Genomic DNA, 56,514 nt, shown 5'->3' with positions numbered 1-56,514 from the left:
GGCGCGCTGGTTGTCTTCGGGGTCGGTCACGTCCAGGCGAAGCCCGATCGCCTCGCCGCCGGCGCGCGCGATCTCCTTCGCCGCTGCCTCGGCGCCCTCGGCGTTCAGATCGGCGCAAGCCACGCGCGCGCCCTCGCTCGCGATCACGATCGCGCTGGCCCGGCCGATGCCCGACGCCGCGCCCGTCACCAGAGCCACCTTGCCCGAGAGCCGTCCCGCCATCGCCGATCCTCCCTGTTTCGCGCAGCATATCCCGGGCGCGTCGGCGCACGCGACTGGACCCGCGGCCGCGCCGGGATCAGACTCGGTCGGGCGACGCGGCGAATTCCGCGGCCATCGGAGGCAGACCGTGAAGCTCGAACACCTTCTGACCTATCGCGCGGAGCTCGCGCAGCCGGTCGCCGTAGGGGCCGGTCCGTTCGGTACCCGGCAGATCTTCGACGTGACGGGCGGCAGCTTCGAGGGACCGAGGCTTCGCGGCAAGCTCCTGCCGAGCGGCGGCGACTGGATCCTGATCGGGCCCGACGGCTTCGGGCGCCTCGACGTCCGCGCGACGCTCGCGACCGACGACGGCGCGCTGATCTACGTGCAGTACTTCGGCGTGCTCGACTTCGCGCCGGCGATGGCGATTCTCGGCCGCGGTGGGGAGAGCCAGTACGGCGAGCTCTACTTCATGACCGCGCCGCGAATGGAGACCGGCGACGCCCGCTACGCGTGGCTGAACAAGCTGGTCTGCGTCGCCGAAGGGCGCCTCGGCGCCGGCTGGGTCGAGTACCGCGTCCACCAGGTCTCGAACGGCTGAGCGAGCGCGGCCCGACCCGCGTCCTGCGTCAACCTGCCGCATCCCGACGGCGGGGGAGTCCGGCTAGCCTGCGCCCGAGCTAGGGCCTCCGGCTGGTCCTCGATTCCCCACCTGCTGCCGCTCGCGAGGGCGCGCAGATCAACGGCTGCTGCATCCGAATGAACGGCTCGAAGAACAGGCTCGCCAGGCGCGCGATCGAGAGGCGAAGGCTCGGACGGCCCCGGCCCGCTCTCGTCGTGGTTCGCGCGGGGCGACGACCGACGCGAGTTCCCGACGCGCTGCGCGGGCCGGTCCGCCTGGGTGCGCCCGAGCCGCTGCCGCGCGCGACCGGCTCGCGGCCGGCCGCATGGCTCGCGCTCTCCGCGCTGCTGCACGCGGCCGGGATCGCGGCGCTCCTGCTCGCGTCGGAGCGACACGATACGGTGTCGTCCGAGCCGATCCCGATCGCCTGGCTGCAGGTCGAGGCCGGGAGCGAAGCGACGCCCGCTGCGGCGGCTCCCGTGGCGCAGCCCGAGCCGGAGCCCGTGCCAGCGCCGACACCGGCGCGCGCGGCTCCTCGGCCGAGGCCTGCCAAGCCAGCGGTGCCCGCAGCGACGCCCGTCGCGGCCGTCGCAGATCCGAGCCCGAGCCCTCGAGCCGAGCCATCCACCGCGCCGGTCGGAGCCGGCGGGCCCGCCGCGGACGAGTCATCGGACGCGCGCGAATCGATCGCGGCCGCACCGCAGGGCTGGATGCCGCGCGGCGGCTCGCAGCCCGCGCCCGTCTACCCCGCCCGCGCGCGGCGCGCCGGCGTCGAGGGCACGGCGCAGGTCGAGCTGCTGCTCGAGTCGAGCGGCCGCGTCGCGCAGGTGCGCCTGCGCCGCTCGTCCGGCGACGGGAGCCTGGACGTCGCGGCGCTCGACGCCGTCGAGCGCTGGCGCTTCGACGCGCCGCCGCCCGGCGCGGACTATCGCGATCGCTGGTTCCTGGTCCCGATCAAATTCCGCCTGCAGTGAGGAGAACGGCATGTTCCGAGACGAGACCCGCAAGCTACACAGAAATCGGTGGATCGTTCCGCTCGCGTTCCTGGCCCTGCTCGGCCACTCCGACGCGGCCGGCGCCGCCGCCATGCCGCCGTCGTGGATGCCCATGACGATGCTGGTCGTCTCCTACGACACGTCCCTGCAGCGCCTCGACGTGCAGGACCAGGCCGCGCCCGTGACGCTCGCGGTCAATACGAACGGCATGGGCATGCCGGACGCGAGCGCGACCACGTTCGCGGACTTCGATCCGGCCGAGCCGTGGTCGGTGCTGCAGAACAGCGCGTTCAGCCGGCGGCTCGGCTGGTGGGCCGGAACCGGGTCCGCGTCGATCGCGCTCGAGGGGAGCATCGAGGACGCGTTCGGCCCCGACGCCAGCATCTGGATCGAGTCGATCTCGATCTCGCCGGGCTTGGAGAGCTACCTCGCCATCGGTGCCTACGGCGTGAACGCCAACAACACGATGGTCGTCGATCCCAATGCCAACGGCTACACGGGGATCTTCGGCACCGCGGGAAGCAGCACGCGCTGGCAGTGGGACTACCAGATGGACCACAACGCCTACGCCGTGCCCGTGGCGCATCTGCTGCCGAATCAGTCCTACTCGGCCATGTACCGGGTCTACATCGGCGATGCGGCCGGCGACGAGATCGCCGCCGCGATCGGCGCGAGCACGATCGAGACCTGGACCTGGGTCGCGCCCGCCTCGATTCCGGTGCCGGAGCCCGCGACCGCTGGCCTTGCGCTCGCGGGTCTGGGGGCTCTTCTCGCGTTCGGACGTCGTCGGGCATGAGACGGGCCATCCTGATTTCGGGATGGCTCGCGCTGCTCGCCGCCGCCCCGAGCGCGGAGGCGGCGGTCACGACCTACGTCGTGGTCGTGACCTTTCACGAGCCCGACACCCAGCCCAACGACACGATCTTCACGGGCACGTTCGTGTTCGACGACGCGCTTCACCAGGTGTCGAACCTGCAGGGTCGACTCACCGAGTCCATGACCGGGCTGCCGAGCGGCGGGGGCATGAACGAGCTGGTGCTCTCTCACCAGCTCTCGTCGGTCTACGACTCCGCGCTCGGCGGTTGGCTCGTGACCGCGTTTCTGAACAACTCGACGAACACGCTGTCGACGCTGGGCGGCGGCAATGGCTGGGCGCCGGGCAGCGGCTACGGGCTCTACTACGGCTACCCCGGCGCCAACCCCGGCAACGCCTACGTGCGCATCTTCGTCGACACGGCGAATCCCCTGGCTCCTGCGACGCAAGCCCGGATCAACAAGCTCGCGTACGCGGACTGCGCGCCCGGAGGGATGATGAGCGCGACCTGCATGACGGGAACGACGGTGGCGGGGTACGGGACGATCGGAACGATGGGCGGGTACCCCGTCTCGCAGACCATCACGCCCGCGCCGGCCGTCCCCCTCTTTCCGTACGGCGCTGAACTCACACCGAGTCACCGTCCCGCGGCGCGGTGACTCGCGTGACGCTCGTCTTCGCGCTGGCCGCGCTTCTCGCCGTCGCGTCCTGCGACGCCTCGGCGCAGGAGCCGACGCCGCTCGACGAGGTCGTGGTCACCGCCCCCAAGCCCGACGAGCCGCCTCCGAAAAGCACGCGCATCGGCGAGCCGGAGCTCGCCGCGCGCCGCGCCTCCGCGAGCGACAGCGCTCGCCTGCTGCAGGACGTTCCCGGCGTGACCCTGAATGGCGCGGGCGGCATCTCGAGCCTGCCTGCGATCCACGGCCTGGCCGACGACCGGCTGCGCATCCAGGTGGACGGCATGGACGTGACGTCCGCGTGTCCCAACCACATGAACTCGCCGCTCTCGTACATCAGCCCGACGCAGGTGCAACGCGTCACGGTGTTCGCCGGGCTCACGCCGGTGAGCGCGGGAGGGAACAGCATCGGCGGCACGATCCAGGTCGAGTCCGCTGCGCCCGAGTTCGCAAGCAGCGCGGACGAGCTCCTCGTCCGCGGCCATCTCGGCGGCTTCTTGCGCAGCAACGGCAACGGCATCGGCTACGACGTCGCGACGTCGATCGCGGGCACGGGCTCGAGCGTCTCGTACAGCGAGTCCACCGCGCGCTCCGACGACTACTTCGCGGGCGACGAGTTCAAGGCGCCGGGTCTCGCGGCGCCGCTGCGCGGCTGGCTGGACGGCGACGAAGTCGGATCGAGCGCGTACGACGGGACCACGAACCGGAACGTCGGCCTCGCGCTCCGGCACGAGGGCCATCTTCTGCGCCTCGACCTGGGCCGGCAGAACGTCGGCTTCGAGGGCTTCCCGAACCAGCGCATGGACATGACTTCGAACGAGAACCGGCTGGCGAACCTGCGCTACGCGGGGCAGTTCGACTGGGGGACGCTCGACCTGCGCGTCTTCGACCAGGACACCCGCCACGCGATGGACATGGGCGACGACCGCTTCTTCTACGGCTTCGGCATGCCGATGGACTCGGAGTCGACCAATCGGGGCGCGCATTCGAAGGCGAGCCTCGAGCTCTCCGATCGCCACACGCTGGGCGTGGGAGGCGAGTACCTGACGTACCGACTCGACGACTGGTGGTCGCCGGTCGGGAGCAGCGGCTCGATGTGCTGCGAGAAGTTCTGGAACGTGCGGGACGGCGAGCAGAGCCGGCTCGGCGTCTACGCGGAGTGGCAGGCCGACTGGAGCCCGCAGTGGCTGAGCCTGGTCGGAGCCCGCGTGGACCGGGTCGCTTCCGACGCCGGCGACGTGCAGGGCTACAACGACGTCATGGCGATGTGGAGCGCGGATGCTGCGGCGTTCAACGCGCGCGACCACCGCCGCGCCGACACGCACGTCGACGTGGCGGTGCTGCTTCGCTACGTGCCGAGCCAGACGCTCACGTTCGAGGGCGGCTACGCGCGGAAGACCCGCTCGCCGAACCTGTACGAGCGCTACGCGTGGTCGACGAGCGCGATGGCCGCGCTGATGAACAACTTCGTCGGCGATGGCAACGGCTACATCGGCCGCGTCGATCTCGAGCCGGAGACGGCCCACAGCGTGAGCGCCTCGGGCGAGCTGCACGACGCGGAACAGGCCGCCTGGAGCCTGAGGGCGACGCTCTACGCGACCAAGGTCAACGACTACATCGACGCGATTCGCTGTGACTTCGGCCAGTGCAGCGCTGCGAACGCGACGGCGACCGACGCGTTCGTCCTGCTGCAGTACGCGAATCAGTCCGCTTTGCTCTACGGGGCCGACCTCTCGGGTCACTGGCTCGTGACTCGCTCCGACCGTCTCGGGAGCTTCACGCTGCGCGGCACGCTCGGCTGGGTGCGCGGAGAGAACCGCGACACCGACGACGACCTCTACAACATCATGCCGCTGCACGGAAAGCTCGCGCTGGTGCACGAGCTCGGCGGCTTTCGCACGGCCGTCGAGTTCGGCGCGGTGGAGTCCAAGACGAGGACCTCGTCGGTTCGAAACGAAATGCAGACCGGCCACTACTCGCTGCTCGATCTTCGCAGCAGCTACGCGTTCGAGCACGCCCGCGTCGACGTGAGCATCGAGAACGTCTTCGACCGCTTCTACTCGCTGCCGCTCGGCGGCGCCTACCTCGGTCAGGGCTTGTCGATGTCGAGCTTCACCATCCCGTGGGGAACTCCCGTCCCGGGCGCGGGGCGCTCGATCAACGTCGCGCTCAGCGTCGACTTCTGAGCGCTGGCGCCGGCCAGCGCAGAGTCACCGCGAGCCCGCTCCCGTCCGGCCCCGCGTCGAGCTCGAGCGCGGCTCCGTGCAGCGCTGCGATCCGCGCCGCGATCGCAAGGCCCAGGCCCGCGCCGCCCTCGTCGTTGCCGAGGCCGCGGTAGAAGCGATCGAGGACTCGCGCGCGCTCTTCCGCAGGGATTCCCGGTCCCCGGTCCACGACGCGCAGCCAGGCGTGCGACTCGCCGACCCCGACCTCGACCTGCACGACGCCTCCGCCGGCGCCATAGCGGAGCGCGTTGTCGACCAGATTTCGCAGCAGCACCTGCAGCAGCGGCGCGTCGCCTTGCACCGTGACCGGCTGCTCGGCGCGGAGCTCGAGCGACAGCCCCCGCGAATGCGCGGCCGGTGCCAGCTCGGCGAGCGCCTCGCGCGCGACGGAGCCGAGCTCGCAGGGGGCGAGCCCCTCGCGGAACTCCTCGGCCTCGAGTCGCGCGAGCGTGAGGAGCTGCTCGGAGAGCCGCGCCGCGCGGTCGCAGCCGGAGATCACCTGATCGAGCGCATGCGCGCGCTCGGCGTCGCTTCGCGAGGCGAGCGCCACCTGCGCCTGGGCGCGGATCGCCGCGAGCGGCGTGCGCAGCTCGTGTGCGGCGTCGGCGGTGAAGGCGCGCTCCCGTTCGAGCGAGGCCGCGATTCGCGCGAAGAGATCGTTCAAGCGATCGACCAGCGGACGTGCCTCGCGCGGAACCCGATCGACCGCGACGGGCTCGAGGCGGCGCGGATCTCGCGCGGCGACCGCGTCGGCGAGCGCCCGCAGCGGAGCCAGTGCGCGTCCGATCGCGAGCAGCAGCCCCGCGCCGAGCAGCGGCAGCCCGATCACGAGCGGCAGGAGCAGGTGCCGCGCGATCTGCGCGCTCACCGCTTCGCGCGCGCCGACCCGCTCCGCCATCTGCACCAGCACGCGGCGTTCGAGCGCCCAGGTGCTGAAGACCCGCCAGCGCACGCCGTCGATCCGGACGTGGCTGAAGCCGGTCTCCTTCGCCGAGAGCCGCGTGCGCGGAGCGTTCTTCGAGTGCAGGCGGAGCGTGCGCCCGCGCTCCCAGACCTGGAACGCGACGCTTCGCGCGTAGCGGTGCAGCACGGGCGCGTGCTCCAGGTCGAGCTCGTCGTCGTGGTCGTCGTCGTCCGCGCCGTCGCCGGAGATCTGCGCGACGAGCAGCGCGGCGGACTGCGCGAGGTGGGCGTCGAAGAGCTCGTCGAGCTCGTGGCGCGATCGCAGCCAGCCCGCGAGCGACACGCCGATCCACACCAGCGCCACCGCTCCGAGCACGGCGCCGATCAGCCGCCCGCGCAGCGAGTCGTCCCGGCTCATCGCAGATCCTTGGGCAGCAGGTAGCCGACGCCGCGAACCGTCGCGATCACCTCGGGTGCGAGCTTGCGTCGCAGGTGGTGCACGTGCACCTCGATCGCGTTCGACTCGACCTGCTCCCCCCAGCCGTACACCCGCTCGGCGAGCTGATCCTTCGCGAGCACGCGCCCCGCGCTTCGGGCCAACTCGTGCAGGAGCGCGAATTCGCGAACCGGAAGATCGACCGGGCGGCCGCGGAAGCGAACCGAGTGAGCGGATGGGTCGATCTCGAGCGGACCGACGCAGAGCAACGGCGCCGCTCGTCCGGCGGAGCGCCGGACCAGAGCGCGCAGCCGCGCGGCGAGCTCGCGCAGATCGACGGGCTTCACCAGATAGTCGTCGGCGCCCGCGTCGAGGCCCGCGATGCGGTCCGGAACGGCGTCGCGCGCGGTCAGGATCAGCACCGGAACGGCGTTGCCCGCCGCGCGCAGGCGCTTCAGCAGCTCCAGCCCGGAGAGCTTCGGAAGCCCCAGGTCGAGCACGACCGCCGCGAACGGATCGCCCGCGAGCGCCTCGAGCCCCGCGTCGCCGTCCCGCACCCAGTCCGCCGTGAAGCCGGCCTGCGACAGGCCGATGCGGAGCGCGTCGCCGAGCAATCGATCGTCTTCGACGACGAGCACCCGCATCGGCCGATCCTTCCTCCGCGCGGCGTCCCCGCTCAGTCGCGGTGACTCGCGCGCGCTCCCGCATTCTCACCCGCGGCCGCGAACGGCGCGCCGCGCGCCTGCTCCGCCAGCCGCTGTTCCCTGGCAATGATCCCCGGCAGCCACAGACCCGCCAGCGCGACGAGGAGCAGAAGCGCAGCGATCGGCCGAGCGCTGCGGATCGCCTCGTTCGGCGCCCCGCGCTTGCGCCCGGTGACGAGCGCGAGCGCCAGGTTCTCGCGCTGCAGCGCGCTCACCACCACGACGCCGAACACGTGCCCGATCACCACCGCCAGCATGACTCCGGCCGCGGCCTCGTGCGCCTCCTCCAGCCACTCGCCGCCCAGGTCCGAGTAGACCGCCCATCCCGAAGCCGCGACGGCGATTCCGAGCCCGAGCAGCAGGGGAATCATCACCATCCCGACGGGACTGTGGCCGGCATGCGGCTCGGCCCGACCCTGCACGAGCGACACCAGGTAGCGACGCACGTCGTCTGGCCCGTAGCGCAGCGACGAGAAGCGCGCGTGGCGCGTGCCGATGAAGCCCCACACCAGGCGGAACGCGATCGCTGCGGCGAACGTGTACCCGAAGAGCAGGTGCAGGTCGCGCAGCCGCTCGCTCTCGGCGGTCAGGAACGCGCCGGCGAAGCTCGCGGCCAGCACCCAGTGGAAGACCCGAAGCGGCAGATCCCAGACGAGAACCCGGTCGTTCATTTCGAACCTCCCTTCCGCGGCAGCTCGAGGCTGCGTTCTGAGTAGGAGCCCTGCGCGGCGTTGCGGTGGCAGGCCGCGCAGTTCGAGAGCGGGACCGCCTCCGGTCCGCTGCGCAGGCGCGCCGGCACCTCGTCGTGCTCGTGGCGGAACCAGCGCGTTTCGGTGATGCGCAGCAGCGGCTCGCCGCCGCTCGCGGTCGGTCGGGAGCGCGCGGCTTGCGACAGGTAGGCGCGGATCGGCTCGAGCGTCTCCGCATCCGCGCTGGCGTCGACGCCGAAGTGCCGGTCGAGCCCGGCGAGGACCGCGCGCCACGAGGCGGCGTCGAGCATCCGCGCCGGAAACGCGACGTGGCAGGACCCGCACTCCTCCACGTACTCGGACGGGAGCGGCGCTCGCTGCGACTCCGATGCGCCCGCGCCGGCCGCGACCGCGATCGCGCCCGCGGCGGCCGAGAGGATCAGGCGGCGAGTGATGCGCTTCATCGCGCACCCCCCGCGCCCGCGCTCGCGCCCATGAGCCAGACCAGCAGGTCGCCCTTCTCCTGCGCCGTGCAGGGGCGCTTCAGCACGTCGTTGCAGTTGCGCCGGAACCACTTCTCGACCGAAGCGGTCCGGCTGAAGCGCTTCGCGTTCGCGGCGGGCGCGAGCGGCTCGATCCGCTGGCCGGTGACGGCGTGCTGGCCGGCCGCGCTCGGATCGCCGCCGTGGCAGGTCGAGCAGCTCCAGTCGCCGCCGTGCGTGGACGCGTAGAAGGACTGGCCGCGCGCCGCCGAGAAGCCGGCGAACGCGGGGTCGGCGTTCCGGGCTTCGGCCGCGAACGCGGCTTCGAAGTCCGCGGGCCGCTCGGCGCGCGCGGGAAGGGCGCCGAGCGCGAGCGCCGCGGCGACCAGGATCGTGGATCGCATCTCTCTTGCCTCCGTCGATGGATTCGACGGGGGCAAGGCTTGCGGCCCCGGATTAAGCGCCGCTTATGGCGGCGCGGCTAGCTGTTCGGATCCTCGAGCGGGATGCTGATCGTCGAGCTGCGGTTGCCGACCTAGAGCTTGGACCCGAGGTCGATGATCACGTGCTCGCCCTCGACGATGGCCTTGCCCGAGAAGCCGAGCGATCCAGAGACCGGGCAGATCGGGCCGCCGGTGGAGATCGGCGAGAGCTTGAGCGTGAGCACGCCCGAGGTCTCGAGGCTCAGGTCGGTACACGCGAGGTCGAGCGACGCGGGGACCACGAGCTTGTTCAGGCCCGCGCTCGCCGATTCGGCCTCGGCCGCGAAGTCGCTCTCGAGGTGCAGGTCGCCGAGCACCTCGAGCACCGTGACCACCGGGCTGGTCTCGGCCGCGACGATCCGGTTGTTGCTCGGGAAGTCGCAGTCGATCACCAGGAACACACCCTGGGTCTTCGTCGGGGCGCTTCCCGTGCACAGCTCGAACAGGCTCGTCTCGCTTGCGCTGAACTTGCCGATCGCGTCGAGGCCGGTGCTGCCCGTGTCCTGCACCAGCCCCTTCACGCCGAGCTTCAGCGCGTGCGTGGTCGAGGTGGTCTGCGCGCTGGCGAGATTGGGTAGGCAGAGTGCCAGGAAGGGAAGCAGAGCGACCAGTGTGGCGACGGGGATCCGGATTCTCGTTTTGCAGCTCATGGCCGGGCGGGATCTGCAAGGGTCGAGCCAAGAGCCGCGTACGCGAGTGCTTCGTGTAGACTCCGCGGCTGCCACACGAGGAGAGCGAATGGCCAGCAGCCCGGGCGCCGAGACCAAGAACATCGCGGTGTACATCGATCTCGAGAACGTCGCGATCGGCTACCGCGACGCGCGCTACAAGATCTTCGACGTGCAGCTCGTGCTGCGGCGGATGATCGAGAAGGGCAACGTGGTCACCCGCCGGGCCTACGCGGACTGGACTCGCTACCCCGACTACCGCCGGCCGCTGCACGAGGCGGGGGTCGAGCTGATCGAGATGCCGGGCTCCAAGCTCACCGGCAAGAACAGCGCCGACATCAAGATGGTCGTGGACGCGCTCGAGCTCTCGCACACCAAGCCGCACATCGACACGTTCACGATCGTGTCGGGCGATTCGGATTTCTCGCCGCTGGTCGCGAAGCTGCGCGAGAACAACCGGCACACGATCGGCTGCGGGGTCAAGAACTCGACCTCGCCCATGTTCATCGAGCACTGCGACGAGTTCATCTACTACGACGACCTGGTGCGCAAGACCGTCGAGCGCGAGAAGAAGCCGCTGCCGAAGGCCAAGGAGCTGCCGAAGAAGCAGCGCGAGGCGTTCGACCTGCTGATCGAGTCGGTCGAGGCGCTGCTGCGCGAGAACCGCGAGGCGCACTCGTCGCTCGTGAAGGAGACGATGAAGCGCAAGAACCCCGGTGTCAACGAGGAGTACCACGGCTACCGCTCGTTCAACCGGCTGCTCGAGGACGCGCAGAAGCAGAAGCTGATCGTGATCCACAAGGACGCGAGAAGCGGAACCTACGTGATCGACGAGGTCCTCTACGAGGCGAGCTGAGCCGCGCGGCTAGAGCCCGAGCTCGCGCAGCTCGACGGTGCGCTTCTCGATCGCGCTCCTCTCGCCGGCCGCGCCCACGGCGACGGCGAGCGCGCCGTCCTCGACCGAGACCAGCGGCTTCGCGCCGCTGCGGATCGCGTCGCGGAACGCGAGATGCTCGAGCAGCGTCGAGCCGTGGTGCGCGCCCGCTTCCCGGGCTCGCGGATCGACGTGGAACTGGATCGTCGTCGGCTCGTTCCGGTCGCGCCGGGTGAGCACGAGCCGGTGCGCGGGGATGAACGCCTCGGCCTTGCCGCGGTCGCCGGTCGCGGCGATCTCCATCTCGTTCGTCGAGTTCTCGGCGAACATGCACAGGTCGAGCAAGCCCCGCGCGCCGGAGTCGAAGTCGACCGTGACGAAGGCGTTGTCGAGGATGTCGGGCCGCTCCCCGCCGTAGCGCTCGTCCAGATGGTTCACGTCCATCGCGCCCGACGCGTACACGCGCACCGGGCGGGCGCGCGTCGCCAGGTTCATCAGGTCGAAGAAATGGCAGCACTTCTCGACCAGCGTGCCGCCGGTGTTGCGCGAGAAGCGGTTCCAGTCGCCGACCTTGCGCAGGAACGGGTAGCGGTGCTCGCGGATCGCCAGCATGCGCAGGGTTCCGATCGCGCCCGCGTGCACCTCCTCGACCAGGCGCGCGACCGGCCGCATGAAGCGGTACTCCATCCCCACCCAGGTCACGGCCGGGTGCCGCGCGGCCTGCTCGACCACGCGCTTGCAGTCGTCGACGGTGGTGCAGAGCGGCTTTTCGACCAGCACGTGCTTCGTGGTGCGGAACACGTCCTGCAGCACTGCGAAGTGGGTGTGATTGGGCGAGGCGATCACCACCGCGTCGACCGCGGCTCTCGAGAGCAGCTCGCGGTGGTCGGCGTAGATCTCCACGTCGGCGCCCGCGGCGAGCCGGCCCCAGCCGCGGCTTCGCTCGTCGGGATCGGCGATCGCGCTGACCGCGACGCCGGGAAGCAGCGCCAGGTTGCGGATGTGCTCGCAGCCCATCATGCCGGTGCCGATCACACCGATGCGGATCACCGAGGAGTTCATGCTCGGGGAGCCTAGAGCACGCAGCCCTGTGATAGCGAGGGTCCGGCACCGGCCAGCGCCCGTCGCAGCGCCGTCACGTCGGCGATGTCGCAGCTCGAAGCGGAGCTGCCGTTCGCCCCGTTCACGTTGCACTTCGCGAGCGCCGCGGGCGTGCTCGCGCCCGCGAGCCAGGCGCGCATTCCCGCGACGTCGGCCGCGGTGTCGACCCCGTCGGCCGTGACGTCGCCGCACTGCGAGGCGTCGCGAATTCCGTCGGGCTGCGAGCCGTCGCCGATCCCGCCGCGGTCGATGCCGAGGCGCTCGCCCGACCCGGGCGGCACGCAGGTGTAGGTGAGCTCCTGTCCGGGAGTCGAAGCCAGCAGGAGCAGGTTCGCGGCGCTGATCGTCGGCGCACCGCCGAGGTCGGGCGTGAAGTCGCTCGGGCTGCTCATCCACCAGCCGCGCGGCTGTCCGGCGATCCGACCCTTCACGATCAGGTCGCATTCCTTGTTCCCGGGGCGATCCGGATCGGCGTAGCTCGCGCCGGCGCGCGCGATCAGGAGCGCGATGCGATTCGAGAGCTCCACGGCCTGGTAGTTCGCATCCGTCGCCGTGACCTGCTGGCCGACCACGGGCGCGAGATCGGTGTCGAACGCGAGGGTCAGCTGGGCGACCTGCGTGCGCTGCGCGTCGCCGCCGGGAAACTGGAACACCGGCGACTGCAGGAACGAGAGCACCGTCGCGACCGAGCCGTCGTGCAGGTAGCCGAAGCCGCGGACCTGAGGCGCGTTCGGATCCGCGCCGCTATTCACCTGCCCGAACATGCCGACCTTCTGATACGCGTTGCGCAGGTGTGCGACCTTGAAGTGCTGCGTCTCGGCCTCGAAGGTCGAGAGCCCCGCGCTGCCGAAGAACCCCGACGCCTGGTTCAGCGTATGGCAGCCCTCGCAGGTCTTGAGCGTGTCCGAGATCGGGCCCACGTAGAAGTTCAGCCCGGCCTGCTGGTCGGCCGTGAGCGAGCGGTCGAGATTGCGGATCGGGTTGGGAGGCAGCTGCACCTGCAGGATGAAGTCCGTGAACGCGATCATGTCGCCGGCCGGGATCGTGCTCTGCCGCCCGAGCAGCCCGACGAATGCGGGATTGAAGGCCTGGAACGCTAGCCGCTCGTCCAGCGCGCCCGGGGTCCCGTCGTAGGCCCACGGGTTCTGCGCGGTGCCGCCGGAGCGGTCGCCGCGCCAGTGCATCGGCCCGCCGTGGTCCATCCCGCGCAGCGTCTGCGTGGTCATCGGGCCCTTCAGCGGGTGGAAGTCGAGGTTGCCCGGCACGACGCTGCCGGGCTGCAGGAAGTTCAGAGTCGGTCCGGTCAGGCCGAAGCTCTGCAGCGGCGGATTGAGCTTCACGAACGGGTTGTTGTTCAGCACGACCGAGCCCGCCGGATCGCCGAGATCCCAGGCCAGGCTGTCGAAGTCGCCGAAGACGTGACAGCTCGCGCAGGCCGCCTCGCCATTCGAGGACGAGAAGCGCGCGTCGTAGAAGATCTCGCGGCCGACGGTGATGCTCTCCTCCTCGGGGCTGTGGAGCGGCAGGTGCGCGATCTCGGCACGCGCGGCCGTGTCGACGATCGAGATCGCGTTGTCGAAGCGGGTCAGCACGTAGAGCCGGCCGCGCGGCTCGTCGAGCGCAACGCCGCCGGGCCCGCCGGCCGAGAGCTCGACGTGATCGTCCGTGTCGGGCGCGAACGCGCCGGGCGAGCCAGGCGCGAGCGCCAGCGCGGCCGTGTCGACGATGCCGATCTTGCGCGAGCCGAACGCCGCGACGTAGAGCGTCGAGCCGTCGCTCGTGATCGCCATGTCCGTCGGCATCGCCAGGCTTCGGTCGTTCACGTCCTGCGCGGGCGTGAGGTTGGTGTAGACGATGTGCGGGTTCAGACGCCGCGGCTGCGCGACGCCGCCGCTGATCAGCGAGATCTGCGCGCGGTGCAGCTCGCCGCGCAGGCTGGTCGCGCCGGAGCCCTCGAAGCGATCCATGTTGTTCGCGTCGGTGTTCGAGACGTAGATCGTCCCGTTCACGGGGTGCACGACCATGTTGAACAGGATCGTGCCCACCGACGAGACGCTGCCCGTGATCGCGCTCGCGTCTAGAAGCGTCGCGTCCGCGTCGATGCTGAACACGTCCTGGTCGGGCAGGCTGAAGCGGACCAGGCCGTTGTGGTCGCTGCCGTTCACGTCGCGCCAGGTCGTCGGGCCGACCTGCTGCAGCATCACGCCGACCTGCGGAGCCGGCAGGCCGCTCACCGTTGGAAGCGGCGCCGGCGTCGGCAGCACCCCCTCGCTCACGGTGGTGGTCTTGTTGCCGGAGTGGAAGACCGCCAGGTAGACGGTCAGGCCGTCGGGGCTCGTCGCGAGCGCGCGCGGCGTGTCGCCGAACGCGGAGAGGATCGCGATCTCGTCTCCGCCTGCGCTTGCGCCGAGGTTCGTCGCGTCGAAGACCCAGACGTCCGCGCGCCCGACGCTCGGCGTGAGAAGCTGCGGATCTCCGGGGCGGTTCTGCCCGCGGTGCGCGGCGCTGATGAAGGCGCGATTGCGCCCCGCACCCGCGAAGACGATGTCGCGCGGCTCGTCGCCGACGTGCAGCGTGCGCACGACCCGCTGCGTCGCGACGTCGACGATCGAGACGCTGTCCGATAGGTGGTTCACCACCCAGACCTGGCCGCTCGGGCTCTCGGCGACCGCGACCGGATCGACGCCGACCGGCACCGAGCCCGAATGCGAGAGCCCCGCCGCCGAGACGTCGAAGATCTCGAGCCGGCCGTCGGGGATGTTGCACACGAAGAGCTTGCTGCCGTCCGCCGAGCGCGCGATCGGTCGCACCGGCCCGCTCTCGAACAGCGTGTAGTTGCCCTGCGCAAACGCGGGTCCCGAAACGAGAATCGAGCCCAGGGCCAGCGCGAGCCGCACGAGCAAGGAAGTCCCACTACGCATTTCCCTTCCCCTTCCGAGGCCCGCGAGGACCGAGCGCCATGCTAACCCGCGAGGCGCCGCGCGGGGGGAAAGATCTTTGCTGCGCGACGCGCCGGCGCGTCTAGCCCTTCGACCCGCCCTCGACCGGCCCGCCCGCCTCGACCCAGCCCTTGAAGCCGGTGGCGATGTGCGACACGCCCTCGAGCCCCATGTCCTGCACGGCCTTGGCGGCGAGCGCCGAGCGCCAGCCGCTCGCGCAGTGCAGCACGAAGCGCTTGCCGCTGCCGAACACGTCCTTGTAGTAGGGGCTCTCGGGGTCGACCCAGAACTCGAGCATTCCGCGCGGCGCGTGAAACGAGCCGGGAATGAAGCCGTCGGCTTCGCGCTCGCGCGGATCGCGCAGATCGACGATCAACACGTCGTCGCGCTTCGCGAGCGCGATCGCGTCCTTCGCGCTCACCGACTCGACCTCGGCGTTGGCCTCGTCCACGAGCTGGCGCACGCCCTTTCTGAGCTTCTTCATGGCTCGAGTGTGCCAGAATGTCCGTCCACGGAGGAGAGTCTTCTTGAAGAACAACCTCGGACTGTTTCTCGCCAAGCGCGCGCACCTGAACCCGGGCCTCGAGGCGTTCATCGACACGCACTCGGGAAGGCGCTTCAGCTTCGCGGAGCTCGACGCGCGCGCGAACCGCACCGCGAACTTCCTCGCGCGCGAGCTCGGCGTGCGAAAGGGCGACCGTGTGGCGCTGCTGCTGATGAACAGCCCCGAGTTCATGGAGAGCTTCTTCGCGATCGCCAAGATCGGCGCGGTCTGCGTGCCGCTGAACTGGCGCCTGGTCGCGGACGAGCTGCAGTTCATCCTGAAGGACGCCGGCGCGACCGTGGTGATCTACGGTGGCGAGTTCGGCAAGACCGTCGGCGAGCTCGAGCTGCGCGGCGCGGGGACGGACGTGTTGCACTGGGTGCACGTGGGCGGCGCGGAGTCTCGCGCGGGCTTCGCGAAGGACTACGACGCGCTGCAGGGCGCGGCGCAGGCGAGCTCGCCCGAGGTCACGGCCTGCGACGACGACCTGCTCTACATCATGTACACGTCCGGCACGACGGGCCTGCCCAAGGGCGCGATGCACACGCACTCGACGGCGATGTGGGGCGTGATGACGATCGCCGCCACCGCCGAGATGCGCTTCAAGGACCGCTACCTGGTCTCGCTGCCGCTCTTCCACGTCGGCGCGCTGACGCCGATCACCGGCAACGTCTACCGCGGCGTGACCAGCATCGTGATGCGCGCCTTCGACCCGACCAAGGCCTGGGAGCTGATCCAGACCGAGAGGGTCAGCGTGGCGCTCAAGGTTCCCGCGATGCTGAACTTCATGCTGCAGACCTACGACCCGAAGAAGTTCGACATCTCGAGCCTGCGCTGGATCATGAGCGGCGCGGCGCCGGTCCCGGTCACGCTGATCCAGGCCTACGCCAAGCTCGGCATCGAGATCCACCAGGTCTACGGCCTGACCGAGAGCTGCGGGCCGGCCTGTCTGATCGGTCCCGACGACGCGATCGCGAAGGCGGGCTCGACCGGCAAGGCGTTCTTCCACACGGACGTGCGCGTGGTGGACGGCAAGGGCAAGGAGATCTCGGCCGGCGAGCAGGGCGAGGTGATCATCCGCGGCCCGCACGTGATGACCGGCTACTGGAACCGGCCCGAGGCGACGTCCGAGACGATCAAGAGCGGCTGGCTGCACTCCGGCGACGTCGCCACCGTCGACAAGGAAGGATTCGTCTACATCCAGGACCGGATGAAGGACATGATCATCTCGGGCGGCGAGAACGTGTACCCGGCCGAGATCGAGAACGTGATCCTGGCGCACCCGAAGGTCGCCGAGGTGGCGGTGATCGGTCAGCCGAGCGCGAAGTGGGGCGAGTCGGCGTTCGCGGTGGTGGTGAGGCACGACCCGTCGCTCACGGAGCGCGAGGTGATCGAGTGGTGCAACGGAAAGCTCGCGCGCTTCAAGCAGCCGCGCGCGGCGGGATTCATCGACGTGATCCCGCGCAACCCCAGCGGCAAGGTGCTGAAGCGCCTGCTGCGCGACCAGTTCCCGGGCCCGGCGCCGGAGTAGGAGCGAAATGCAGAAGTGGCTTCTCGTCGCAGCGCTGCTGCTCCTCTCGATCGACGCGCGCGCGGCGCAGCTGATCCTGAACGAGTACAACGCCGTGTCGGCGTCGAACTATCTGAACGGCGGCACCCTCGGCGCCGACCTGGATGGCGGACAGGCCGCGGACCCGGCCTTCGGGCGCGTGCTCGGAAACGGCGGCGACTGGTTCGAGCTGGTCGTGGTCGCCGATCACCTCGACGTGCGCGGCTGGAAGCTCTCGATCTGCGACAACGGCGTCTGCAACGAGGAGCTCGTGTTCAGCCAGAACGCGCTCTGGGCGGACCTGCGCGCGGGGACGATCGTGACCGTCGCCGAGGACGTCGCGACCGACGTGAGCTACGACCCGGGCGCCGGCGACTGGACGATCAACGTCCAGGCCGTCGACGCGGGCTCCGCCGACTTCGTCACGCCGAACAGCTTCCCGGTCTCGAACGACAACTGGCAGCTCACGATCCGGAACGCCGCGGACGCGCTGGTCTTCGGGCCGGCGGGCGAGGGGCTCGCGCCGGATCCCGCGACCGGCTGCAGCCCGCCACCGGTCGGTGTCAACAGCCGCGAGGTGTTCAAGCTCGAGGCCGCGCCGAGCGCGCTGACCCACCGCTGCTCGCAGTCGTACAACGACGGCACGACCAGCAGCTTCGCCGCGCCCAACGCCTGGGGCGGAGGCTCCGTGCTGCAGGACCTCTCGGCGCTGCGGCTGGGCCTGGCGATTCCCGACCGCGACACCGACGGGATCGGCGACGACGGCGACCGCTCCGGCATCGCGGGCGATGCGCCCTGCAGCGGCGGCGCGACCCTGGGCTGCGACGACAACTGCCCGGGCGAGCCCAACGCAAGCCAGGCCGATTCCGGCGGCGTCGCACCCGGCGGGCCGAACGGGATCGGCGACGCCTGCGAGTGCGGCGACGTCGACGACGACGGCGACGTGGACGCGTCGGACCGGCAGCGGCTGCGCGAGAAGCTCGCCGCGCAGATCGCGGACGTCGACGCGCCCGCGAAGTGCGGGGTGGTGAACGACGGCGCGTGCAACGTCGCGGACGCGTCGGTCACGTCGCGCGCAGCGAACGGGCTCGCGCCCGGCATCGAGCCGGTCTGCCCCGCGGCGGCGCTGCCGGCCGATCCCGAGGCGCTCTGGTTCGACCCGGACCGCCTGCTCGAGGTCGAGGTCACGATGCAGAAGGCGGACTGGGACGCGATGCGCGTCCAGGAGCGGAACCTGTACGCGGTCTTCCTGAACCTGAGCTGCGGCGACACGCCGTTTCCCGACCCCTACACGTTCTTCCACGCCGACGTCGTGGTCGAAGGCCAGCCGCTCGCCGACGTCGGCATCCGCAAGAAGGGCTTCTTCGGCTCGCTGTCCCAGACCAAGCCGTCGCTGAAGCTCGACTTCGGCGAGTTCGTCTCGGGCCAGCGGCTCGAGGGCCTCGACCGCATGACGCTGAACAACGCGCTGCAGGATCCGGCCTACGTGAAGCAGTGTCTGGGCTACGAGATCATGGCCTCGGCCGGAATACCCGCGCCGCGCTGCAACTTCGCGCGCGTCACCGTGCACACGCTGGACGGCGCCACGCAGGCGACGCCGGTCGACGGCCAGCTCTACGTGAACGTGGAGTCGATCAAGCCTCCCTTCCTGGGCCGCGTCTTCGGCGACGCCACCGGCCGGCTCTACGAGGGCACGCTCTCCGACTTCTGGCTGAAGGGCACGCCGACGACCGGCGAGCCGTGGCGCAACACGATCGAGCCGAAGGACGACGCCGCGGCCCTGGACCAGAGCGAGATCGACGCGCTGACTGCGGCGCTGGTGAACCCGGCCTACACCAATTCGGAGCGGCGCGCGGCCATCGAGGCGGTGGTCGACCTCGACGCCTACCTGACCTTCTGGGCCGGCGAGGGGCTGATCGGCCACTGGGACGGCTACGCCGACGACCAGAACAACTTCTACTTCTACGTGAAGCCGCAGGACGGGAAGATCCACTTCATCCCCTGGGGCGCGGACGACACGTTCGGGCGCGGCAACCCGCTCGGCGGCCGCACCGGCGATCCCGTGCACTGCCAGGCGATCGTGCCGCGCTCCGCCCTGGCCCGGCGGCTCTACGCGATGCCCGACACGCGCGCGCTGTACCTGGCGAAGCTGCAGGCGCTGCTCGACACGGTCTGGAATCCGGCCGCGCACCACGCCGAGATCGACCGGATGCAGGCGCTGATCGAGCCGGTGACGGGGCCGCTCACGACGCAGCTCGCTCCGATCCGCACCTGGATCGACGAGCACCGCGCGCGCGTGCAGGCCGAGATCAACGCGCCGCCGGCGGGCTTCGCCGCGCAGCCCGACCACTTCTGCTACTTCGACTGATCGGAGTCATACTGCGAACATGACACTGCGCGTGGTCGATCCAGAGCTCTTTGCCGCAAGCGCGGACAGCCTGACGCTGTCGTTCACCGTCGAGGACGCCTCGGGGCCGGTCGACGCGAGCGCGCGCGTGCTCGTGAACTCCGTGCCGAGAGCGGCGAGCGAGGGCGAGGCCGGCACGCGGCTGGTCCGCATCGCGGGGCTCGCGCCCGACACCGAGTACGAGATCTCGATCGAGGCCGAGGGCGGCGCGATCGCCGCGCCGGATCGCTACTTCCCGGGTCGCGCGCGCACGCTCCCCGCGCCGCGCGGCCGCACCGTGGCGCGCTTCGCGACGCTGAACGACCTGCACTTCGGCGAGCCGCGCTTCGGCGGCATGCTGACCGAGGAGCACGAGTACGGCGACGCCGCGCCGGGCTTCCCGCTGGTGCGCGAGACCGAGGGCGAGGTTCCCTACTGGCAGGCGATGAACGAGGACGTGGTCGCCGACATCAACGCCGCGGGCGTCGACGCGGTGGTGATCAAGGGCGACATCGCGGATCGCGGCCTGCGCTCGCAGTTCGAGATCGCGGCCCGGACGTTCGGCGGCTTCCAGGCGCCCTGGCACGCGTTCCTGGGCAACCACGACCACTACGGTGTGCATTCCGGCGAAGAGGTCGACGGCTACGCACTTCTGGGTCAGCCTCGCGCGCCGCGCGCGTTCGACCTGGGCGGCTGGCGGCTGGTCCTGCTCGACACGGTCGAGCCGGGCCACCACCACGGCGTCTTCCCAGAAGAGCGCCTGCGCTGGCTCGAGCAAGAGCTCGAGGGCTCGCGCGAGCGCGCGCAGCCGACGCTGCTGCTCACCCACCACCAGCCGGTGCCGCCGGCCCACGCGACGAGCTACCCGAACTCGATCGGGATCATTCCCGAGCACTCGACGCGGATCTTCGAACTCCTGGGCCGCAGCCCGCAGGTGAAGGGCGTGCTGATCGGGCACACGCACCGCAACCGGGTGCGCCGCTACCCCGCCTCGGGCGAGATCCCGTTCGTCGAGGTGCACTGCGTGAAGGACTACCCGGGCGGCTTCGCCGTGTACGAGCTGCACGACGACGGCACGTTCCGGCAGGAGGTGCGCCGCACCTCGAGCGCCCGCGCGCTCGCGCACTCCACGCGCTGCCGCGACTTCTTCAAGGGCGGCTACCGCGACTTCGCACTCGGCACGCTCGCCGACCGCTGCTGGGTGGCCGGAGGCCGATGAGCGCGAATCCGGGACGCCGCGCGCGGCGAATCCTGTTCGGGCTGGGCTACGGCGCGCTCGCGGGCTGGATCGCGCGCGAGGGGCTGGGCAGCGGCCCGCTGCTCGACGGCGCGATCGCCTGGGTCGCGTACCCGATCGGTCAGATCTTCCTGCGCATGCTCTTCATCGCGGTGCTGCCGCTGGTGGTCTCGTCGCTCGCGCTGGGCGTGCTCGAGCTCGGCGACGTGCGGCGGCTGGGACGCGTGGGCGCGCTCACGCTCGCATACACGCTCACCGTCTCCGCGGGCTCGGTGGCGATCGGTGTGGGGCTCGTGAACTTCCTCCGCCCCGGCGCGGGCTTCGACCCCGTGGAGCGCGCGAACCTGCTCGAGACGCTGGCGCCACAGGCTAGGAAGGTGGTCGCGCAGGCCGCGCAGGCCGCGAGCCCGATCGACTCGCTGCTCTCGATCATCCCGCGCAATCCGTTCGAGGCGCTGGTGCGCGCATTCGACGGCGAGATGCTCGGCGTGATGTTCTTCGCGGTGCTGCTCGGCGTAGCGCTGGTCACCACGCCGCGCGAGCGGACGACCGGGCTGGTGGCCGCGCTCGAGGGCCTGTACGCGATCTCGCTGCGCGTCATCGACATGGCGATGGCGCTCGCGCCGTACGGCGTCTTCGCGCTGGTCTTCTCGCTCACCGCGCGGCTCGGCGGCGACCTGCTGCTCACGCTGGGCCGCTACGTCGGTGTGGTGCTGCTCGGGCTCGCGCTGCAGCAGTTCGGCGTCTACGCGCTGATCCTGCGCTACGCGATCGGAATCTCGCCGCGCGTGTTCTTCTCGCGCATCTCCGAGGTGATGACCACCGCGTTCTCGACCAGCTCGAGCGCCGCCACGCTGCCGACGGCGCTGCGGGTGTCGGAGCAGCGACTGGGCGTGCCGCGCGAGATCAACTCGTTCGTGCTCACGGTCGGCGCCACCGCGAACCAGAACGGAACCGCGCTCTTCGAGGGCGTCACCGTGCTCTTCCTCGCGCAGCTCTTCGGGGTCGAGCTCGGCTTCGCGCAGCAGGCCACGGTCGTGCTGCTCTCGATCCTCGCGGGCGTCGGCACCGCCGGAGTCCCGGGCGGATCGCTGCCGCTGATCGTGGTGGTGCTCCAGTCGGTGGGCATTCCCGGCGAGGGGATCGCGGTGATCCTCGGCGTCGATCGGCTGCTCGACATGAGTCGAACGGTGCTGAACGTGACCGGCGACATCACCGCCGCGCTCTTCGTGGCGCGCGTCGACGGGAAGCTCGCGCTCCCCGCCGAGTAGCGGCTCACTCGGCCACCAGGTCGGAGATCAGCGAGGCTCGCGAGGCGCCCTCGAGCGGAGTCGAGTGGCGGTAGTTCGGGTGCTCCACGCGCAGCCGCGCCGAGAGCTGCGGGTCGCAGAACCGACACGCGAGCTCGGGCCCGAGCGGGAAGCGCACGTATTGCACGGCCGAGATCCGGTCCGACTCGAACTGCTTGGCATCGAAGCTCGCGCGTACGCTCGCCTCGCCCACGTCGAGGAAGACGTGCTCGTCGATTCCGATCAGGCGGTCGAGCTCGGCGCGGATCTGCTCCATGCGCGGGATCTCGATCATCAGCGTCGCGGAGAGCTCGTTGGGCCCGGGCACGAGCTCGTTGTAGACGGCGATCTCGTCCAGGATCTTCTCCTCCTTCACCGCGCGCTCGGCGCGGAGCATCTCCTGGATCTGGAACCGCACGGTGTCGCGGTTCTCGAAGATGAACGTGAGCCGGTCGCCCACGGCGATCCGGCGCGGGCGCTTGAGCTCGATGGTCCGGGCCAGGAACGCCTCGCGGGTCTTCTCGTAGGCGACGAGGTCGAGCACCTCCTCGCGCCGCACGCCTCTCATTTCGCACCTCCCAGGCCGTAGGCCTCGTGCAGGAGCACGACCGGGTGCACGGCCTGCTTTCCGGTCCGCTCCAGGATGCGCAGCGCCGACAGCGGGCAGTCGGTCGCGATGCGCTCGGGCTCCGCGCTGCGGATTTCCATCACGAGCTTCCCGGCGATCTTCTGGCTCTGCTCCCACCAGCGCGCCTTCATGCCCCAGGTGCCGTCGACGCCTGAGCAGGCGTCGATCATGCGCACGTCGTCGGAGACCAGCCCGAGCAGCTGCATGGAGCGGAAGCCGATGTTCTGCGCCTTCAGGTGGCAGGGCAGGTGGTAGGCGATGCGGCCGAGCTTCTTCGGGAACTCCCGCGAGAGCTTCTTCGCGGCCGCGAGCGAGAACAGGAACTCGCCGAGATCCTTCGTCGCGGCGGCGACCGCGATCGAGTCCTCGGTTCCGAGCAGCTCGGGGTACTCGTTCTTCAGCTGGTAGGAGCAGGTGGGCCCCGGCACCACGATCGGAACGCCCTCGCGCACGCGCGCGATCAGGCCCGCGACCACCTTGGCGGCGTTCTTCTTCGCGCTGGCCAGGTCGCCGCCGTGCAGGAACGGCGCGCCGCAGCAGGCCTGGTAGCCGCCCTCGACGGCCACGCCGTTGTGCTCGAGCACCTCCAAAGCTGCGCGGGCGGTGATCGCCTCGCTGTACTCGACGAAGCAGGTGGTGAAGAGGATCGCGCGGCCGTTCTCTCCCGACACGGTTCGGTGTCGCTGGAGGTCCTTCGAGAACGGGCGGGATTCGTAGGTCGGCATGATCCAGCGCCGGTCGATGCCGGTTCCCTTCTCCATCAGGAAGCGGACCGCGCGGTTCTTGAACGCGGCGTTGGTGATGGCCGCCGTGAGACACGACGCCTTTCCCATCAGGTCCTGCTGCGAGCCGATCCGCTCGGCGAGCGGGATGCCTTCCTCCTGCGCCTGCACCAGCTTCGCGCGCGACATCAGCTTCGGGAAGTCGATCGCCCACTCGTGCGGCGGGTGATAGGGACAGTGGTTGTAACAGAGCTTGCACTGGAAGCAGAGGTCGATCACCTCGCGGATCTCGGGCCCGGTGAGCTTCGCGGCCTCGAGCTCGTGCGAGTCGATCGCGTCGAAGAGCGACGGGAACGACGGGCAGAGCGGCAGGCAGCGCCGGCAGTCGTGGCATTTCTCGAACACGCGCACGAGCTCCGCGTCGAGCGCCTTGCGGTCGAGATACTCGGCATCGTGCAGGCTCGCGTTCTTCATGGCTCTCCAGCGGACGGGGTGGAGCGCTCTCGCACTCCACCCCGTCGGTGATCAGGCGCGATTCAGAGCTTCGGCAGCGTGTCGAGCGCCTTCTGGAACCGGCCGGCGTGCGACTTCTCGGCCTTCGCCAGCGTCTCGAACCACTCGGCGATGTCGGCGAAGCCCTCCGTGCGCGCGTCCTTGGCCATTCCCGGGTACATCTCGGTGTACTCGTAGGTCTCGCCGTGGACGGCCGCCCCGAGATTCTTGTCGGTGCTGCCGATCGGCTTGCCGGTCGCCGGGTCGCCGACGCGGCGCAGGAAGTCCAGGTGGCCGTGCGCGTGGCCGGTCTCGGCCTCGGCGGTGTCGCGGAACAGGCCGCCCACGTCGGGGAAACCCTCGATGTCGGCCTGCTTCGCGAAATACAGGTAGCGGCGGTTCGCCTGCGACTCGCCGGCGAAGGCCTCCTTCAGGTGCGCGTGCGTCTTCGATCCCTCGAGCTTGCTCATGTGTGTGTTCTCCTTGGTCGGGTTCTAGCGTCCGGTCCCTGTCTTCGAGCCGTGCAACTCACACGCCTCGCAGAGACCGTAGAAATCGATGCGGATGCGCCGCGCCGTTCGGCCGCGCGCGCGGCGCAGTTTTCGCGCCAGCTCCGGGGGCGCCTGCAGGTGAAGATCGTCGATCGCCCCGCAGCTCTCGCAGATGAAATGGTGGTGCGGCTTCGGGTTGCCGTCGTAGCGCACGCCCGCTCCGGCCGACGCGACCTCGTCGATCGCGCCCTCCGACACCAGCACCTCGAGGTTCCGGTAGACGGTGCCGAGCGAGAGGTTCGGCAGCTCCTCGACCAGGGCCTCGTGGGTCTGGAGCGCCGTCGGGTGCGAGTCCGTGGCGCGAAGCCACGCGAGGATCCGCGCGCGCTGGCGGGTCTGGTGGCGCCGCGGCGCCGGCTCGGGGGGGGTCTGCGTCACGGCCGGCACGATACCCGGGGCGGCTCCGGCCCGCAACCTCTTTCAGGAATGATTCCTGATTTGTGCGGCTCAGATCCCGGCGCGGAGCGCCAGCCCGACCTCGAGCTTGCGCACCTGCAGCGCCGGGACGATCGCCGCGAGGAGCGCGACTCCGAGCAGCGCGGCGGCCGTGATCGCGGCGGCGGTCGCGGAGACGATCGGCAGCGGCAGCAGGCCGGGCGGCGCCAGACGCGCGAACGCCGTGCAGACGCCGACGCCCAGACCGACACCGGAAAGCGACGCTCCGCCCGCGACCAGCAGCGATTCGAGCGCGACCTGCGCGATCAGCGTGGAAGTCCGCGCGCCGATGGCGCGCGCGACGCCGAGTTCGACCGAGCGCTCCGCGAGCAGCGCGAGCTGGTAGTTCGCGATGCCGAGCCCTCCGACCAGGAGCGTCACCGTTCCGGCCACGCCGATGAAGCCGGTGAAGATGACGTGGAGCAGGTCGACGAAGCCGAGCAGCTCCGAGAGGTCGAATCTGCGCAAGGCGTCGACGTCGTCGGGGTGGAAGCCGCTGCGACGCGCCAGGGTCGCGATCACCGCGCGCAGCGCGGCCCTGGCATCGGCCCCGGCGCGCGGGTAGACGATGAAGATCCGCTCGCCGTCCTTGCGGAAGCCGAGCCTCGCCTCGGCGGTCGCCTGCGGCACGAGCACGAGCCGGTTGTCGGGGCGATTCGTGTTCACGTACTGCAGGCCCGATTTCTCGTCGAAGACTCCGATCACCTCGAAGGCGACTCCCTCGATGCGCAGCGACTTGCCCACGGCCGACGCGGGCAGGTCGAAGAGGTCGCGTGCGGCCTCGAAGCCCAGCACGACTACGGCGCGGCCCCGCTCCGCCTCGCTCGCGTCGAAGAAGCGCCCCGCCGCCAGGCGGAAGCGGCGCAGCTCCGGGAAGCGCACGTCGGTCGCGTTCAGGTCGAGCCTTCGCACCCGGCCGCGGCGCTCGACGAGAACGCGCTCGGGCGCCCAGTACTCCGTGACGACGGCGTCGACGAGCTCCGAGTTCTCGCGCTCCGAGACCGCGGCATCCTCGCGCGTCGCGCGGATCGGCACTCCGGCGCGAACGCCGGGAAAGCCCGAGGACGAGACCCCGGGGATCACGAAGATCGACGGGCGGCCGTAGCGGCCGAGCTCCGCGCGCATGAACTCCTGGAAGCCCGCACCCCACGCGAGCATCAGCACGATCGCGGCCGCGCCCCAGAACACGCCCAGCGCGGACGCGAGCGCTCGGCGCGGATTCGCGCCGAGCGACTCGCACGCCTGCAGCCAGTGCTCGCCGAGCTCCATCAGAGCGATCGCAGCGCTGTGGCGGGATCGACTCGGGCGGCGATTCGAGCCGGCGTGATTCCAGCGACCAGGCCGACGGCGGCGAGCAGCGCGAACGCCGTCGCCACGACGTTCCACTCCAGACGCGGAGCTGGCACCAGCTCGGGAAGCGGAACCGTGCCGAGCGCGAGGATCGCCGCGGCTCCGAGGCCGGCGCCCAGCGCGCCACCGGCGAGGACCACCACCAGAGTCTCGATCACGACCTGCAGGATCACGTCGCCGCTTCGCGCGCCACAGGCGCGGCGCGTGGCGAGCTCGGAACGGCGGCGGTTCACGCTGGCGACCATCAGGTTCGCGACCCCCGCGCCCGCGATCGCGAGCATGCCGGTGCCGATCGCTCCGAGCAGCACGCGCAGCGCGGTGCCCACCAGCAGCATCGGCCGCACGAAGTCCTGGATCGCGAGAAAGCTGATCGCGTCGGGGTCGCCCGCGGGGATGCGGTGCCTGGCGTAGAGAACGCCGCGCAGCTCCTCGCGCAGCCGCTCGCTGTCTTCGGCGCGAAACGGGTCTGCGACCAGGTCGCCGATCGCGTCACCCATGTCGAAGAGCCGCTGCCCGCGCGAGAGCGGCACGAAGGCGGTGTCGTCGTGCAGCCCCGAGTTGGTCACGAACTGCGCGCCCTTCCGCTCCAGCACGCCGATCACGTCGAAGACCTGTCCTTCGAGCTCGATCGACCTCCCGATCGGGTCGGCTTCACCGTAGAACGCCTGCGCGAGGGTCGCGCCTAGCACCACCACGGAGCGCGAATGCGCCTCGTCGTCGGCGTCGAGAAAGCGCCCGCGCGCCGTGCGGTGGATCTGGATCCGCGCGATCTCCGCCGTGGTCGCGCAGACCAGCGTCGTGCGGGTGCGAAGCGCGGTGCGAGCGGTGACCGGGCGCGTCTCGTCCGCGCTCACCGCGATCGCGGACGGCGCTCCCGCACGTACCCGCTCCAGATCCTCGCGGTCGAGCGTGATCCGGCGCCCGGGTCGCGCGCCGCCGAGCTCCTGGCTGGTGAACTGCCCCGACGCCATCACGTAGCGCTCCCCGGTCTTCTTGAAGCCTGCGTCGATCACGCTCTGGAAGCCGGCGCCGAACGAGAGCAGCAGGATCACCGCGGATGCGCCCCAGACCAGCCCGGTGAGCGTCAGCCACTGCTCGCGCGCGTTCGCCCGCAGCTGGGCGAATGCCTCTTCCAGGATCGACGGCGCCAGCCGCAGCAGCCGCGCGAGGGACTCACGCATCGACGCGCGCTTCGGACTCGACGCGTCCGTCGCGAAGCCGCACGACGCGTCCCGCGATCGCCGCGACCTCCTCGCTGTGCGTCACCGCGACGATCGTCCGTCCCTCGGCATGGAGCTCGCGGAAGATCTCCAGGATCTCGCGCCCGGTCGACTCGTCCAGGTTTCCGGTCGGTTCGTCGGCGAAGAGCAGAGCCGGCTCGTTCACCAGGGCGCGCGCGATCGCCACGCGCTGGCGCTCGCCGCCGGACATCTGCGCGGGACGGTGCTCGAGCCGGTGCCCGAGCCCGAGCCGCTCCAGCAGGACGCGAGCGCGCGCCTCGCGCTCCTCGCGGCGCACTCCGGTGTAGACGAGCGGGAGCGCGGCGTTGCGCAGCGCCGACATCCGCGGCATCAGGTTGAAGGTCTGGAACACGAAGCCGAGCTTCTGCGCGCGCAGGTCCGCGAGCCGGTCGTCGCTCCAGTCCTGGATCGCCTCGCCGTCGAGCGCGACCTCGCCGCGGCTCGGACGCGAGATCGCGCCCAGGATCTCGAGCAGCGTGGTCTTGCCCGAGCCCGACGGCCCCATGATCGCGACCAGCTCGCCGCGGCGGATCTCGAGGTCGACTCCGTGCAGAACCTCGAGCTCGCCAAGGCCGAGGTCGAAGCGTTTCACCACGCCGCGAAGCTCGAGCAGGGCGCTCATCGGACCGCTTCGCTCTGCGCGACCAGGACCACGTCGCCTTCGTCGAGCCCGTCGGAGACGACGGTCCGGAAGCCGTCGCTGTAGCCCGTGTGCACCGGTGCCAGCCGGTAGGCGCCGCCTCCGCCGACGTCGGGAACGCGAACCAGCGTCTCGCGCTCGCGCCGGACCAACGCCGCGTTCGGGACCGAGAGAACCGCCGAGTGCGCGCGGATCACGACGCGCGCGTCGGCCGACATTCCCACGCGCAGCCGCTCGTCGTCGGGGAGGTCCACGTCGATCGTGAAGCTCGCGACGTTCGCCTCGATCGCGCCCGCGGAGGAGACCTTTCGCACCGTGCCTTCCAGCCTCTCCTCGGGGAGCGCGTCCAGAGTGACCAGCGCGCGCTGGCCCGGGCGCAGCTGCGCGACGTCGTTCTCGTCGATCTCGGCGACCAGGCGGATGCGCGTGTCGTCGGCGATCACGGCGATCGTGGTCCCGCCGTTGGCCGTCACGTCCGCGACCGCGCGACCGATCTCGCCGGCGCGCTCGATCACCCGGCCGTCGATCGGCGCGCGCACGACCGCGTTTCGCAGGTCCCGCTCCGCCTGGCGCAGCGCCTCGCGCGCCTGCAGCACCGCCGCCTCGCGTGCGGCGCGCTCCGCGTCGGCGTCGCGCACGGCGATCTCGGCCACGCGCGCGTCGCGTTCCGCGCGCTCGTACTCGAGCTGCGAGGCGACGCCCTTCTCTCGCAGCGCTATTGCGCGAGCGAAGTCCTGTGCGGCCCGGTCGCGGTCGACCCGGGCGCGGCCGAGCAGGTCGAAGCGCGCGTTGGCCTGGCGCAGCAGCAGCTCCGCCTGCCGCTCGGCGACGCGGGCTTCGAGCCGCTCGCGGTCGAGCTCGAAGAGCGGCTGCCCGCGCACGACGCGCTCGCCCTCCTCGACGTGGACGCTCGCGATGATCCCGGAGACCTCTGCGATCACGGGCACGCGGACCCGCGGCTCGATCGTGCCCGACGCCGCCACCGTCTCGAGCAGGTCTCCGCGGGAGACGCTCTCGGGGCCGAGCGCCGCGAGCGGGAGGTCGTCTTCGGGCTCGAGACCCGCGGTGAGGCCGCGGAACGCGAGCACGATCGCGAGCACGACGCCGATCACCCCCGCCGCGATCACGCCGATCCGCCGCAGTGTCGGCTTCGTCTTCATGGCGCGAGCGAACTGCAATTGCGGTGCCGCGAAGCCGCGCGGCTGCGCGCGCGCGGGATCCGGCGGGCGCCACCTGGCGCTTGCAGCCGCAGCGCGCGCGCTGCATCGGCGCCGGGTATGCTGAGCCGATGTCGGTCGTCCGCAGGCTCGCGTTTCGAGGCATGGAGATGGAGCTCGAGGACGCCGGCGCGGGTGAGCGCGCGTTCGTGCTGGTCCACGGCTTCACGGGCTCGCGCGACGATTTTCGCGAGCACGTTCCGGAGCTTTCGGGAATCGGCCGCACGATCGCGCTCGACCAGCGCGGTCATGGTGGCAGCAGCAACTCCGGCCGGGCCGAGGACTACACCCTGGACGGGCTGGTCGCCGACCTCGCGGCTGGCTTCGACGCGCTCGGGCTCGAGACCGCCGATCTGCTCGGCCACTCGCTGGGCGGAATGGTCGCGCTTCGCTTCGCGCTCGCGCACCCCGAGCGCGTCTCGTCGCTGGTGCTGATGGACACCTCGCCCGGCCCGCTGCGGATGCCGCTCTCCGAGCAGGCGCGCGCCGGAATCGCGGCGCTCGCGCGCCAGAGTGGAATGGTTGCGCTCTTCGAGGCGATGCGCGCGATCGCCTCGCGAGCCCCGCAGCCCGCGCCGTCCGCGATGCGGGCGCAGGAGCGAATGGGCAGCGACGTGTTCTGGGACCGCATCCGGCGCAAGCTCGAGGCGATGGATCCCGTCGCCTGGGACGCGCTCTCCCGCGAGCTCGGCGCCCACCGCTCCGTCGCGGATCGCCTGGGCGAGATCGGCTGTCCGACGCTGGTGATGGTGGGGGCCGAGGATCTCCCGTTCCTCGCACCCTCCGAGGAGATGGCGCGGCGCATTTCCGGCGCGGCGCGAGTCACGATTCCCGATGCCGCGCACAGTCCGCAGCTCGAGAACCCGGCGGCCTGGTCGGCCTCGATCCGCGCGCATCTCGAGCGATCGCGCTGACTCCCCCGCGCGCTGGCTCGGCTTGACCCTGACTCCCCCGCGGATGTTCACTGGCGGCATGCCGATGGATCTGTCTCTGATAGGCCGCGAGATCGGCCCGAACGAGATTCGCTGGACACCCGACGACTGCATGCTCTACGCGCTCGGCGTCGGCGCGGGAACCGCCGAGCTCGCGTTCACGGCCGAGAACACCGAGGGCTGCGCGCTTCGCGTGCTGCCGACCTTCGTCACGACCGTCGGTCGCGGGGGCGGCGCGGGCCAGATCGACGCGCTCTCGTTCGGCCGCTACGAGCCGCATCAGGTCGTGCACGCGAGCCAGAAGGTCGAGCTGCTCCGCGTGCTCTCGCCGAGCGGCCGTGCCGACTCGACGCTCCGCGTGGTGGGCATCTGGGACAAGCGCGTCGGCGCGCTGGTGGAGCTCGAGGCCACCGCGCGCGATCCCGGGACCGGCGAGGTCATGTACCGGAACACCACGCAGATCTTCGTGGTCGGGGAGGGCGGCTTCGGCGGAGCGCGGGGCCCGCTGATCGGCGGGCCGCGCCGGCCCGCGCGCGAGCCGGATCACGTCGTCTCGGACGTCACGCGCCCGGATCAGGCGCTGCTGTACCGGCTTTCGGGCGACCGCAACCGCCTGCACAGCGATCCCGGCGTCGCGGCGCGCGCGGGCTTCGAGCGGCCGATCCTGCACGGACTGTGCACGTTCGGCTTCGCGGGGCGCGCGCTGCTGAACGCCCTCTGTGACGGCGACCCCGCGCGCTTCCAGAGCATGTCGGGCCGATTCGCGAAGCCGGGCTTCCCCGGCGACACGCTCACGACCCGGATCTGGGTCGATCGCGAGTCCGCGCTCTTCGAGACCCAAAGCCAGCGCGGTGACGCGCTGCTGGAGCGGGGCGAGTTCAGCTTCGCCAAACCCTGAGGCCGGCCGCGTGCGTTTCTCGTACGCCGAGTCCATGTGCGATCCGAGTCAGTATCTTCCGCTCGCGATCGCGGCGGAGGAGGCTGGCTGGAACTCCTTCGTGGTTCCCGACAGCCTCTGCTACCCGGAAGTGTCGGACTCGAGCTATCCATACACGCCGGACGGCCGGCGCGAGTTTCTCGAAGACAAGCCGTTCCTCGACCCTTTCTCGCTGATCCCGGCGATGGGCGCGGTGACTCGCACCCTTCGCTTCACCACGTTCGTCGTGAAGCTGCCGATCCGGCACCCGGTGCTGGTCGCGAAGTCCGCCTGCTCGGTCGCGGTGCTGACGCAGAACCGCTTCGGCTTCGGCATGGGGCTCAGCCCCTGGCCGGAGGACTTCGAGATCACCGGCACCGACTGGGCGACGCGCGGCGCGCGAATGGACGAGATGATCGAGATCATCCGCGGGCTCTCGCGCGGCGACTACTTCTCGTACCACGGCGCGCACTACACGATTCCGAGCGTGAAGCAGACGCCGGCCCCGACGCGGCCGATCCCGTTCCTGATCGGAGGCCATGCCGAGCCCGCGCTGCGCCGCGCGGCCCGGCTCGGCGACGGCTGGATGCACGCCGGCGGCGACGCCGGGACCCTCGCGCGCCTGCTCGGCCGGCTCCGCTCGCTCCGCCGCGAGTACGGCCGCGAGCGCGAGCCCTTCGAGGTGCACGCGATCTCGCTCGACGCGTACACGCCGGACGGCATCCGCCGGCTCGAGGATCTCGGCGTGACCGACGTGATCGTCGGGTTCCGCAACGTCTACGAGAAGGACGTGCAGACGCTGCAGCAGAAGATCGACGCGCTGCGCGGCTACGCGGAGCGTGTGATCTCGTGTCGAGGGTGACGAAACTCCTCATTGACAGCGTTCCGGCTCGAACGTAGAGATGTCGGAATGAAGATCGCACTCGTCACGCTCGGATTTCTCCTCGGATCTCTCTGCGACGCCCGCGCAGACGAGGTCGTGATTTCCGTTCCGAAGGGAGTCACGCCTCCCCAGGTTCCCGCCGACAACCCACTCACCGCAGCCGGGGTCGAGCTCGGCAAGAAGCTCTACTTCGATTCGCGACTCTCGAAGGACGACACGATCTCCTGCGCGACCTGCCACGATCCGCGCACCGGGTTCGCGGAGCACAAGCCGGTGTCGGACGGCGTGGCTGGGGGCCGGGGCAATCGCAACGCGCCGACGGTGATGAACGCAGCCTTCCTCCCGGAGCAGTTCTGGGACGGGCGGGCTCCCTCGCTCGAGGCGCAGGCAGTGGGGCCGATCATCAATCCGGTCGAGATGGCGATGCCGGACCATCCGGCGGTGGAACGGAAACTCGCGGCCCTGGCCGAGTATCCGCCGCTGTTCCAGAAGGCCTTCGGCGATCCGAAGGTGACGATCGATCGGATCGGAAAGGCGCTGGCGAGCTTCGAGCGGACGCTGATCTCGCTCGACGCGCCGATCGACCGCTTCCTGGGCGGCGACGCGACGGCGATCTCGGACTCCGCCAAGCGCGGCTGGGTGCTCTACAACGGCAAGGCTCTGTGCGTCGCGTGCCACGCGCACGTGCCGGCGTCTCCGCTCTTCAGCGACGGCAAGTACCACAACCTCGGCGTGGCCGCGAAGCCGACCGAGTTCCTGGCGCTCGCGAAACAGCTCGCGCAGCGCCCCGCGGACTTCGAGAAGCTCGCCAACGCCCCTGGAGTCGAGGAGCTGGGGCGCTTCGCGGTGAGCCGCAATCCGCAGGATCTCGGCGCGTTCAAGACCCCCCATCTGCGCAACATCGCGCTCACCGCGCCCTACATGCACGACGGCAGCGAGGAGACGCTGGCCGAGGTGATCGAGTACTACGACCGGGGCGGAAACAAGAACCCCTGGCTCGATCCGAACATGCGCCCGCTGGGTCTCACCGCACAGGAGAAGGCCGATCTGGTCGCCCTGCTCGAGACGTTCACGAGCACCGACCTCGCGCGCTTCGACGAGCTCGGCAAGCTGATGCCGGAGTAGCGCGGCCCTCCGGCGTTTCCCGGCGCGATCGAACCGGGTAGAGTGGCGCCATGAGGGGCGGACGGTGACCACAAGGGCGATCGCTGCGGCACTGGCCGCGCTTCTCTCTGCCGCCGGCATGGCACGCGCGGACTTCGTGCCGGAGGTGGTCGGTCAGGTCGCGACCCTGCCGGAGCCGCGACCGCACTGGGTCTTCGTGTCGGACCTGCTGCTGCGGCGCGCGGCGCTCTTCGACGCCGACAGCGGCGAGTTTCTCGGCATGCTCTCGTCCAACGTCGGCCCGATCGCGCCGTTGGTCGATCCCGCGGGCGGCGCGATCTACCTGCCCGAGACCTACTACAGCCGCGGCAGCCGCGGCACGCGGACGGACCTGCTCACGGTCTACGATCCGAAGACGCTGGCGCCGACCGGAGAGGTGGTGATTCCGCCCAAGCGCGCGGACGTGGTCCACGGCGCGGGAATGGCCGCGCTGCTCGGCGACGGCCGCTTCGCGGCCGTCTTCAATCTGACGCCCGCTACGTCGGTGTCGGTGATCGACACCCGTGAGCGCCGCTTCGCGGGCGAGATCGAGGCGGCGGGATGCGGTCTGGTCTACGCGGCCGGGGATCGGCGTGTGGCGATGCTCTGCGCGGACGGGACGCTGCTGCTGATCACGCTCGACGAGCGCGGTGCCGAGGCCGGCCGAGTGCGCAGCGAGGTCTTCTTCGACCCGGAGAAGGATCCGCTGATCGAGAAGCCGGCGCGCCGGGGATCGAGCCTTTTCTTCGTCTCGTTCGAGGGCTTCGTGCACGAGGTCGATCTCGCGGGCGAATCGCCGCGCTTCGCCGCGCCCTGGTCGCTCTTCAACGCCGGAGAGCGCGAGGCCGGCTGGCGCTTCGGCGGCGTGCAGCCGCTCGCTCTGCACGAGGCGACCGGGCGGCTCTACGCGCTGGTCCACCAGGGCGGACCGGACGAGCACAAGGAGCCTGGCACGGAGGTCGCGATCTACGACGTCGCGCGGCGCGAGCGCGTGCACACGGTCTCGATCGGAAATCTCGTCGGCGCCTTCCTGGCCGCGCGGATGGGGCTGGAGGCGGGGGGAGTCGGCGCGTGGCTGCTCGAGACCCTGGTGCCCAACCCCGGAGCCGATCGGATCGAGGTGACCCAGGATGCCGAGCCCCGACTCATTCTGGTGTCGCAGGAGGCCGGTACGCTGGGCGTGCACGACGCGATCTCGGGCAAGTTCCTGCGCAACGTCGACGACGTCGGGTTCTTTCCCGGCATGATCTCGGCGCCGTGGCGCTAGCCGTCGACCCCGCGCTCGCGCTCGCCGCGCGCCTCGGGCTCGCGCTGCTGTTCGCGACCGCCGCGGCGCACAAGCTCCGCGATCCGAGCGCGTTTCGTGCGGCGCTCGCCGGCTACCGGCTCGCGCCCGAGTGGTCACACGGCCCCGCCGTCGTCGCGCTGATCGTCGCCGAGCTCGGCGTCGCGATCCTCGTCGTCGCCTCCGAGCGCGGCGCGGTCCCGGCTGCGCTCCTGCTCGCGCTCTACAGCGCCGCGATCGCCTCGGGTCTCGCCCGCGGCCTGCGCGAGATCGACTGCGGCTGCTTCGGGCCGGCCGCGCGCCAGCCGCTCTCGGCGGGTCTTCTCGCGCGCAACCTCGCTCTCGTCGCGATCGCGCTGGCCGCCGCGCTTCCCGCGGGGGCTCGCGGCCTGACCTGGCTCGACGCCGTCGCGATCTGCGCTGCGGTCGCGGCTGGCTCGCTTCTGTACGCGAGCACGAACACGCTGCTGGCGAACGCGCCGCGCCTGCGCGCGCTCCGGGGCGCGTGATGGAGCAGGCGCTGCTGATCTCGAACCTGCTGCTCTGGGTCGCGGTGCTGGCGCTGGCGGCGGTCGTCTTCGCGCTCGTGCGGCAGATCGGCGTGCTCTACGAGCGCGTCGCGCCGGCGGGAGCGCTGCTGCTCGCGGGCGGACCGAAGGTGGGCGAGGCCGCGCCGCGCTTCGATCTCGCGGACGTCTTCGGCCGCGCGATCGAGCTCGGCGGCGACGATCCCGAGCGCCGCTCGACGCTGCTGCTGTTCGTCTCGCCGAGCTGTCCGGTCTGCAAGACGCTGCTGCCGGCGGCGAAGTCGCTCGCGCTCCGCGAGTCGGCAATCGCGCGGCTCGTCTTCGCCAGCGACGGCCTGGCCGAGGACCACGCCGGGTTTGCGCGCGCGCACGGGCTCGAGCCCTGGCCTTACGTCGTCTCGACCGAGCTCGGACTCGCGCACCAGGTCGGCAAGCTCCCGCACGCGGTGCTCTGGGACGCGCGCGGGATCGTGCGCGCGAAGGGGCTGGTGAACTCGCGCGAGCACCTGGAGAGCTTGTTCGAGGCGATGGATCGCGGGGTGGCCTCGATCCAGGAATATCTTTCGAGATCGGGAGGGTCGCGATGAGCTGGGTCGAACAGGCGCTCGAGCGCTCCGCGCGGCGCGCCGCGCGCCGGATCTCGCGGCGCAGCTTTCTGGCTCGGCTGGGCACGGCGCTGGTCGGCGGGGCGGCGCTTCCGCTGCTTCCCGTCTCGCGGGCGCGCGCGGACGCGGGATCGGGCGTGCGCGTTCCCGCGCCGAGCGATGCCGGAATCGGCGGAGCGCTCGCGGACCCCGCGAGCTGCGAGTACTGGCGCCACTGCGCGATCGACGGCTTTCTGTGCAGCTGCTGCGGCGGCAGCCAGACCGCCTGTCCGCCCGGCACGCAGATGTCGCCGGTCACCTGGATCGGCACCTGCCGGAACCCGGCCGACGGAAAGGACTACGTGATCAGCTACAACGACTGCTGCGGAAAGGACTTCTGCGGCCGCTGCATCTGCAACCGAAACGAGGGCGACAAGCCGGCGTACATCACGCCGCGCTCGAACGACATCAACTGGTGTCTCGCCGCCGAGAGCACCGTCTACAACTGCTCGACCGCGATCGTGATCGGCCAGGCGACGAAGTCCTGAGCGCCTAGAGGTGGTAGCCCTCTTCGCCGTGGATCGAGATGTCGAGTCCGCGCCGTTCCTGGGCATCGTCGACGCGTAGCTCGGTCAGCGCCGCAACCGCGCGCAGGATCCCCCAGGTGACTCCGGCGGAGTACACGACCGTGAAGACCGCGGCGCCGAGCTGGACGGCGAGCTGACGTCCGATCGCGAGCCCGGCCTGATTCCCGCCGAAGACGTCCGAGGCGAAGACCGCCACCAGGACGGTGCCGAGGAATCCCCCGACGCCGTGGACGCCGAAGACGTCCAGTGAGTCGTCGTAGCCGAAGCGCCGCTTCACCGCGGTCGAGGCGTACCAGCAGATGGCCGCAGCCACGGTGCCGATCACGAGCGCGCCGGCCGGCCCCACGAAGCCCGAGGCGGGAGTCACCGCAGCGAGTCCGGCGACCGCGCCGGTCGCCAGACCGAGTACCGAGGGGCGTCCGAAGCGGACCCACTCGATCGCCATCCAGGTGAGCGCGGCCGCCGACGCGGACACGTGCGTCGCAACCAGCGCGGTCGCGGCCGTGCCGTTCGCCGCCAGCGCGCTGCCGGCATTGAAGCCGAACCAGCCCACCCAGAGCATTCCCGTCCCGGTCACGGTCATGGTCAGGTTGTGCGGAGGCATGGCTGTGCGCGGGAAGCCGTGTCGCGGGCCGATCACGAGGCACGCGACCAGCGCCGCGATCCCTGCGGTGATGTGCACGACGATCCCTCCCGCGAAGTCGAACACGCCCAGGTCGGCGAAGAACGCGCCCTGACCGCCCCAGACCATGTGGCAGATCGGGAGATACACGAGGACCAGCCAGAGACCGCTGAAGAGCAGCAGCGCCGAGAAGCTCATCCGCTCCGCGAACGCGCCGACGATCAGCGCCGGCGTGATGATCGCGAAGTTGAGCTGATAGGCGAAGAAGAGCGGCTCGGGGATCGCGCCCCAGAGGGTGCCGGCGCCGATCCCGGACAGAAACGCCTTCGAGAGTCCGCCGACGAAGGAGCGAAGTCCGATCGCGCCGGCCTCGTATCCGGGCGGCCCCAACGCGACGCTGTAGCCGAACGCGAGCCAGATCAGAGTCACCAGCGCCGTGATCGCGAAGCACTGCATCAGCACCGAGAGGACGTTCTGAGTGCGGACCAGCCCGCCATAGAAGAGCGCGAGGCCCGGAAGCGTCATGAAGAGCACGAGCGCCGTCGAAGTCAGGATCCAGGCGGTGCTCCCGCTGTCGAGCGTGGACAGGTTTCCCATCTGCAGTTCTCCCTCTCTGGCCGGCCGGCGCCGAACGGCCGGGATTCTAACCGGAGGCGAATCGAAGCCGACACCCAAAACGTGCCGATTCGCCTGCTTGCCGCGGCCCGATTGCGCGCGTAACGTCGCGTCGATGGCAGCAGCGATCAGGGGCGCGGCGGAGCCGGCTTCGGACGGCTGGCGCCCCGCGTGGCGTTCCGGGTTCGCGGGCTCCGGGCGATGAGGGCCGAGTGGGGCGGGTGAGGACGCGAGCCCCGTTCGGACTCGATCGCGTCCCGATCGCCCACGGCCTGGCTTCGATCGCGCTGCTCGTTCCCTGCTTCTGGCAGTCGCGGATCCAGGCGGGGGATCTCGCGAGTCACTCGTACAACGCGTGGCTCGCGGAGCTCGTCCGAAGCGGTCGCGCGCCTGGCCTGCGCGTCGCCTGGCAGTCGACCAACGTCCTCTTCGACTGGATCCTCGCCGCGCTCGCGTTCCAGCTCGGGCCGGAATGGGCCGAACGCCTGGCCGTCTCGCTCGCGGTGCTGGTCTTCGCCTGGGGAGCGTTCGGCTTCGTCTCGGCCGTCTCCGGCCGTCGCGCATGGGACGGGCTTCCGTGCATCGCGATGCTCGCGTATGGCTGGGTCTTCCACATCGGGTTCTTCAACTTCTACCTCGGCCTCGGCCTCTCGCTCTGCGCATTCGCGCTCGCCTGGTCGGGCGCGCCCGCGCGAATCGCGGCCGCGGTTCCGATCCTGGCGCTCGCGTGGCTCGCGCACGCGCTTCCCGTTGCCTGGGCGATCGCGCTGATCGCGTTCACCGGGATCTGGCGTCGCCTTCCACCGCGGTTCCGACCGCGGGCGACGCTCGCGGCGGTGTTGCTCCTGACCGGTGCGAGCGCGCTCGTGTCGTACCTCTTCCCGACGAGGTGGACGCTGCGGCAGGCGGCGCTCGTCTCGGGCGCCGATCAGCTGCGGGTCTTCGACGCGAGCTACGATCTGCTCGCGCTGGCGCTGCTCGCGTCCTGGGCGTTCGTCGTCGCGAGGTCGATCCGCGGCGAGGGCGTGCGCGCGTTCCTCTCGAGACTCGAGGTCCAGCTCTTCCTGATCTGCGTGGCTTCGGTGGCGATCGTTCCCGGCGCGATCCTGCTGCCCGGCTACGGCCACGCGCTGGTCTACGTCGCGGAGCGCATGTCGCTCGGCGCGGCGGTGCTGGCCTGTGCGGTCGTCGCATCCGTCGGCCCGGGGCGATCGCGGCTCGTGTTCCCCCTGATCGCGCTCGTCTTCTTCGCATTCCTCTACCGCGACGAGCGCCGCCTCAATCGCTTCGAGGATCGCCTCGACGAGGTCGTGGCGGCGCTCCCCGGGGTTCAGCGCGTGATCCTCGGCGTGCGCGATCCGAGCTTGCGCGTGAACGCGCTCGCGCACTCGATCGACCGGGCGTGCATCGGCCGCTGCTACAGCTACGCGAACTACGAGCCGTCCACGTTGCAGTTCCGCGTCCGGGCCGAAGCGCCCAACCCGATCGTCGTCGAGAGCTACGAAGCATCCCGCGCCATGCAGATGGGCGGCTACTTCGTGCGCGCGCGCGATCTGCCTCTCTCCGAGATCGTGCTCGCGTCGGACGGATCGCTCGCGGTCCGACCGCTCGCGGCCGGAGCCGCGACGAGCATGACGCTGGTCGAGATCCTTCGCTGACGGACCGGCACGCTATAGTGGCCGGTCCGGACCCCGAACGGGAGGAGGCGCGGCAGCATGTCACGTGTGCGCAGGCTGCTGGTGCAGATGCTCCGCGACACATCGCTCGCTCCCGCCGGTGCGACGCGCGGCGTCTTCATCCTCGGCATGCACCGCAGTGGAACCTCCGCGCTCACGGGAGTGCTGGCGGACCAGGGTCTCGCGCTCCTGGAGGGAGCCAGCCGGGAGCCGCTCGACGTGGCGGCGCCGAATCCGCGCGGGAATCTCGAGGATCGCTGCGTGCGCGACGTGAACGAGGGGCTCCTGAACGCGAACGGGGGCACCTGGGACCGGCCGCTGCCGATCCTGAGAGTGCCCTGGCTGTTTCGCGTTCGCGCCGGGCAGATCGTGCGCCGGCTGACGCGAATGCCGAGCCGCTGGGGGCTGAAGGATCCCCGCACAATTCTGTGTTGGGAGCTCTGGCGCGGAGCCGCGGCCGATCGCGTCGGAACGTTCCGCCACCCTGCGAACGTCGTCGAGTCGCTATCGAAGCGACACCCCGAGCGCCATCCACCCGAGGTGTGGGAGCAGACCTGGTGCCTGTACAATTCGGCGCTCCTGGATCTGTACCGCGAGAGGCCGTTTCCGATCGTGAACTTCGATTGGAGCGTCGATCGCTATCGACACGTCGTCGATCGGCTGGCCCGGTCGCTCGAGTTCCGCGGCAACGGCGAGGGTTTCTTCGACACGGAGTTCAGGCGCCACGTCGGTCGGGACGAGTTCCGTGATCCGCGCGCCCGCGAGCTGTACGAGCAGCTGGTGGGAATATCCGAAGCCGAAGCGGAGAAGCTCACGAATTGACTGGATCGACTCACAGAAAGCTGCGGGTTCTGGTCGTCATGTCGCAGCTCCGACCGGCGTCCCGCGTCGGCGGAATGGGACGCGTGGCCCTGGGCTGGGCGCGCGCGCTGGTCCGGCGCGGACACGAGCTGCACTTCACCGGGCCCCCCTCCGGGCTCGCGCTCGAGCCGCAGCCGGACCTGACTCTGCACGCCTGGCCTTCGGGCGGCGCGCTCGTGCAGCTCTCGTCGCTGATCCGTGTACAGCGCCGGATCCGCGCCGACCTGATCCACTTCCACTCCGCGCTGCCGCACGGCGAGCTGATCGTCCCGGTTCGTCTGCTCGGCGGCTTCGTGGGCGATCCCGCGCTCGTGGTGACTCCGCTTACCTCGGCGCGATCGGATTACCCCAAGCTCCGCGCGCGGAGCGGACTGCGGGCCGCGGACGCAATCGTCACCGTCTCGCGCTGGAGCGCCGACGCGGCGATTCGCGTGGGAACGCCGGCGGAGATCTGCACCGTCGTGCACGCGGGAATCGAGGTCGTGCCCGAGCTCGGCGCCAAGCGGCTGCCCGTGGTGGTCGCGCTGGGCCGGCTGAAGCACGTGAAGGGCTTCGACGTGCTGATCGAAGCCTTCGACCGCGCGGCCGCGGGGCGCCCGGACTGGCGGCTGAAGATCGGCGGCGACGGCGAGGACCGGGAACGGCTCGAGGCGCAGGCGCGCGCCGCGCGGCACGGCGACCGGGTCGAGCTTCTGGGCGGCGTCTACGGCGAAGCCAAGCAGCGCCTGCTCGGCGAGGCGTCGATCGGCGTCGTGCCGTCGCGCGCGGAGAATTTTCCCGGCACGCTGCTCGAGTTCCAGGCGCATGGCCTGGCCTGCATCGGCACGGAGCTCGGCGGGATTCCGGAGCTCGCGCGCGGCGGTGCCGGAGCGCTGGTTCCCGCGGGCGATGCCGGGGCGCTGGCTCGCAGGCTCGCCGAGCTGATGGACGACGCGGAGCTGCGCGGCGAGATGGGACGCGCCGCGCGCGCGCTCGCGGCCACGCTCGACTGGGACCGCCTCGGCGCGCAGCTCGAGCGCGCCTACGTCGGAGCCCTCGAGCGAAGACACGGAGCGGGGCGAAATTGAAGAAGACGGTGGCGACGATCCTCTCGACCAACTTCGCGGGCTCTCACTTCCTCTCGCTCATGCTCGGCAGTCACTCCAAGGCGCTTCACGTCGGAGAGGCGAGGCGGCTGCGCAAGAAGCCCCGAACCAAACACCCTTGCTTCATCTGCGCGGCTTCGGGCGAGTGCGCGCTGTTTCGCGACATCGACCCCGACCACCTCGAAGATCTCTGGCCGACGCTCTTCGCCCGCGTTCCGGACTCGATCCGGGTGCTGATCGACAACTCCAAGAAGCCCGGGTGGTCCGCGCGCTTCCTGTCGGACGACCGCTGCGAGCGCAAGTACATCCACCTGATTCGCGACCCGCGCGCGCTGATGCGGCGCTGGGCCGAGGACTACGAGTCGTGGCCGGATCGCTTGGAGCAGCGCGTGACCTGGTGTCGCCGGCGTCCGGATCTGATCCCGCAGATGCTCGTCGCGAGTCACCGGCGCTTCTTCCTCTACAAGTGGCTGGCCAAGAACCAGGAGATCAGCGCGTTCCTGCGCGAGCACCGGCTCGACCATTCGATCGTCACGTACAGGGATCTGGCGCTCTTCCCGGACGAAGAGCTGGCGCGCCTGGATCGGTTCCTGGGGCTCGAGCCCGAGCCCGGACAGAAGGAGTATTGGAACTTCGAGCACCACGGCTCGCAGAAGCCCGACTACGAGTGGGTGAAGAAGCAGCAGACGCAATTCCTCGATCTGCGCTGGAAGCAGTTCCTCTCCGAGGCCGACCAGACGTGGGTGCTCGGCGAGCCGCGGGTCGCGCGCTACCTGGCCGAGCTCGGGCTCGAGTTCGGCGACGACGGCCTGACCCGGAAGGGCCGCTCCGCCCGACCGACGTCCGGCTAGCGGCGCGGGTACAATCGCGCCCGCTCCGCGAGGCGTTCCTCGCTGGGGCGACGGTGGAGCGACGGGGGATCTCGTGAGTCCGGAACAGATGACGCGACCGCTGCAGGATCGACCTCTTTCGGGCCTGTGCGTCCTCGAGCTCGGCCAGATGGTCGCGGCTCCGTACTGCGGGAAGCTGCTCGCGGATCTCGGTGCGGACGTGATCAAGATCGAGCGGCCTCGCGTCGGCGACGGCGCCCGGCGGCGCGGCCCGTTTCCCGGGGGCGTGCCGCACCCCGAGAAGAGCGGCCTCTTCCTGTACCTGAACACGAGCAAGCGCGGGATCACGCTCGATCTCGAGACCGAGGCCGGGCGCGGGATCTTCCTGCGCCTCGTGGCCGATGCGGCGGCGCTGATCGACGACTGGCCGCCCGGAGAGCTCGCGCGGATCGGCCTGGATCCCGATGCGCTCGCGCGGGCGAACCCGCGCCTGGTGCACACCTCCATCACGCCGTTCGGCGCGAGCGGTCCGCACCGCGACTTCCGCACCCACCACCTGAACGTGTACCACTCGAGCCCGCACACGACGTTCTCGACGCCGGCCGAGGGCGCTCCGAGGCGCGCTCCGCCGCGCGCCGGCCGCTACCTCGCGGAGTACGACGCGGGGCTCTCCGCGGCGGTCGGCACGATGGCCGCGGTGCTCGGCGCGCTCGCGACCGGGACCGGCGAGCGCGTCGAGGTCTCCAAGCAGGAGGCGCTGCTCTGCCTGGAGCGCGTGGACATCGGCCGGCAGATCAACCCGCCGAAGCCCCCGCCCTGGACCGGCTCGATCGGCGGCCTGCTTCGCGCGAAGGATGGCTGGGTGATGGTGACGCCGGTTCAGAACCACCAGTGGGAAGGCCTGGTGCGCGCGATGGGCAGCCCGGAGTGGACCCGAAGCGAGGCGTGCAAGGACGAGGCGGCGCGGCAGGCGCACCGCGACGAGATCCAGCCGCGCATCCAGGAATGGGCGGACGGGCTCACGCGCGCGGAGATCTACCACCGCCTGCAGGCCGAGGGCACGCCCGCGGGACCGATCCAGACCGTCGCCGAAGTCCGCGTCTGGCCGCAGGAGCGCGAGCGCGACTTCTTCGTCGAGATCGATCATCCGGAGGCCGGCGCGCAGACCTACCCGTCGGTTCCGTACCGCTTCGACGACGTCGGCTGGACCGGCTCGCGCGCGCCGCTGCTCGGCGAGCACAACCGGGAGATCCTCGGCGAGCGCCTGGGCCATGCGAGCGGCGAGCTGGCTCGGCTCGCCGCTTCGGGGGTGATCTGATGAGCGGGCAGGGTTCGCGGCCGGCGCCGCTCGCGGGAGTCCGCGTGGTCGACATGACCTGGGCCTGGGCGGGGCCGCACGGGACGCAGCTCCTCGCCTGGCTCGGCGCGGAGGTGATCAAGGTCGAGAGTCACTCGCGCCTGGATCACAGCCGAATGCGCTCGCTGATGGGCGGAACGCTCGCCGGCGGGCCCGATCACTCGCCGATCTTCAACGACCTGAACAGCAACAAGCTCTCGATCACGCTCGACCTGCGGCGCGACGAGGCGCGAGCGCTGCTCCGCCGCCTCGTGGCCGTGAGCGACGTTCTGGCCCAGAACATGCGGCCAGGAGTCATGGAGCGGCTGGGCCTCGGGTACGACGAGCTCTGCCGCGTGAAGCCGGAGCTCGTCATGCTCTCGCAGTCGGCGGTGGGCTCCACCGGGCCGGAGCGGAACTACGCGGGCTACGCGCCGACGTTCTCGGCGCTGGCGGGAATCGCGGACCTGACCGGGTATCCCGACGAGCCGCCCATGCCGCTCTCGGGCTCGGTGGATCTGCGCGTGGGAACGGCCGGAGCGCTCGCCGTGCTCGCGGCGCTGTACGAGCGCCGTCGCACCGGCCGCGGCCGGCACATCGATCTGTCGTCGACCGAGGTGATGAGCGCGATGATCGGCGAGGCGTTCCTCGAGCTCAGCATGAGCGGCCGCTCGCCGCAGCGAGCCGGAAACCGCCACGACGTGATGGCTCCGCACGGCTGCTTCGCGTGCGCGGGACCGGACGAGTGGGTGAGCATCGCGGTGGGCGGCGAGCGTGAATGGGCCGCGCTGGTGAGCGTGATCGCCGATCCGGCGTTCGCCGACGCGCGCTTCGCGGGACCCGAAGAGCGCTGGCGCAACCAGGACGCGCTCGACGCGATCGTCGAGCGCTGGACGCGCGCACGCTCGGTCGACGCCGCCGTCGACGCTCTGCAGCTTGCGGGAGTGCCAGCGACGCGCGTCCACAGCGAGGAGAGCGTCGGCCTCGATCCCCACCTGCTCGCGCGCGACTTCTTCCGCGAGCTCGAGCACCCGGTGGTCGGAAAGCGCCGCGTGGTCGGCACGCCGTGGCGCTTCGAGTCGGCCGACGTCGGCATTCGCGCTCCGGCGCCCTTGATCGGCCAGCACAATGACGCCGTGCTCGGCGGAATCCTCGGCCTGTCGGAAGCGGAGATCGAGCGGCTGGTCGCGGACGGCGTGGTGCACTGAGGCTGCGGGCGGAGGCGCGCGCCTACTCCCAGCCGATCACCTCGTAGCCTTTGTCGGAGAGGCAGCGCTCGACGAAGCGCCGGTACACCGGGCTCGGCTCGCGTCCGCGGAAGAGCCCGCGAACCAGGCCGCCGGCCGCGCCCGCGGCCGCGCCCGCGCCGGCGCCGCGCCCGACGCTGCCGAGCACCGCGCCCGCGGCGGCTCCGGTGGCGCCGCCCACGACCGCGCCCTCGGTCGCGTCGCCGGCCGCGCGCCGCGCGCGCGACGGGTTCTCGGTGTACTCCTTGGCGACGGCCTCGCAGTGGGCGATGTCGCGATCGACCTCGTCCTGGTAGACCTGCTCGAGCTTGGGGTTGGGATAGAGCACCGGCTGGTACGAGCTGCAGCCGACCGAGAGGCCGGCCAGGGCCGCGAGCGCGAGCGCGCCGGTGCATCTCATCCGTCGACTCCTGCGGGAAATCGCGGCAGTCCCGGGTCGAGTTGCACCCCGAAGCTGTTCAGCGCCATCGACACCAGGTTGTACTGACCCACGGTGAATACGACGTCCATCAGCTGCTCGGTGTTCAGGAAGCGAGAGAGCTCGCGCCAGGTGGCGTCGCTGATCATCGCGTCGTTCCAGAGCTCGTCGGTGGCGCGAAGCAGCGCGCGGTCGGGGTCCGACCAGCCCGGGGCGTCCGCGCCGATGCCGATCCGCGTGATCTCGTCGTCGGAGAGACCCTCGCGCTTGCCGATCACCACGTGCTGCGCCCACTCGTACTCGGCTCGGCAGAGCCAGCCGATGCGCAGGATCAGGATCTCGCGCTCGCGCGGCGGCAGCGTGTTCTTTCCCAGCACGTGATTCGCGAAGACCATCCAGTGTTTGGTCAGCTTGGGGTGGGCCGCGAGCGTGCGGAAGATGTTCAGGACCGGCATGCCACCGGGCCGCCCGATCGCGGCGAGCGCCTGCTTGGCGTCGTCGCTCCAGTCCTCTGGTGCGAGCGCGGGGATTCTGGGAACCTGGAGTCGCATCGGGGGTCTCCTGTCTTCGAGGAGCGACGATACACCGGGGCCGCGAGGGAGTGCGAGTGAGCTGGGACCTTTCGCCGTTCTTCGCGAGCTTCGACGGGCAGGAGTACCGCGAGTTCCGGACCCGGCTGGCGCGCGACCTGGCGCAGCTTCTCGCCGACGCGCGAGATCTCGGCGCGCTCGAGCGCGAGCGCATCGCGGACTTCGCGTCGCTTCTCGAGCGGCTCGAGGACGCGACCGCGCGAAGCGCCCATCTCGCGAGCTACCTCGGCTGTCTGCACGCGGCGGACTCGCGCGACGAGGCGGTCTCGCGGGAGCTCGCGTCGGCGGCGAGTGCGCGCGCCGCGCAGGAGAAGGTCTACGTGCGCGTGCGCGCGGCGCTGCGAGACGCCGACGACGATCTCTTCGCCGAGCTCTGCGCCGATCGGAGCCTGCGCAGCGCGGGCTTCTTCCTCTCGCGAGTGCGCGAGCGCGCCGGCTTCAGCATGGGCGAGGCCGAGGAGGCGCTCGCCGCGGATCTCGACGCGACCGGGCTCTCGGCCTGGGGCCGGCTCTACTCGAAGCTCTCCGGAAAGCTCGAGTTCGAGCTCGAGCTTCCCGGTCGCCCGTCCCGGCGCGTGCCGGTGGCGCTCACGCGAACGCTTCTCGAAGACCCGGATCCGGCGGTGCGCCGCGCGGCCTTTCGCGGTGCGAACTCGGCCTGGGCGCACAGCGCCGACACGACCGCCGCGTGCCTGAACGCGATCGCGGGGACGCGGCTCGCGCTCTACGCGCGCCGCGGCGTCGCGAGCTTCCTCGACCCCGCGCTCTTCGACGCGGCGATCTCGCGCGCCACGCTCGACGCGCTGCTCGACGCCGTGCGCTCGCGCGTCGAGATCCCGCGCCGCTATCTGCGCCGCAAGGCGCAGCTGCTCGGGCTCGAGCGGATGGGATTCGCGGACCTGCTGGCACCGCTTCCGAACCGCGCGGACGAACGCGTTCCGTTCGAGAACGCGCGCGCGGAGATCCAAGCCGCATTCGACCGCTTCCATGCGCCGCTCGGCGCGTTGGCGCGCAAGGCGTTCGAGCGGCGCTGGATCGACTGGGAGCCGCGCGCCGGAAAGCAGCCCGGCGGCTTCTGCTCCGGCTCGTCGCTGATCGACGAGTCGCGGATCTTCCTGACCTTCGACGGCGCTCCCGGCGACGCGTCGACGCTCGCGCACGAGCTCGGCCACGCGTTCCACGGCGCGACGCTGGCGGGCAGCCGCGCCTGGGCGCGGCGCTCGCCGATGACGCTGGCCGAGACCGCCTCGACGTTCGCCGAGCAGGTCCTGATCGACTCGTCGCTCGAGCTCGCGAAGCGGACGCCAGCCCGTCGCCTCGCGATCCTGGACGGGCGGCTTCAGGACGCGGCGGTGTTCCTGCTCAACATCCCGGCTCGCTTCAGCTTCGAGCACGCGGTCTACCAGGAGCGCGCGCACGGGGAGCTCTCCGTCTCGCGGCTCTGCGAGCTCATGCTCGCCGCCGAGCGCGAGTGGTACGGCGACTCACTCGACGCCGACGACCTGGACCCGTGGTTCTGGGCCTCGAAGCTGCACTTCTACATCACGACGACGAGCTTCTACAACTTCCCGTACACGTTCGGCTACCTGTTCAGCCTGGGGCTGTTCCAGCGCGCCAGGCAGGAGGGACCCGGCTTCATGCCGCGCTTCGAGGCGCTGCTGCGCTCGACCGGGAGTGACACGGCCGAGGCGATCGCGCGCGACGCGTTCGGCATGGACCTCTCCGCCCCCGACTTCTGGCACGAGTCGCTCGATCTCGTCGAGGGTCTGCTCGACGAGTTTCTCGTCGGCGCAGCCGTGGGACCGGGCCTGGCTCAGTAGGAGTCGTCGAAGTCGATCTCGACCGGATCGTCGCCTTCGAGGCGAGACTGACACGCGAGCACCCAGCGGTTGGCGATGTCCTTCGCGTTCAGCGCGTCGTGCGTTCGCATCTGCACCTTGCCGGAGCGGAGCCTCGCGATGCAGCAGCCGCAGTAGCCTTCCTGGCAGGAGAACGACGGGTCGAAGCCCGCGCGCTGCGCGGCCGCGAGCAGCGTCTCTCCGGGCTTCACCGGGACCTCGCTGCGAACGCCCTCGAGCGTCATGAAGAACGTCTTCGGCGCGCCGACCGCGGCCGGCGGCGGCGCGGCGGCGGGAGCCTGCACGCGGTCGGGGTCGGTTGGCGAGACGAAGCGCTCGACGAAGACGTGGCCGCGGCCCGCCTGGCGCTCCTCGAGCGCGCTCTCGACGACGTCCATGAACGGAGCGGGACCGCAGATGTAGAAATCCGCGTTCTCGAGCCCCGCAAAATGATCCTTCGCGTTCGCGGCGTGCATGAAGCCGCGCTCGGAGTCGAGGTGATGCGCGATCTCGAAGCGGTCGGGGAAGCGATCGCGCCAGGCGTCGAGCTCGCTTCTGAAGATGATCGAGTCGCGGTCGCGGTTGGCGTACACGAGCTTCACGCGGCGCCGGGTGTTCGCGAGCGCCGACTTCAGGATCGAGAGGATCGGCGTGATCCCGCTGCCGCCGCCGAACATCACGAGCGGCCGCTCCTGCTCCGCGGCGCGGAGCACGAAGTGCCCTTCGGGCGGCTTCACCGCGATCCGGGCGCCTTTCTCGAGCCGGTCGTTCATCCAGTTCGAGACACGCCCGCGATCGACGCGCTTCACCGTGACCTTCGGGCTCGCGTCGATTCCCGGCGCGCTCGAGAGCGAGTAGCAGCGGTGCAGGCGCAACCCGTCCCACGGGATCTCGAAGGTGAGGAACTGGCCGGGGGTGTAGCGGAACAGCTCGCCCAGAACATCGGGCACGTCGAAGGCGAACGAGCGGGTGTCGGCCGTCTCCTGGATCACGTCGGCCACCACGAGCTCGTGGAAGCGGTGCTTCGCGTCGCTGGTCTGGGTCATCCGGGCTGCAGCCTAACTCAAGCGAGCGCGTCGATCAGCTCGACCAGCGAACGAACCGAGACGTCCGCGATCTCGGCGAACGGAAACACTCCGCTCGTGTCCACGTAGACCGTCGCGGTTCCGGCGGCGCGGCCGGCCAGCAGGTCGTAGCGGTAGTCTCCGACCATCACGGCCTCGGCCGGCGCGGCGCGCCAGTCGCCGAGAAGCTTGCGGATCCCGCCGGGGTCCGGCTTCGGAGCGGCGGCCTCGCGGCCGACGACGCATGCGGGGTCGAAGAAGCGCTCGAGCCCGCAGACACGAAGCGTCTCGAGGGCGTTCGCGTGGCTGTTGCGGGTGAGGATGCCGAGCCGAGCGCTCCGCGCGCCGAGTGTCTCGAGCAGGGCGGCCGCGCCGTCCGACGCGCACGCGCGCTGCGCGAGCTCGAGCTCGATCCGATCGAGGCGGAGGAACAGCTCGCTCGCCTCTCGCTCGGGGCGCAGCGCGATCTCCTCGAGGATCGGCCTTCCCTCCGGCAGCCCGAGCTCCCGCCGGATCGCGTCGAAGTCGTGGATGGCGACGGTCAGCGTGCCGTCCATGTCGAAGATCCAGTGCGCGCGCTTCGAGAGATCCACGACCCGCTCCAATCCCTAGCGCGGATTGGCGCCGCCGGGCCCGGCCAGTGCCGCCAGCTCGTCGAACGCGAATTCGAGATCCGCGCGCAGATCCGCGAGATCGGGCATCCGCTCCTCGTCGGCATTCAGCCCCCAGAAGAGATTCCCGGCGTAGCTGAACAGCGCGATGCTCACGGTCTGGTGCTGGAAGAGCGGGGCGATCGGGTAGGCCTCGAGCAGTTGCGCACCGGCGAGGTACAGCGGAATCTGCGGTCCGGGAACGTTGGTCACGATCAGGTTGTGCGGGCGGGCGATGCTCTGCACGCTCGTGCCCAGCGAGAGCAGCGTCGTCCCCGTCCACTCGGTGACCGCCGAGAGCAGGTCGGCGCCGAGCGCCTGATTCGAGGCCTTCCGCTCTCGCGTGGTCGCGCGGACGTGCTCGAGTCGCCGCAGCGGGTCGGCTTCGCCGAGCGGAAGCGGGACGATCCAGGCGGAGACGCGATTCCCTCCGGCAGATCGCTCGCCCTCCGCGCGCACGCTCACCGGCGCGGAGACGCGGAAGTCGAGCGCGCCCACGTCCAGCAATCGTCGCGTCAGGAAGCGGCGCAGCCCGCCGGCCACCGTGGCGAGCACCGCATCGTTGATCGTGCCGCCGAGCTTCTCCTTCACAGCCCGGATGCGCGCGAGCTCGAGCGAGAAGCACTCGAAGCGGCGGTGCGGGCCGATCTCGGCGTTGAGCGGCGTGTCCGAGGCGGGAACGAGTCCGCGCGAGACCAGATCGCCGACCGAGCGCAGCGCGCGACCGAGCTCGCTGCGGCGATCCGCGCGGAGCAGCTCGCCGAGCTTCGCGGCTCCCGCGAGCGGGCCGGACGCTGCGCTCCACAGGTCTTCGGCCAGAAGCTCGCGCGTGCCCGGCGCGGGCCGGGGCACGAATGGCGGCGGGCTCTCGTTCGACTCGTCGGGCGAGCGGCCCATCAGCGCCATCACGAGCTCCGCGCCCGAGATCCCGTCGACCATCGCGTGGTGCACCTTCGAGAACAGCGCGAAGCGCGCGCCGCCGTCGAGGCCTTCGATCACCCAGAACTCCCAGAGCGGGCGGCGTCGGTCGAGCGTCTGGGAGGAGAGCCGTCCGATCAGGCGCTTGAGCTGGTCGTCGTTGCCCGGGTAGGGCAGCGCCGTGTGCCGGATGTGGAACTCGGCGTTGAAATGGTCGTCGTCGACCCAGATCGGCCGTCCACGCAGAGGTGTGTAGGCCAGCCGCTCGCGGTAGCGCGGGACCCGGTGCAGTCGCCCGGTGATGAACGCGCGGATCCGCTCGATGTCGATCCCGCCGTGCACGGTGCGCAGCGAACCCGGCTCCGCGATGAACGCCGCGGCGATGTGCATCGGCGTGTTCGGGCCCTCGGCCGCCAGGAACGACGCGTCCTGCGGCGAGAGCGTCTCGTAGCGGTAGCTCGGCATCCGCACAGCATACACAGGGCGCGCGGCCTTCGAGCCCGCGCGCGGGAGCTCAGACCCTCCCCCAGGACTCGAACAGCCGCCGCTCGGCTTCGAGCGGCGCGTCGACGACGCGCGCATCCCGGCCGAACGACATCGTCGAGCGCAGGATCGGCTCGTAGCCGGGCCAGCCCGGCAGACCCTCGTGGGACGGATCGCCGGCGCGCGCGAAGCTGCCCCAGGCGTGTTGCATGGAGAGCGAGATCCGGCGGGCCGAGGTCGACAGGCCCGTGAGCGATCGGACCAGCGGGGTCTGCGTCCAGCCGAACACGAACGGCAGCTCGAGCGCGTGGCAGGCGCCGATCAGTCCGCCCACGGCCGGGGGCCGCCATGCGAAGAGATACGCGAACGCGCGCCCGCCCGAGCGCGCCTGCGCCTCGGCGAGCTGCGCGGCCGGATGGTGGAAGACGCGCGTGGACTGGAAGGCGTTCCAGACCTCGGCGGGGTCGGTCGCGAGACCGTCGGAGGCGACGGCGTCGCGGAAGCAGCGGCTCGCGAGCTCGGCGTCGGGCAGCGCGAGCTCGCGCGGATCGGAGAGCGCGCCGATGCGCGCGATCAGCGACGCCTCGCGCATGCCGACCGCGCTCCCGTCGACGAGCGAGAACAGCTTCCACTCCTCGCGCGTGGTCCCGATCAGCAGCTCCTTGTCCGAGAGCGCGCCCCGCTGGATCGCCGCGAGCGGAGTCTCGCCGACGATCGCGCCGTCGACGACGGGCATGAACGACATCAGGCGCAGCGGGCTGAACGTGCGCCGGTACGCGCTCGCCTGGGCCTTCAGCAGCCGCGCGGCGTCGACGTCGCGGAGCTCGTGGGCCGTCTCGGGCTTCTTGCCGAGCTCGGCGAGGAAGATGCGCGCGACGTTCATGCCCTCGTCGCGGTCGATCACGCTGCGCCCCGCGGCGCTCTGCAGGATCGCGCGTCGGAACGTCGCGCGCGCCTTCCCTGATGCGCACAGCGCGGCCGCGCTCATCGCGCCCGCGGACTGTCCGCAGAGGGTGACGTTGCCGGGGTCGCCGCCGAACTCCGCGATGTTGTCCCTCACCCAGGCCAGCGCCGCCATCTGGTCCTGGAGCCCCAGATTCACCGCGTCGGGGAGCGTCGAGCCGGGCACCAGGCCCAGATGCGCCCAGCCGAGCGCGCCGAGCCGGTAGTTCGTCGTCACCACGACGATGCCGGAGCGGCGCGCGAGTCGGCGGGCGTCGTAGAGCGCGGTCGAGCCCGCTCCCATCAGAAACGCCCCGCCGTGCAGGAACACGAGCACCGGCCTTCGCGCGGCGTCGATCCCGGGCGTGTAGACGTTCAGATACAGACAGTCCTCGTCGACGCGGCCGCCGACGTCGAGGCGCATCCGCGTCATCCACGAGGCTCCGACCTGAAGCGGCGCGGGCCCGGCGCGAAGCGCCTCGCGAACGCCGCGCCAGGGAGCGGGCGGCTGCGGCGGTGCGAAACGCAGCGCGCCCAGCGGCGGGCTCGCGAACGGCACGCCGCGAAACACGTGTACGCCCGCGACTTCCTCGCCGGCGAGCTTTCCGTATTTCGTCGCGACGTTCTTGCTCATCTGGCCGCAGCAGCCCGCGGCAAGGGAAGTCTAGCTCTTCGCCGAGAGATTCGCGGCCAGGCGCATGGCCAGGTCGGTCAGCCGGCGCGGCGCGATCGCCTCGCCGACGATCGCCGCGAGCGCGTCGAGACCGACGACGTAGCGCTGCAGCGGGAAGCGGCTCTCGACCGCCGACACGATCGCGAACGCGACCACGCTGGCGGGCGGAGCGAAGCGCTCGATCAGAGCGATCCAGCCGTCCATCCGCTCGTACGCGGACGCGTACTTCGAATCGCGGTGCTCCGCGCCCCGAGATGCCATCTCTCGCGCGCGACCGGTGATCCCGGTCTTGAAGAAGCCCGGCTCGACGATCGAGACCGCGACCCCGAACGACGCGACCTCGACGCGAAGCACGTCGGAGAGCGCCTCCAGCCCGAACTTCGAGGCGTGATACCAGCCGTTCAGCGGCAGCACCGCGGCGCGTCCGGCGACGGAAGAGACCATCACGATCCGTCCGCCCCCGAGTCGCCGCATTCCCGGCAGCGCGCAGCTCGCGACGATCGCGGGTGCGATCAGATTCACGGGGAGCTGCGCGCGCGCCTGCGCCGCCGTGACCTCCTCGACGGCGCCGGTCTGCGAGTACCCCGCGTTGTTCACGACCGCGTAGAAGTCGGGCAGCTCCTTCCACAGCTCGACGACGCGTTCGTGATCCGAGACGTCGAGCACAAGCGGGCGCACGAGCTCGAGGCAGCCCGCCGATCTCGCTGCGGCGCGCAGCTCGTCGGCCTTGGCTTCGGAGCGCACGGTGCCCCAGGTCTCCCAGCCGCGCGACGCGAAGCGAAGCGCGCTCGCGAGCCCGATTCCCGAGTTCGCGCCCGTCACCAACACGGGTCCGCGCCTGGCGCCCATCGCCTGCCTCCGCGCCGATCGTAGCCGCAATCGAGCCCCGGGCGCGATCGGGTGGTTCAGAACGGAAGGGCGGCGACCGCGCGCGCCGGGCCGTCCTCGCTCGCGAGGGCTCTAGCGATGCTGGCGGCACGCTCGCGGTAGGCCGGGTTCTCGACCAGCTCTCGAAGCGCGGTCGCGAGGGATTCTGGCGAGAGCCCCCGGCGCGCGACGGGCCCGAGCCCCGCGCCCAGCGCCGCGACGCGCGCGCCCCAGAAGCGCTGGTCGGCGATGAACGGGATCACCATGGCCGGCGCGCCCGCGCGAAGCGCGGCCGCGGTGGTTCCCGCGCCCCCGTGATGCACGACGGCCGCGACACGCGGAAACAGCCAGTCGTGCGGAGCGGCGTCGATCGCGAGCACGCCTTTGGCGAGCTCCGTCGCCGCCAGGCCGCCCCAGCCGGTGAGCAGGATCCCGCGCTGGCCGGCTCGCGCGAGCGCGCGGGCGAAGAGCTGCGTCGTCTGCTCGGGATCCGCGGACGGCATGCTGCCGAATCCGACACAGATCGGTTTCGGTCCGGAGGCCAGGAACTCCTCGAGCACGCTCGGCGGTCGCCAGCCGGACGGGCGGTCCAGGAACCAGTAGCCGGTGAGCTCGAGCTCAGGCCCCCAGTCGGCGGGGCGGGGCAGGACCGAGCTGCTGATCCCGTACAGCGTCGGCCAGCGCTCCCGCAGCATCTCGGCGAAGGGGTTCACGCCGGGTCCGAGGCCGAGCACGTTCCTGCGCGCCGCGTCGTTGGCCCCGCGCACGATCCGGTACAGCATCTGCCAGGTGAGCCGATAGCTCCCGCGGCGCAGACGACCGTGAAACGGCAGCCATGCGGGGACCTCGGGAAACAGCCAGCAGCCGAACTCCCGAGTCGGATGATTGGGCTGCAGGAATGCGCTCGCGAACGGGAGGTCGCGGCTCTCGTTCAGGGCCTGCGCGATCGGCAGCGCGCCCGGTGCGACGAGCAGCGCATCGGCATCGGCGCTGACCTGACACGCCTGGGCGTAGCCCTTCTCGAGCACCGGCTCGAGCAGCCGGCAGAGCCCCTGCAGCAGCGCGAGCGGATTTCGCGTCGAGCGGAAGATCGCCTGGCCCTCGGGCGAGCGCAGCAGCACCTGCGGGTCGCCCGTGTCGACGCAGGCGTACTCGACGCCGTGGGACTCGACGAAGCTCCGGTAGGCGGGCGATGCGCAGACCGCGGTTCGGTGTCCGGCGCGCTCGAGACCCCGAGCCAGGGCCACGTACGGCTGCACGTCGCCTCTCGAGCCCACCGTGAGGATGCAGACGCGCATGTTCCCCCACCGATCGAGAGGCGGCGCCGGCAGCTTTAGCCCCGCCGCGCGAACGCGTGCCTGATCCTCGAGGCGGTACCATGCGCGGCGTGAAGGCCTTCCTCGTCTCGCACACGCACTGGGACCGCGAGTGGTACCGGACTTTCGAGTCGTTCCGGGCGCGCTTGGTGGACACGATCGACCGCGTGCTCGAGCTGCTCTCGACCGACCCCGGCTTCCGCTTCCTGCTCGACGGGCAGACGATCGTCCTCGAGGACTACCTCGAAGTCCGACCGCAGCGCCGCAAGGCGCTGGAGGACGCGGTCTCGGCCGGCCGGATCGCGATCGGACCGTGGTACGTGCAGCCCGATTCGCTGCTCCCCTCGGGCGAGGCGCACGTGCGCAATCTGCTCGAAGGGCGGCGCGTCGGCGCCGCGTTCGGACCCGTCTCGGCGGTCGCCTATACACCGGACTCTTTCGGGCATCCCGCGCAGTTCCCGCAGCTCTTCGCCGGGTTCGGCCTGTGCGCCTTCGTCTACTGGAGGGGAAACCCGAGCGCCCTCTCCGGGCTTCCGCCCGAGTACCGCTGGCAGGCCCCCGACGGAAGCTCGCTCGTCGCCTGCCACCTCGGGGCCGGCTATGCGAATGCGGGAAACCTGGCGCTCGACCCGGTCGGGGCCGCGTCGACGATCGCGCAGCGATCGCAGGCCCTGGCGGAGCGGACGCGGCAGCAGCGGATCCTGCTGATGAACGGCTTCGACCACGCCGCGCCGAGCGAGCGGACGCGGGAGATCGCGTGCGCGCTCGCCGACCGGACCGGCTGGCAGGTCGAGCGCGCGCTCGTCGACGATTTCGCGGCGGGAATCGAGCCCGAGCTCCCGGTGTTTCGCGGCGAGCTGGTGGGCGGCTGCGCCGGCCCGTTGCTTCCCGGTGTATGGTCGGCGCGTCTGCCGCTGAAGCTCGCGAATCGCGCCTGCGAGACGGCGCTCGAGCGGCTGGCCGAGCCGTTCGCGGCGCTCGCGCGGCTGCACGGGCTTCCCGACGAGCGTGCGAGCCTGCGCCGGGCCTGGCGCGAGCTGCTGCGGAACCAGGCGCACGATTCGATCGGCGGCTGCTCGATCGACCGCGTGCACGAGCAGATGCGCGCGCGCTACGACGCGAGCCAGGAGCTCGCGCGCGAGACGACCCTGCGCGCGCTCGAGCGGCTCTCGGGGCACGGCGTCGCGCGCTCGACACCGTCCGGCGACGCGATCGAGGTCGCGGTCTGGAATCCCAGCCCCTGGCCCAGGTCCGGAGTCGCGCGCTTCCCGCTCGATCCCTGGCCGGGGCTTCAGGCGAACGATTCGGGTCCGTTCTTCCACCGCTGGCTTCTGCCGCCGCGCGAGGGCAAGGGCATGAGCGCCGACGGCGTGCCCGTGCGCGTCGTCGACGGCCACGCCGACGGCCGCTACCTGATCGCCCCGGCCAGCCGGGCGCTCGATCTCGAGCTCGTGGTCGGCGAGGTGCCGGCCCTCGGCTTCCGCCGGGTTCGGCTCGAGCCCGCGGCGGCCGCGCCCGATCTCGTCGACGCCGGGCGCGAGATCTCGTGCGCGACCACCCGATTGACTGCGGCGGACGACGGCACCTTCGAGCTCCGGCTCGGCTCGCGCGTCTTCGCCGGGATCTGCGCGCTCGAGGACGAGGGCGACCGCGGCGACAGCTACGACGCGGATCCGATCCCCGACCTCGCGGCGACACTCGAGAGTGTCGAGTTCGAGCGGCGCCGCCACGCGGGCGGGATCGAGGAGCTCGAGGTCGTGCGCACGTTCGCGCTGCCGGCGCGGCTCGACGCTTCGCGCGAGCGGCGCTCGTCCGAGCGCGCGGCCCTGCGGGTTTCGATTCGCGCACGCGTAGCACCCGGCGAGCCGGGCGCGAGCCTGAGCTTGCGGATCGAGAATTCGGCCGAGGATCACCGAATGCGCCTGATCTTCCCGACCGGCGCGCCCTGCAGCGAGTTCCTGGCCGCGACCAGCTTCGACGCCGCGCGCCGCTCCACCGCGAAGTCCGATGCGACCGGATGGATCCACCCGCCGCCGGCGACTTTCCCGCAGCAGGGGTTCGTGTTCGCGAACGGCCTTGCGCTGGTCGCGCCCGGCTTGCCCGAGGCGGAAGTCCGCGAGGACGGCTCGATCGCGCTCACCTGTCTGCGCGCGGTGGGCTGGCTGTCGCGGCTCGATCTTCGCACGCGACCGGGCCCGGCCGGGCCGCAGCTCCCGGTTCCCGGCGCGCAGCTTCGCGGCGCGTTCACGGCCGAGCTGCGACTGCTCTCGTTCGACGATCCGAGCGTCGTCGCAGCGGCCGCGCGCGAGGCCGAGCTGCCGCTGCAGGCGGTGACGATCGCGGGCGAGACCCGCGTGCCCGAGGGCGTATCGCTTCTCGCGCTCGAGCCGCGAACGCTGGTGCTCTCCGCGCTGAAGCCCGCCGACGACGGAGATGCACTCGTGCTTCGCGTCTCGAATCCCGGCGACGAGACGGCCCGCGCGGTGGTTCGCACCGGCTTTGCGCTCGAGTCCGCGACTCCGCTGCGCCTTTC

General features: G+C 71.0%; 52 protein-coding genes and 1 pseudogene (1 of these 53 only partly in view). 27 read left to right on the top strand and 26 right to left on the bottom strand.

Annotation, left to right across the window (positions count from 1 at the left end; all coding sequences use genetic code 11):
- Positions 1-222: the 5' end (the start) of an SDR family oxidoreductase gene (locus tag FJ108_05820; protein MBM4335422.1), read on the bottom strand. 588 nt of this gene lie to the left of the window's left edge; the window shows 222 of its 810 coding nt (coding positions 1-222); the start codon lies at positions 220-222; the stop codon falls past the left edge of the window.
- On the opposite strand from FJ108_05820, the gene FJ108_05815 reads away from it, so the two are divergent.
- The 5 genes from FJ108_05815 to FJ108_05795 all read left to right on the top strand — a co-directional run bounded on the left by FJ108_05815 (position 167) and on the right by FJ108_05795 (position 5,495).
- Positions 167-802, top strand: a complete 636-nt coding sequence (locus FJ108_05815; GenBank protein MBM4335421.1) for a DUF3237 domain-containing protein — start codon at positions 167-169, stop codon at positions 800-802. The genes FJ108_05820 and FJ108_05815 overlap by 56 nt on opposite strands.
- 158 nt (positions 803-960) lie before the next feature.
- Entirely contained in the window at positions 961-1,797 is an 837-nt protein-coding gene (locus FJ108_05810) for an energy transducer TonB (protein MBM4335420.1), read from the top strand.
- 10 nt (positions 1,798-1,807) lie between these two features.
- Positions 1,808-2,614 (top strand): PEP-CTERM sorting domain-containing protein, encoded by an 807-nt coding sequence (locus tag FJ108_05805; protein MBM4335419.1) that lies wholly within the window; start codon positions 1,808-1,810, stop codon positions 2,612-2,614.
- Entirely contained in the window at positions 2,611-3,291 is a 681-nt protein-coding gene (locus FJ108_05800; protein MBM4335418.1) for a PEP-CTERM sorting domain-containing protein, read from the top strand. The genes FJ108_05805 and FJ108_05800 overlap by 4 nt, the downstream gene beginning before the upstream one ends.
- A gap of 23 nt (positions 3,292-3,314) precedes the next feature.
- Positions 3,315-5,495, top strand: a complete 2,181-nt coding sequence (locus tag FJ108_05795; GenBank protein ID MBM4335417.1) for a TonB-dependent receptor — start codon at positions 3,315-3,317, stop codon at positions 5,493-5,495.
- Here FJ108_05795 and FJ108_05790 read toward each other — a convergent pair.
- The 6 genes from FJ108_05790 to FJ108_05765 form a co-directional block, all read right to left on the bottom strand.
- Complete coding sequence (locus FJ108_05790; protein ID MBM4335416.1) at positions 5,479-6,855, bottom strand: two-component sensor histidine kinase; 1,377 nt, start codon at positions 6,853-6,855, stop codon at positions 5,479-5,481. The two genes, FJ108_05795 and FJ108_05790, sit on opposite strands and share 17 nt — an antisense overlap.
- Positions 6,852-7,517, bottom strand: coding sequence for a response regulator transcription factor (locus tag FJ108_05785; GenBank protein ID MBM4335415.1), 666 nt, complete (start codon positions 7,515-7,517; stop codon positions 6,852-6,854). Before FJ108_05785 ends, FJ108_05790 begins: the two co-directional genes overlap by 4 nt.
- 32 nt (positions 7,518-7,549) lie before the next feature.
- Positions 7,550-8,248 (bottom strand): cytochrome B, encoded by a 699-nt coding sequence (locus FJ108_05780; protein MBM4335414.1) that lies wholly within the window; start codon positions 8,246-8,248, stop codon positions 7,550-7,552.
- Positions 8,245-8,730 carry a cytochrome C gene (locus tag FJ108_05775; protein MBM4335413.1) on the bottom strand — a complete coding sequence of 162 codons (486 nt, stop codon included), beginning with the start codon at positions 8,728-8,730 and terminating at the stop codon, positions 8,245-8,247. The genes FJ108_05780 and FJ108_05775 overlap by 4 nt, the downstream gene beginning before the upstream one ends.
- Positions 8,727-9,152 (bottom strand): DUF1924 domain-containing protein, encoded by a 426-nt coding sequence (locus tag FJ108_05770; GenBank protein MBM4335412.1) that lies wholly within the window; start codon positions 9,150-9,152, stop codon positions 8,727-8,729. The genes FJ108_05775 and FJ108_05770 overlap by 4 nt, the downstream gene beginning before the upstream one ends.
- 131 nt (positions 9,153-9,283) lie before the next feature.
- Positions 9,284-9,880, bottom strand: coding sequence for a hypothetical protein (locus FJ108_05765; protein ID MBM4335411.1), 597 nt, complete (start codon positions 9,878-9,880; stop codon positions 9,284-9,286).
- A gap of 88 nt (positions 9,881-9,968) precedes the next feature.
- Between FJ108_05765 and FJ108_05760 the strand changes: the two genes are divergently transcribed.
- Positions 9,969-10,754, top strand: coding sequence for an NYN domain-containing protein (locus tag FJ108_05760; protein ID MBM4335410.1), 786 nt, complete (start codon positions 9,969-9,971; stop codon positions 10,752-10,754).
- A 9-nt stretch (positions 10,755-10,763) separates the two neighbouring features.
- Here FJ108_05760 and FJ108_05755 read toward each other — a convergent pair whose 3' ends face one another.
- The 3 genes from FJ108_05755 to FJ108_05745 all read right to left on the bottom strand — a co-directional run bounded on the left by FJ108_05755 (position 10,764) and on the right by FJ108_05745 (position 15,296).
- Entirely contained in the window at positions 10,764-11,819 is a 1,056-nt protein-coding gene (locus FJ108_05755; GenBank protein MBM4335409.1) for a Gfo/Idh/MocA family oxidoreductase, read from the bottom strand.
- A gap of 26 nt (positions 11,820-11,845) precedes the next feature.
- Positions 11,846-14,794, bottom strand: a complete 2,949-nt coding sequence (locus FJ108_05750) for a hypothetical protein (protein ID MBM4335408.1) — start codon at positions 14,792-14,794, stop codon at positions 11,846-11,848.
- Between the two features lie 100 nt (positions 14,795-14,894).
- Positions 14,895-15,296: a rhodanese-like domain-containing protein gene (locus FJ108_05745; GenBank protein ID MBM4335407.1), complete on the bottom strand. Its 402-nt coding sequence runs from the start codon at positions 15,294-15,296 to the stop codon at positions 14,895-14,897.
- Positions 15,297-15,339: 43 nt separating this feature from the next.
- Between FJ108_05745 and FJ108_05740 the strand changes: the two genes are divergently transcribed.
- The 4 genes from FJ108_05740 to FJ108_05725 are packed head-to-tail and all read left to right on the top strand — an operon-like array spanning position 15,340 to position 21,799.
- A complete protein-coding gene (locus FJ108_05740) occupies positions 15,340-16,887 on the top strand; it encodes a long-chain fatty acid--CoA ligase (protein MBM4335406.1) in 1,548 nt (515 codons plus the stop codon).
- Between the two features lie 7 nt (positions 16,888-16,894).
- Positions 16,895-19,273: a hypothetical protein gene (locus FJ108_05735; protein ID MBM4335405.1), complete on the top strand. Its 2,379-nt coding sequence runs from the start codon at positions 16,895-16,897 to the stop codon at positions 19,271-19,273.
- 19 nt (positions 19,274-19,292) lie between these two features.
- Positions 19,293-20,510, top strand: a complete 1,218-nt coding sequence (locus FJ108_05730) for a hypothetical protein (protein ID MBM4335404.1) — start codon at positions 19,293-19,295, stop codon at positions 20,508-20,510.
- Positions 20,507-21,799, top strand: coding sequence for a dicarboxylate/amino acid:cation symporter (locus FJ108_05725; GenBank protein ID MBM4335403.1), 1,293 nt, complete (start codon positions 20,507-20,509; stop codon positions 21,797-21,799). Before FJ108_05730 ends, FJ108_05725 begins: the two co-directional genes overlap by 4 nt.
- Positions 21,800-21,803: 4 nt before the next feature.
- Here FJ108_05725 and FJ108_05720 read toward each other — a convergent pair whose 3' ends face one another.
- The 8 genes from FJ108_05720 to FJ108_05685 all read right to left on the bottom strand — a co-directional run bounded on the left by FJ108_05720 (position 21,804) and on the right by FJ108_05685 (position 29,036).
- Entirely contained in the window at positions 21,804-22,385 is a 582-nt protein-coding gene (locus FJ108_05720; protein MBM4335402.1) for a DUF3501 family protein, read from the bottom strand.
- Positions 22,382-23,641, bottom strand: a complete 1,260-nt coding sequence (locus FJ108_05715; protein ID MBM4335401.1) for a hypothetical protein — start codon at positions 23,639-23,641, stop codon at positions 22,382-22,384. The genes FJ108_05720 and FJ108_05715 overlap by 4 nt, the downstream gene beginning before the upstream one ends.
- 62 nt (positions 23,642-23,703) lie before the next feature.
- Positions 23,704-24,129 (bottom strand): rubrerythrin, encoded by a 426-nt coding sequence (locus FJ108_05710; protein ID MBM4335400.1) that lies wholly within the window; start codon positions 24,127-24,129, stop codon positions 23,704-23,706.
- Between the two features lie 24 nt (positions 24,130-24,153).
- Positions 24,154-24,624, bottom strand: a complete 471-nt coding sequence (locus tag FJ108_05705) for a transcriptional repressor (GenBank protein ID MBM4335399.1) — start codon at positions 24,622-24,624, stop codon at positions 24,154-24,156.
- A 33-nt stretch (positions 24,625-24,657) separates the two neighbouring features.
- Positions 24,658-25,914, bottom strand: a complete 1,257-nt coding sequence (locus FJ108_05700; protein MBM4335398.1) for an ABC transporter permease — start codon at positions 25,912-25,914, stop codon at positions 24,658-24,660.
- Entirely contained in the window at positions 25,914-27,176 is a 1,263-nt protein-coding gene (locus FJ108_05695) for an FtsX-like permease family protein (GenBank protein ID MBM4335397.1), read from the bottom strand. The genes FJ108_05700 and FJ108_05695 overlap by 1 nt, the downstream gene beginning before the upstream one ends.
- Positions 27,169-27,858 carry an ABC transporter ATP-binding protein gene (locus FJ108_05690; GenBank protein MBM4335396.1) on the bottom strand — a complete coding sequence of 230 codons (690 nt, stop codon included), beginning with the start codon at positions 27,856-27,858 and terminating at the stop codon, positions 27,169-27,171. Before FJ108_05690 ends, FJ108_05695 begins: the two co-directional genes overlap by 8 nt.
- Positions 27,855-29,036 carry an efflux RND transporter periplasmic adaptor subunit gene (locus tag FJ108_05685; protein ID MBM4335395.1) on the bottom strand — a complete coding sequence of 394 codons (1,182 nt, stop codon included), beginning with the start codon at positions 29,034-29,036 and terminating at the stop codon, positions 27,855-27,857. The genes FJ108_05690 and FJ108_05685 overlap by 4 nt, the downstream gene beginning before the upstream one ends.
- Before the next feature lie 128 nt (positions 29,037-29,164).
- Here FJ108_05685 and FJ108_05680 point away from each other — a divergent pair, with 128 nt between their 5' ends.
- The 8 genes from FJ108_05680 (at position 29,165) to FJ108_05645 (ending at position 35,911) form a co-directional block, all read left to right on the top strand.
- Positions 29,165-30,007, top strand: coding sequence for an alpha/beta fold hydrolase (locus tag FJ108_05680; GenBank protein ID MBM4335394.1), 843 nt, complete (start codon positions 29,165-29,167; stop codon positions 30,005-30,007).
- 58 nt (positions 30,008-30,065) lie between these two features.
- On the top strand, positions 30,066-30,923 hold the full coding sequence (locus tag FJ108_05675; protein MBM4335393.1) for a hypothetical protein: 858 nt from the start codon (positions 30,066-30,068) through the stop codon (positions 30,921-30,923).
- Positions 30,924-30,933: 10 nt separating this feature from the next.
- Positions 30,934-31,803, top strand: a complete 870-nt coding sequence (locus tag FJ108_05670) for a TIGR03619 family F420-dependent LLM class oxidoreductase (protein MBM4335392.1) — start codon at positions 30,934-30,936, stop codon at positions 31,801-31,803.
- A gap of 48 nt (positions 31,804-31,851) precedes the next feature.
- Entirely contained in the window at positions 31,852-32,949 is a 1,098-nt protein-coding gene (locus tag FJ108_05665) for a cytochrome-c peroxidase (GenBank protein MBM4335391.1), read from the top strand.
- Between the two features lie 64 nt (positions 32,950-33,013).
- Positions 33,014-34,234 (top strand): amine dehydrogenase, encoded by a 1,221-nt coding sequence (locus FJ108_05660; protein ID MBM4335390.1) that lies wholly within the window; start codon positions 33,014-33,016, stop codon positions 34,232-34,234.
- Positions 34,225-34,761: a methylamine utilization protein MauE gene (locus FJ108_05655; protein ID MBM4335389.1), complete on the top strand. Its 537-nt coding sequence runs from the start codon at positions 34,225-34,227 to the stop codon at positions 34,759-34,761. The genes FJ108_05660 and FJ108_05655 overlap by 10 nt, the downstream gene beginning before the upstream one ends.
- Positions 34,758-35,366: a methylamine dehydrogenase accessory protein MauD gene (gene mauD, locus FJ108_05650; GenBank protein ID MBM4335388.1), complete on the top strand. Its 609-nt coding sequence runs from the start codon at positions 34,758-34,760 to the stop codon at positions 35,364-35,366. The genes FJ108_05655 and mauD overlap by 4 nt, the downstream gene beginning before the upstream one ends.
- A complete protein-coding gene (locus tag FJ108_05645; protein MBM4335387.1) occupies positions 35,363-35,911 on the top strand; it encodes a methylamine dehydrogenase (amicyanin) light chain in 549 nt (182 codons plus the stop codon). The genes mauD and FJ108_05645 overlap by 4 nt, the downstream gene beginning before the upstream one ends.
- A gap of 4 nt (positions 35,912-35,915) precedes the next feature.
- Here FJ108_05645 and FJ108_05640 read toward each other — a convergent pair whose 3' ends face one another.
- Positions 35,916-37,169 carry an ammonium transporter gene (locus FJ108_05640; protein ID MBM4335386.1) on the bottom strand — a complete coding sequence of 418 codons (1,254 nt, stop codon included), beginning with the start codon at positions 37,167-37,169 and terminating at the stop codon, positions 35,916-35,918.
- 239 nt (positions 37,170-37,408) lie between these two features.
- Here FJ108_05640 and FJ108_05635 point away from each other — a divergent pair, with 239 nt between their 5' ends.
- From FJ108_05635 to FJ108_05605, 7 genes and pseudogenes are all read left to right on the top strand, one after another.
- Positions 37,409-38,845 (top strand): hypothetical protein, encoded by a 1,437-nt coding sequence (locus FJ108_05635; protein ID MBM4335385.1) that lies wholly within the window; start codon positions 37,409-37,411, stop codon positions 38,843-38,845.
- A 57-nt stretch (positions 38,846-38,902) separates the two neighbouring features.
- Positions 38,903-39,685, top strand: a complete 783-nt coding sequence (locus FJ108_05630) for a hypothetical protein (GenBank protein ID MBM4335384.1) — start codon at positions 38,903-38,905, stop codon at positions 39,683-39,685.
- Positions 39,682-40,791, top strand: a complete 1,110-nt coding sequence (locus FJ108_05625; GenBank protein MBM4335383.1) for a glycosyltransferase family 4 protein — start codon at positions 39,682-39,684, stop codon at positions 40,789-40,791. The genes FJ108_05630 and FJ108_05625 overlap by 4 nt, the downstream gene beginning before the upstream one ends.
- Positions 40,788-41,660, top strand: coding sequence for a hypothetical protein (locus FJ108_05620; protein ID MBM4335382.1), 873 nt, complete (start codon positions 40,788-40,790; stop codon positions 41,658-41,660). Before FJ108_05625 ends, FJ108_05620 begins: the two co-directional genes overlap by 4 nt.
- An 88-nt stretch (positions 41,661-41,748) precedes the next feature.
- Positions 41,749-42,957, top strand: coding sequence for a CoA transferase (locus FJ108_05615; GenBank protein ID MBM4335381.1), 1,209 nt, complete (start codon positions 41,749-41,751; stop codon positions 42,955-42,957).
- On the top strand, positions 42,957-44,183 hold the full coding sequence (locus tag FJ108_05610; protein ID MBM4335380.1) for a CoA transferase: 1,227 nt from the start codon (positions 42,957-42,959) through the stop codon (positions 44,181-44,183). The genes FJ108_05615 and FJ108_05610 overlap by 1 nt, the downstream gene beginning before the upstream one ends.
- 129 nt (positions 44,184-44,312) lie before the next feature.
- Positions 44,313-44,435, top strand: a pseudogene (locus FJ108_05605) (heparin-binding hemagglutinin).
- A 183-nt stretch (positions 44,436-44,618) separates the two neighbouring features.
- Here FJ108_05605 and FJ108_05600 read toward each other — a convergent pair.
- Positions 44,619-45,191, bottom strand: coding sequence for a carboxymuconolactone decarboxylase family protein (locus FJ108_05600; protein ID MBM4335379.1), 573 nt, complete (start codon positions 45,189-45,191; stop codon positions 44,619-44,621).
- Between FJ108_05600 and FJ108_05595 the strand changes: the two genes are divergently transcribed.
- Positions 45,152-47,050 carry a M3 family oligoendopeptidase gene (locus FJ108_05595; protein ID MBM4335378.1) on the top strand — a complete coding sequence of 633 codons (1,899 nt, stop codon included), beginning with the start codon at positions 45,152-45,154 and terminating at the stop codon, positions 47,048-47,050. The genes FJ108_05600 and FJ108_05595 overlap by 40 nt on opposite strands.
- On the opposite strand, the gene FJ108_05590 is transcribed toward FJ108_05595, so the two are convergent.
- Genes FJ108_05590 through FJ108_05565 form a run of 6 tightly spaced genes read right to left on the bottom strand, consistent with a single transcriptional unit; the run spans position 47,044 to position 53,963 of the window.
- A complete protein-coding gene (locus tag FJ108_05590; GenBank protein MBM4335377.1) occupies positions 47,044-48,114 on the bottom strand; it encodes a ferredoxin--NADP reductase in 1,071 nt (356 codons plus the stop codon). The two genes, FJ108_05595 and FJ108_05590, sit on opposite strands and share 7 nt — an antisense overlap.
- 17 nt (positions 48,115-48,131) lie before the next feature.
- Positions 48,132-48,689 (bottom strand): HAD family hydrolase, encoded by a 558-nt coding sequence (locus tag FJ108_05585; GenBank protein MBM4335376.1) that lies wholly within the window; start codon positions 48,687-48,689, stop codon positions 48,132-48,134.
- A 51-nt stretch (positions 48,690-48,740) separates the two neighbouring features.
- Entirely contained in the window at positions 48,741-50,282 is a 1,542-nt protein-coding gene (locus FJ108_05580) for a wax ester/triacylglycerol synthase family O-acyltransferase (GenBank protein ID MBM4335375.1), read from the bottom strand.
- Positions 50,215-51,759, bottom strand: a complete 1,545-nt coding sequence (locus FJ108_05575) for a carboxylesterase/lipase family protein (GenBank protein ID MBM4335374.1) — start codon at positions 51,757-51,759, stop codon at positions 50,215-50,217. The genes FJ108_05580 and FJ108_05575 overlap by 68 nt, the downstream gene beginning before the upstream one ends.
- Positions 51,760-51,789: 30 nt before the next feature.
- Complete coding sequence (locus tag FJ108_05570; protein MBM4335373.1) at positions 51,790-52,647, bottom strand: SDR family NAD(P)-dependent oxidoreductase; 858 nt, start codon at positions 52,645-52,647, stop codon at positions 51,790-51,792.
- A 56-nt stretch (positions 52,648-52,703) separates the two neighbouring features.
- Entirely contained in the window at positions 52,704-53,963 is a 1,260-nt protein-coding gene (locus FJ108_05565) for a glycosyltransferase family 1 protein (protein ID MBM4335372.1), read from the bottom strand.
- Positions 53,964-54,043: 80 nt separating this feature from the next.
- Between FJ108_05565 and FJ108_05560 the strand changes: the two genes are divergently transcribed.
- A partial coding sequence (locus FJ108_05560) for a hypothetical protein (protein MBM4335371.1) occupies positions 54,044-56,514 on the top strand: 2,471 nt, incomplete at its 3' end.

This window comes from Deltaproteobacteria bacterium, assembly GCA_016875225.1.
Lineage (GTDB): Bacteria > Myxococcota_A > UBA9160 > SZUA-336 > SZUA-336 > VGRW01.
Note: the sequence above shows the minus strand (reverse complement) of the source record. Positions and strands in the feature narration are given on the sequence as shown.

Bases quoted from the DNA above. Each gene is read 5' to 3' on its own strand.
- FJ108_05815 (MBM4335421.1), top strand. From the start codon at position 167: ATGCCCGACGCCGCGCCCGTCACCAGAGCCACCTTGCCCGAGAGCCGT.
- FJ108_05810 (MBM4335420.1), top strand. From the start codon at position 961: ATGAACGGCTCGAAGAACAGGCTCGCCAGGCGCGCGATCGAGAGGCGA.
- FJ108_05805 (MBM4335419.1), top strand. From the start codon at position 1,808: ATGTTCCGAGACGAGACCCGCAAGCTACACAGAAATCGGTGGATCGTT.
- FJ108_05800 (MBM4335418.1), top strand. From the start codon at position 2,611: ATGAGACGGGCCATCCTGATTTCGGGATGGCTCGCGCTGCTCGCCGCC.
- FJ108_05790 (MBM4335416.1), bottom strand. From the start codon at position 6,855: ATGAGCCGGGACGACTCGCTGCGCGGGCGGCTGATCGGCGCCGTGCTC.
- FJ108_05785 (MBM4335415.1), bottom strand. From the start codon at position 7,517: ATGCGGGTGCTCGTCGTCGAAGACGATCGATTGCTCGGCGACGCGCTC.
- FJ108_05780 (MBM4335414.1), bottom strand. From the start codon at position 8,248: ATGAACGACCGGGTTCTCGTCTGGGATCTGCCGCTTCGGGTCTTCCAC.
- FJ108_05775 (MBM4335413.1), bottom strand. From the start codon at position 8,730: ATGAAGCGCATCACTCGCCGCCTGATCCTCTCGGCCGCCGCGGGCGCG.
- FJ108_05770 (MBM4335412.1), bottom strand. From the start codon at position 9,152: ATGCGATCCACGATCCTGGTCGCCGCGGCGCTCGCGCTCGGCGCCCTT.
- FJ108_05765 (MBM4335411.1), bottom strand. From the start codon at position 9,880: ATGAGCTGCAAAACGAGAATCCGGATCCCCGTCGCCACACTGGTCGCT.
- FJ108_05760 (MBM4335410.1), top strand. From the start codon at position 9,969: ATGGCCAGCAGCCCGGGCGCCGAGACCAAGAACATCGCGGTGTACATC.
- FJ108_05750 (MBM4335408.1), bottom strand. From the start codon at position 14,794: ATGCGTAGTGGGACTTCCTTGCTCGTGCGGCTCGCGCTGGCCCTGGGC.
- FJ108_05745 (MBM4335407.1), bottom strand. From the start codon at position 15,296: ATGAAGAAGCTCAGAAAGGGCGTGCGCCAGCTCGTGGACGAGGCCAAC.
- FJ108_05735 (MBM4335405.1), top strand. From the start codon at position 16,895: ATGCAGAAGTGGCTTCTCGTCGCAGCGCTGCTGCTCCTCTCGATCGAC.
- FJ108_05730 (MBM4335404.1), top strand. From the start codon at position 19,293: ATGACACTGCGCGTGGTCGATCCAGAGCTCTTTGCCGCAAGCGCGGAC.
- FJ108_05725 (MBM4335403.1), top strand. From the start codon at position 20,507: ATGAGCGCGAATCCGGGACGCCGCGCGCGGCGAATCCTGTTCGGGCTG.
- FJ108_05720 (MBM4335402.1), bottom strand. From the start codon at position 22,385: ATGAGAGGCGTGCGGCGCGAGGAGGTGCTCGACCTCGTCGCCTACGAG.
- FJ108_05715 (MBM4335401.1), bottom strand. From the start codon at position 23,641: ATGAAGAACGCGAGCCTGCACGATGCCGAGTATCTCGACCGCAAGGCG.
- FJ108_05710 (MBM4335400.1), bottom strand. From the start codon at position 24,129: ATGAGCAAGCTCGAGGGATCGAAGACGCACGCGCACCTGAAGGAGGCC.
- FJ108_05700 (MBM4335398.1), bottom strand. From the start codon at position 25,914: ATGGAGCTCGGCGAGCACTGGCTGCAGGCGTGCGAGTCGCTCGGCGCG.
- FJ108_05695 (MBM4335397.1), bottom strand. From the start codon at position 27,176: ATGCGTGAGTCCCTCGCGCGGCTGCTGCGGCTGGCGCCGTCGATCCTG.
- FJ108_05690 (MBM4335396.1), bottom strand. From the start codon at position 27,858: ATGAGCGCCCTGCTCGAGCTTCGCGGCGTGGTGAAACGCTTCGACCTC.
- FJ108_05685 (MBM4335395.1), bottom strand. From the start codon at position 29,036: ATGAAGACGAAGCCGACACTGCGGCGGATCGGCGTGATCGCGGCGGGG.
- FJ108_05680 (MBM4335394.1), top strand. From the start codon at position 29,165: ATGTCGGTCGTCCGCAGGCTCGCGTTTCGAGGCATGGAGATGGAGCTC.
- FJ108_05675 (MBM4335393.1), top strand. From the start codon at position 30,066: ATGCCGATGGATCTGTCTCTGATAGGCCGCGAGATCGGCCCGAACGAG.
- FJ108_05665 (MBM4335391.1), top strand. From the start codon at position 31,852: ATGAAGATCGCACTCGTCACGCTCGGATTTCTCCTCGGATCTCTCTGC.
- FJ108_05645 (MBM4335387.1), top strand. From the start codon at position 35,363: ATGAGCTGGGTCGAACAGGCGCTCGAGCGCTCCGCGCGGCGCGCCGCG.
- FJ108_05640 (MBM4335386.1), bottom strand. From the start codon at position 37,169: ATGGGAAACCTGTCCACGCTCGACAGCGGGAGCACCGCCTGGATCCTG.
- FJ108_05630 (MBM4335384.1), top strand. From the start codon at position 38,903: ATGTCACGTGTGCGCAGGCTGCTGGTGCAGATGCTCCGCGACACATCG.
- FJ108_05615 (MBM4335381.1), top strand. From the start codon at position 41,749: ATGACGCGACCGCTGCAGGATCGACCTCTTTCGGGCCTGTGCGTCCTC.
- FJ108_05610 (MBM4335380.1), top strand. From the start codon at position 42,957: ATGAGCGGGCAGGGTTCGCGGCCGGCGCCGCTCGCGGGAGTCCGCGTG.
- FJ108_05600 (MBM4335379.1), bottom strand. From the start codon at position 45,191: ATGCGACTCCAGGTTCCCAGAATCCCCGCGCTCGCACCAGAGGACTGG.
- FJ108_05590 (MBM4335377.1), bottom strand. From the start codon at position 48,114: ATGACCCAGACCAGCGACGCGAAGCACCGCTTCCACGAGCTCGTGGTG.
- FJ108_05585 (MBM4335376.1), bottom strand. From the start codon at position 48,689: ATGGACGGCACGCTGACCGTCGCCATCCACGACTTCGACGCGATCCGG.
- FJ108_05580 (MBM4335375.1), bottom strand. From the start codon at position 50,282: ATGCGCGCGTCGTCGACGCGCCGCTCGAAGCCGAGCGGCGGCTGTTCG.
- FJ108_05575 (MBM4335374.1), bottom strand. From the start codon at position 51,759: ATGAGCAAGAACGTCGCGACGAAATACGGAAAGCTCGCCGGCGAGGAA.
- FJ108_05570 (MBM4335373.1), bottom strand. From the start codon at position 52,647: ATGGGCGCCAGGCGCGGACCCGTGTTGGTGACGGGCGCGAACTCGGGA.
- FJ108_05565 (MBM4335372.1), bottom strand. From the start codon at position 53,963: ATGCGCGTCTGCATCCTCACGGTGGGCTCGAGAGGCGACGTGCAGCCG.